Consider the following 55,561-nt stretch of genomic DNA (forward strand, 5'->3'; position numbering starts at 1 on the left):
TTTTACGAGAAGTCCGGCTTCCGCAAGGTCGGCACCAAGTCCTTCCAGCTGGGCGACACCGTGGAGCACGACTTCGTCATGGGACGCCGGGTCTCGCCGTGAGCGCGGGGAATGCCGGGACGGCCGGCGCCCTATTCACGCCGGCCTGCCCGTGACGAAGCCGACAGGGCGCCGGGGAATGAGCGGGCCCCGGCGGAGGTTGTTGCCGGCATGAAGATTGAAATCTGGTCCGACGTCGCCTGCCCCTGGTGCTACATCGGCAAACGCCGATTCGAAACCGCCCTCGCGGCGTTCCCGCACCGTGATGCCGTGGAGGTGCAGTGGCGCAGCTACCAGCTGGACCCCACGCTCCCGGAGCATTACGACGGCACCGAACTGGACTACCTGAGCACCCGCAAGGGCATGGCCCCGGCGCAGGTGTCCCAGATGTTCGAGCACGTCGCCGCCCAGGCCAAGGGCGAGGGACTGAACTACCGGTTCGACGCCGTCGTGGTGGCCAACAGCTTCACGGCCCACCGGCTGCTACACCTCGCCGCCGCCCGGGGCATGCAGGACGCCGCAAAGGAACGCCTGCTCAGCGACCACTTCGAACACGGCAAAGACATTGGCAGCGAGGAGTACCTGACCGGTCTGGGACTGGACCTCGGACTGGACGCCAGCGACCTCGCGGAGCTGTTCAGCTCGGACGCCTACGCCGACGACGTCCGGAACGACATCGCGGAGGCCCGGGCCTTGGGCATCACTGGCGTCCCGTTCTTCGTGATCGACCGGAAGTTCGGGCTCTCCGGCGCCCAGCCGGCAGACACGTTCAGCGCCGCCCTTGAGCAGGCCTGGCAGGACAGCCACCCGCTGGTCATGGTGGGCACCGCCGGCATGGAGGCTGCGGATGCCGCCGAAGGGGATGCTTCTGCGGCGTCCGGGGCCTGCGGCCCCGACGGCTGCAGCGTCTGAGCCGCACCGCCTGAGTCCGACGCCGTCGAATTCGCCGGAAACGTCCGAGTTCGCCGGAAACGCCCGGGTTCGCCGGAAGTTTCCGGCGACCCCGCAGGATTCCGGCGAATTCGGGGCCGTCACTGCGATCCCCGGCCTAGAGTGAATCATGGACACTTCGGCCGGACCGGACGGATCCCGGACCTCCCTGTTTACCGATCACTACGAGCTGACCATGTTCCAGGCGGCGCTCCACTCCGGGGCGGCTCACCGCCGGTCCGTCTTCCAGGCCTTTGCCCGCGGGCTCCCGGCCGGGCGCCGGTACGGGATCGTGGCCGGCACCGGCCGGCTCCTTGAAGGCATCGCGGACTTCCGCTTCGACCAGGACGACCTCGATTTCCTGGCCGGCACCGGGGTGGTCAATGAGGACACGCTGGAGCACCTGTCCGCCTTCCGGTTCTCCGGCGACATCTGGGGCTACCCGGAAGGCGAGGCCTACTTCCCGCACTCCCCCGTCCTGATCGTGGAATCGACCTTCGCTGAGGCCTGCGTCCTGGAGACCTACGTCCTGTCGGTGCTGAACCACGACAGCGCCATCGCCTCGGCCGCGTCCCGGATGACCGGTGCCGCGGGCGGCAGGCCCTGCATTGAGATGGGGTCCCGCCGCACGCACGAGGAAGCGGCCGCCGCGGCGGCCCGAGCGGCCGTGATCGGGGGCTTTTCCGGCACGTCCAACCTGGCCGCCGGCCGGCGCTACGGCCTCCGGACCGTCGGCACCGCGGCCCACTCCTTCACGCTGGTCCACGACTCCGAGCGCGACGCCTTCGCGGCGCAGCTTGCCTCGCTGGGGGCAGCCACCACGCTGCTCGTGGACACGTACGACGTCGAAGCGGCCGTCCGCACCGCCGTCGGCCTCGCCGGAGACAAGCTCGGGGCCATCCGGCTGGACTCTGGAGACCTCGTGGCCCAGGCACACTGGGTCCGCGAACTTCTGGACAGCCTCGGCAATGTGCACACCAGGATCGTGGTGACCTCGGACCTGGACGAGTTCTCCGTCGCCGCGCTCCGGGCAGCGCCGGCCGATTCCTACGGGATCGGCACATCGCTGGTGACCGGTTCCGGGGCGCCCACGGCCGGCATGGTCTACAAGCTGGTGAGCCGGGCCGGTGACTCCGGCGGGCTCGTTGCCGTTGCGAAGACCTCCAAGGACAAAATCAACGTGGGCGGCCGCAAGTTCGCCGTACGCCGCCTGGATGACCGCGGCACCGCCACCCATGAGGTCCTCGGCGTGGGCCATCCGCCGACGGACGGCAAGAACGGCCGACCGCTCCTGCAGCAGTTCATGAAGGACGGCGAACTCCTGCCCGGCTGGACCGGGCCGGACGCGGTGGGGCGGGCGCGGGAGCGGCACACGGCCTCCATGGCGGAGCTGCCCCGGGTTGTGGACCGGCTGCAGCCCGGCGAACCGGCCATCCCGACCATCTATGAGTGAAGCGTTCGACCGTACCGCCCGGCGCTGATCGTTCGCGAGCCAGGTGGCGTTTTCGCGCCCAACGGAGGCCACCGGGGCGGTGCGTGCGAAGGTTTACCCGTCCGGCTTTTCGTCCTCCACCGCGTACGCCCACCACATTAGATGGCACCATGGGGACATGACTTCTGCTCGAGGATTTTCCGGCTTCTTTCGGCGTCCCCAGCCCATCAAACCCAACGCCGGTCAAGAATCGGTGTGGGACTACCCGCGGCCGCCAAGGGTCGAGCCGCGATCGGAACGGGTCATCGTGCGGCTTGGCGGGCAGGTGATTGCCGACACCACCGATGCAGTGCGCGTCCTGGAGACGAGTCATCCCCCCGTCTACTACTTGCCATTGGACGCATTCCCTGCCGGTGTTCTCCTCCCTGTCCAGGGCACCAGCTTCTGCGAGTTCAAGGGAGAAGCGCACTACTTCGACGTCGTTGCCGGCGGAGTCGTCGTTCCCCGTGCCGGGTGGACCTACCCGGAACCCACCCGGGGGTTCGAGGCGCTCAGTACCCGAGTGGCCCTCTACCCGGAGCACATGGACTCCTGCGAGGTCAACGGCGAGCAGGTGGCCTTCCAGGAGGGTGACTTCTACGGCGGTTGGATCACCAGACAGATCGTTGGCCCGTTCAAGGGTGGCCCGGGCACGGCCGGGTGGTGAGCACGTCGTTCTCGCCCGCCGGCAAGACTCGACCCTGACTTCGCGTCTGGCTGCTCCGTAGAAGGTGCGCTGGCCAGCATGACTTCCGCGGAACTGAGCGTGCCCGGCCGTGTCGCAGCCTCCCACCCGCCCGATTTAGTGACAGATCGCGCTAAAGTGTCCGTATGCCTAGGATTTCGGCCGCGAGCAACGCCGCCCAACGTGCCGAGACCCAGCGCCGCATCCTGACCGCATTCGGAGAACTCCTGTTCACCCACGGGCTGCCCGGCCTGACCATGACCGATGTCGCGCGCCACGCCCGGATCGGCCGGACGGCCGTCTATAACTACTACGCGGACATCGAAGAGCTCCTCATCGCTTACGCCCTGGACGAGACCGAGCGGTTCCTGGTCGACCTGCGCGAGTCGCTGGATTCGCTGGAGAACCCGGTAGAGCGGCTGGCTGTTTACGTCCGGGCCCAGGTGGAGGACCTGAGCCGGCGCCACCTGCCGCCGGGGCCGGCCATGGCGGCAGTGCTCTCGCCATCGTCGTTCGCTAAACTCGCCGACCACGTGGGCGAGCTCAGCGTGCTCCTGCAAGGCATCCTGCGCGACGGCATGACCCAGGGCTACCTGCCCGAGTCGGACATCGCCCAGCTGGCCCAGCTCATCCACGGCACGCTCTCCTCGAGCGCGGCCCGGGGCGACGGCGCCGGCCAGGACGCCGAGGCCGAGGCCCGGCTCGCCCGGACGGTGCGGTTCATCCAGCTCGGCGCGGGGGCCAGGTTCGACGGCGCCGGCCGGCCGGTCCGCCGCGGCAGCTAAGCGGCGGCGCCTACCCGGCCGTCGGCGTCGCCGACGGCGCAATCGGCCAGGTGCTCTCATCCACGATGCGCCGGTTCTCGCGGGGGCAGCTAAGCTGGCCCGGCGTCTGGTCCACGAGTTCCGGCTTGGCCAGTTCCTTGAAGTCGCCGGTCAGGATGACATCCACGCTGGGATCCGTGCGGTTGTCCTGGAAATAGTCCGAGCCCGGCAGGTTGCGCTGGACGCTGAAGGCGGCCGACTGTCCGGCGGCGCCGGAGACGATCAGCGCCACGCCGCGGTAGCTCGACGTCGTGTTCCCCACGGCGCCCACGATGAACTTCCGGGCGGCAAACTGGTCGGCGACGCTCCGCGCCAGTCCGGGCCGGCTCGTGGAGTTGTAGATGTTGAGGTTGATCTTCTCCGGCGGCGTGTAGTCGAAGGTGGCCGCCGGGCACACCGACACTGGCGCCTTGCTCCGTTCCGCCGTGGCAATCTTGATCTGGCCGTTCATGATGGCGAGCGCCACCACGATCGCCGCCACGATCACGCCGACCAGCATCACCAGCACGACGCCGTGCAGGATCCTGCGGCGCAGCCGGACGGGGTTGTCCTCGGCACCGTCCTCCTCCACGAACGTGGCCCGCAGCTCGGAGCCACTCACGACGCGGTGCCCGTGCAGGACCGTCGAGTCAGCCCGCTTCCTAGCCATTTATCACGAGGACCCGCGCGTGGATAGCGGTGCGCTGGTGCAAGGCGGTGCGGACTGCCCGGTGCAGGCCGTCTTCAAGGTAAAGCACGCCGCGGTACTCCACGACGTGCGGAAAGAGGTCACCGAAGAAAGTGGAGTCCTCGGCCAGCAGAGCTTCGAGGTCCAGCGTGCGCTTGGTAGTCACGAGCTCATCAAGCCGGACCGGGCGCGGCGGCAGGGCCGCCCAGTCCTTGGGCGTGTTGTAACCATGGTCGGGGTACGGGCGTCCCTCGCCCACAGCTTTGAATATCACCATGCCAGCCTAAGGAACTTGTACGCGCAAAGGAATGAAAGTCCCGGACCGGCGTGAGGTTGTGGCCAAACGGTAACCATTTGTCACAGGCCGCATTGACACATCCGGCGCACGGCCGTCGATCTTCTCCACACTTCACGCAAAGGTTCCCGACGGCTGACAGAATAGCGGTATGACTTCACCCGAGACTTCCCCTGTGCTGGCGCTGCTGCTCGACGTCGACGGTCCGGTCGCAAGCCCCGTCACCCGCGATGTGCAGCCCGGCATCATTGCGGACCTGCTGGCCCTGGCCGCCGCCGGCGTGCCGGTCATCTTCAACACCGGCCGATCGGACACGTTCATCCGCGAGCAGGTCATGGAACCGATGATCGCCGCCGGCATGCCCGCCGGCACCGTCATCCACGCCATTTGCGAAAAGGGCGCCGTCTGGTTCAGCTACACCGCCGAAGGCCCCGGCACTGTCCACGTCGACCGCGAGCTCGCCATCCCGCAGGCCTTCGGCGACGACGTCCGCCGCCTGGTCGCCGAGGACTACTCCGCCCACATGTTCTACGACGAAACCAAGCGCGCCATGGTCTCCGTGGAGCAGCATATCGCCGTCGCCAACCCGGACTACCGGGCCGAGCAGGAACTCTTCGACGCCGACGCCATGAACCTCATGGCCCGGCACGGGCTCGGCGTGGTGCGGCTGGACCACCACGTCCCCGATTCGGACGACCAGATCGACTTCCGCGTCGACCCGACCATCATCTCCACCGATATCGAGTCGGTGCGGCTGGGCAAGGATCTGGGCGCGAGCCGGGCGGTGGAGTTCCTGGCCGCCCAGGGCATCACACCGCAGGCCTGGCGCACGGTGGGCGACTCCCGCACGGACTACGCCATGGCCGACTGGCTGCACCACAATGACCACGCCGTGAAGCATGTGGACGTCCGGCCGGCGGACGGCATCCCGGTCAAACCCTACGAGGTCCTCACCGCTGCCGACCTCGGGCTCGGCGAGGACGTGATCCACGACGACGCCGGTGCCGCCTTCCTGCGCCACTGGCTGGCCGTCGTCACCGGCTGAGGTCCGCTGCCGCCGCTTTCTGTGCGGCCACACACGCGCCTTTCTGTGCGGCCACACACGCGCCCGGTGCGTGCGGGATTCCGCGGCAATTTTGAGGGCCGCGTTATCATGCAAGTAGATATCAACGCACTCAAAGAAACGGGAGATCCGACATCACCGACGCAGCGATCCAAGACGAGATTTACTATGGCAGCCAGGCATCCGAGGACGCCCACGCCGAGGTCACGTCGGCGGCCGCAGTCGCCAGATTCCGGACCCGCTCCGACGTCGTCCGCCACCGCGGCCGCTATGCGCTGATCAACGAGAACCGCACGCCGTATCAGGCCATGGTCGAAGACCTCATGTTCCTGCGGTCAGTCCTGGCCGGCGCAGGCCTCGGCTACCTGCTGGTCCGCGGCAACAACCACCGCCCGGTGATCGCCGTCGACTGGAAAGACCGCAAGGTGCTGCGCGACGCCCTCGTCGAAGCGTGCCGCGACGAGCCCTTCTACTCCATGAGCGTGGACGCAAAGAAGAAGTCCTCCGTGCTGGTGGCCGACGGCGAGCTCTCGCCGAACCGCCAGGCCCGGATCTTCCGGCTGTACCGCCCCCGGGTGGAACCGGAGGGCGGCTTCGAGTTCGGCGCTTCCGCCGGGGTCCAGCTGGAGCTCTGGAGCTTCGAGGGCGACCAGCTGATCCTCCCGATCGAGAACTCCCTGACGCGCCGCACCCTGCTCGCCCAGGACGCCGTGCGCGGCACAGTGGAACGCTACGGCCACACATGGCCCACTATCGAGAACATGTTCGCGGACCACGCCAGCGACATCAGCTTCGACATCGACCTCGTGTTCTCCTGGGTGGACGGAAGTTCCCCCGAGTACATCGCGGCCCGTCGGGCCCGGATGGCCGGCGTCGTCGTGGGCGAGGGCGATGACCACGAGGCCCGCTTCCGCCAGATCGACGAGCTCAAGTACGCCCTGCGCTCGGTCTACATGTTTGCGCCGTGGATCCGCAGGATCTTCATCGCCACAGACTCCCCCGCACCGGCATGGCTGGCGGACCACCCGAGCGTCACGATTGTCCGCAGCGAAGAGTTTTTCGCCGACCCCTCGGTCCTCCCGACGCACAATTCGCAGGCCGTGGAGTGCCAGCTGCACCACATCGAGGGGCTCTCCGAGCACTTCCTGTATTCCAACGACGACATGTTCTTTGGCCGGGCCGTGGGACCGGACATGTTCTTCACCCCGGGCGGGATTACGAAGTTCATTGAGGCCGAGACGCGGATCGGGCTGGGCGACAACGACGCCGAACGCAGCGGCTTTGAGAACGCCGCCCGGGTGAACCGCAAGCTGCTCTGGGACCGCTTCGGGCGCATCACCACCCGGCACCTGGAGCACACGGCGGCCCCCTTGCGGCGCAGCGTAGTGGAGCAAATGGAACAGGAGTTCCCGGCCGAGTTCGCCAAGACCGCCGCGAGCACGTTCCGGGCCGCGGACAACATCTCCGTTACCAACTCGTTCTACCACTACTACGCGCTGCTCACGGGCCGCGCCGTGACCCAGACGGCTGCCAAGGTGAAGTATGTGGACACCACGGCCCGGGCAGGACTGAACTACCTGCCCAAGCTGCTGGCCAAGCGGAACATGGACTTCTTCTGCCTCAACGACGGCAGCTTCCCGGAAGTCCCGGCGGAAGAGCGCGCCGAACTGGTCACGGATTTCCTGGAGAAGTACTACCCCATCAAGGCGCCCTGGGAAAAGTAGCCAAGAGAACAGCGGCCCGGGGCGAACCGCGGGGCAAGAGTTGCGGGCTGTGCCCGCAGTGCGGGAACCGCAGACCGGTGAACCAGCAGGGCGGTGAATCAGTTCAGGGTGGTGTACCTGCGGTGCGCCGGCGTCCGGGACGGCGCTTCGAGCTGGGCCTGCTCCGGAATGGTGATCCCCGCGGCAGCGAGCCGGCGCTGGACTTCCGCCGGAGAGACGAGTTCACCGACAGCCGGGGTGTCGCCAAGCAGCACCACGGAGTGCACGATCGTGTGCTCGTAGACATGGACCAGGTTGAACGCCTGCCCCCCGTCGCGCCCGCGTGTGCCGCCCACAGCAACGTTCAGGTCCTGTGTGTAGCACGTCGCAGATGCCACGGACACGGGGATGCCGGCGAACGTTGCGGTGGTCGAGTAGTGCAGGTGACCGCCCAGGATGGCACGGACATCGGAGTTGCGCAGGACTCCGGCAAGCGCCGACTGTCCCCGGAGTTCCACCAGCACGGCAAGGTCCAGCACGGACGGTACCGGCGGGTGGTGCAGGGCGAGGATGGTCCCGTCCGGGGCCGGGGTGGCGAGTTCGGCGGCGAGCCAGTCCAGCTGGTCCTGGCTCAGCTCGCCATGGTGGAAGCCGGGCACTGAGGTGTCCAGGGTGATGATGCGCAGCCCGTTGACGAAGTAGCTGTGATCTACCGGGGCGTCGTTGTCCGCCTGGTCCAGGAGCCCGGCCCGGAAATTGGCCCGGTCGTCGTGATTGCCCATCGCCCAGATGACCTTCGCTCCCATGGCCCTGCACGCAGGCTCCACGATGGCGCGGAGCTTGGCGTAGGCTTCCGGTTCGCCGAGGTCGGCGAGGTCGCCGGTGAAAATCACGGCTTCGGGGCGTGCACCTGAGGCGTGGACCTCGTCGAAGAGTTGCTGGAGCAGGGCTTCGCTGTCAACGACGCCGTACAGGGGTTGCGGACCCCCCAGCAGGTGGGGGTCGCTCAGATGAAGTAGGAAATGACGTGGCCGGGGGTGCTCGGCCTCGATGCGCTCCATTGCTACCTTCTTGGTTGGGTGGAAGCGGTGCCTCCAGTGTCCCTCTCAGTAAGGACTATCCAACCAGACATTGGGCAAACAATGTAAAAACTCGGTCACGCATATTCAAAAATCGCAGGTTAACAGATGGCCGCCCCTCACATGCTCCAGACGGCATATGAAGGCGGAGGCGGCCCGGCGGCACACCGAAGCCCCAGCTCAACGGGGCAACGGCAGTGCCGCCGGGTTCCGGGCCTGCTAGCTCAGATACCCATTGGGGTTGAGCACGAACTTCGTCGCCGCGCCGGCGTCGAATTCGGCGTAACCTTTCGGAGCATCCTCCAGGGCAATCGCCTTCGCGTTGACGTTCTTGGCGATGTGCACCTTGTCATGCAGGATGGCCATCATCAGCTGCCGGTTGTACTTCATGACCGGACACTGTCCCGTGGTGAAGCTGAGCGACTTTGCCCAGCCCGTTCCAAGGCTGAGCGAGAGAGAGCCCTTCTTCGCGGCCTCGTCCACGCCGCCCGGATCACCGGTGACGTAGAGCCCCGGAATACCCAGGGCGCCGCCGGCGGCCGTCACTTCCATCAGCGAGTTCAGGACGGTAGCGGGGGCTTCATGCGCTCCGGCCCCGTGGCCCTTGGCCTCAAATCCCACCGCGTCCACGCCACAATCGACTTCCGGTACGCCCAGAAGCTGCTCGATTTGCTCGGCCGGGCCGCCCTTGCTCAGGTCGATGGTCTCGCAGCCGAAGCTGCGTGCCTGCGCCAGGCGGTCCGCGTTCATGTCACCCACAATCACGACGGCGGCACCCAGGAGCTGGGCACTGGTCGCGGCGGCGAGTCCCACAGGCCCTGCGCCGGCCACGTAAACTGTGGACCCGACGCCTACGCCTGCGGTGACCGCGCCATGGAATCCGGTCGGGAAGATGTCCGAGAGCATGGTCAGGTCCATCATCTTTTCGAGGGCCTGATCCTTGTCAGGGAACTTCAACAGGTTCCAGTCGGCATACGGCACAAGAACGTAGTTGGCCTGGCCACCTACCCAGCCGCCCATGTCCACGTAGCCGTAGGCGCTGCCCGGACGGTCCGGGTTAACGTTCAGGCAGATGCCGGTCTTGCGCTCTTTGCAGTTCCGGCAGCGCCCGCAGGCGATGTTGAAGGGGACGGAACAGATGTCCCCCACTTTGATGAACTCAACATCGGGCCCCACTTCGACCACCTCGCCGGTGATCTCGTGGCCCAGCACCAGGTCGGTGGGAGCTGTGGTGCGCCCCCGGACCATGTGCTGGTCTGAGCCGCAAATATTCGTGGCAACGGTTTTGAGGATTACGCCATGGCGCACCGAACGGCCCACGTTGGCGGGGTTGACCCCCGGACCGTCCTTGAGTTCAAAGGTGGGGTAGTCAATGTCGATCAGTTCGACCTTGCCCGGCCCCTTGTAGGCAACGGCTTTGTTCCCTGTCATCTATTTCCTCCTGCTTTCACGAGCCCCGGTCTGGGCGCCCTGGTGTGATTCACGAAGTTCTCTGATGCGCCCTCCATAGGGGCACCGTGACCGCACTGCCGACGGGCTGCTGCCAGGGATGACTGTGCCGCGGGGATGCCCGGAATGTTGGAGGGTCTGGCCAGTCTAGGCGCTAAGCATGCTTAGGGATAGGGGTCGATTTCCTCTGGAAGCCGGGCCGTCCGATTCAGCCGAGGGCCGACTGGACAGCTTCGATGATTTCCGGTGCGTCCGGCTCCACGGTGGGTGCGAAGCGGGCGATGATGTCGCCGTCGCGGTTCACCAGGAACTTCTCAAAGTTCCACTTCACCAGGCCCGGCAGGAGCCCGTTCTTGAACTTGGTGAGCTCGGCATAGAGCGGGTGCTGGTTCTTGCCCCGGACGTTGGCCTTGGCGGTCAGCGGGAAGGTCACGCCGAAGTTGCGCTGGCAGAATTCGGCGATCTCGGCGTCGGCCCCGGGTTCCTGCCCCGCGAACTGGTTGCACGGGACGCCGAGGACCTGAAACCCCTGGTCGCGGAACTTGTTGTGCAGCGCCTCAAGCCCCGCGTATTGGGGCGTGAAACCGCACTGTGATGCCACGTTCACCACCAGCACCACCTCCCCCTTGAAGCGGCCGAAGTCGGTCTCGGTGCCGTCGATGAGGGTCAGGGGAATGGAGTGCAGAGCGGTCATGGGTGCGTCCTCGCGGTGTCGGTGGTCCGAAGCAGGGCCCGGAACCGGTCCCTGCAGCGATTCGTCGCCGAAGGGTGCAGGTATGGGTCTGCATTCCGGGCAGAGTCCGGGGCCGAAGCGGGCGGCCTGCCCCCGACCCCGGAGACGTGTTCCGGGAAGTCCCGCTGGCGTCTAGCGGGTCGGCGTCGCGGTGGTCGTCGCGGTGGACTTTGTGGTGGTTTTCGTTGTGGTTTTTGTGGTGGCGGTTGTCGTGGCGGACTGCGTGGTGGTGGCCGGCGCAGGGTCCCCCGTGGGCGCGGTGACCGGCGCCGGCGCCAGGGGTTTGGCTGGCGGGGCCGACGTCTTGGCGGCACTCTCGGTCGCGCTGGGAGAGGCCGGTGCGGTTGTCGGGGCCACAGACGACGGGGCCGGTGCAGACGGCGTCGCGGAGGCGGTTTTCGTCGGTGTCGGGGTAGGCGTGGCAGTCGGCGTCGGCGTGACGGTCTTCGTCGGTGTCGGGGTAGGCGTGGCAGTCGGCGTCGGCGTGACGGTCTTCGTCGGGGTCGGGGTCGGGGTCGGCGTGACGGTCTTCGTGGGCGTCGGGGTGGCGGTCTTCGTCGCTGTCGGCGTGCCGGCGGCGGCTTCCGTGGGTGGCGCCGAGGGACTCGTGGACGGCTTGGCCGCCACAGCGGCAGGCTGTTCTTGAAGACCGCCGGCCACTACGTGGGTCAGGTCCTCCCGGACGGGAATCGCCCATCCAAGCCCTGCGTTGGCTGGATTGCCGGCGTCGGGCGCGTAACTGGTCAGTTCGATCGGGCCGAGCTGGTCCACCTGCTTGATGGGGATGAACTTCCAGCCCATCGGGTCGGTGTGAGCGCCGTTGAGGATGGTTTCGAAATGAAGGTGGCAGCCGGTTGAGGAGCCGGTAGTGCCGACCAGGGCAATGACCTCCCCCACCCGCACGGAGTCGCCCTTCTTGACGGCAATCCCCTGGAGGTGGTTGTACGTGGTGATGAGACCGTTGCCATGGTCAATTTCCACCCGGTTCCCGCCGCCCCACGGGTGCCACCCGACGGCCCTCACCACACCGGCGTCGGCCGAGTAGACCCTGGTTCCGCAGGCGGCGGCGAAGTCCTGGCCCCAGTGGAATTCGCCGGCAACCCCCGTCAGGGGGCTGGTGCGCAGTCCGAACGGGGAGGACGGCACCAGAGTTTCCAGGGGGGCCATGAGGAACCCGGCCGCGGGCCGGCTCAGGCCCGCCGAGGCGACATTGAGCTCGCCGCCAACCCCTTCCTTGGTCACCGTTTCCACCGTGCTCCTGCTGAAGGCCACGAGCGCCTGGGGGTCCGCGGTCACAGCTCCTGGAGTCGCCGATGACGCGGCCGCGGGCCGCTGGGTAACCGGGTCGAGCGTTTCAGGTCCCACGGCGCCGGCGGCCGGCACGTCGACGGGCGCAACGTAGGACACGCTGGCGCCCAGTCCCTGAAAGCCGCCGAATGTCAGAACGGCCAGGGACAGGCAGAGGCCTCCGGAAACGCAGCGCACGGCAATCGTCCGTGCCCTGGTTGATTGCTCACTCGATGAGTTTCCCCAGTGTTTTCCCACGATGTGACTCCCGCTATATGCCCGCCAGACCCCAATCTTCACGGACTTACCCCACTATGTGACCACAGACCGCCGGGTCTGTGAACCGTCGGTGGCCCCCTTTTGCGGCCGAACCCGCGGGACCGGGCCTGTCCCGAGTAGCGGGCCGACGGCGGCCCAGTAGTCCGCCGCGGACTTGCAGGTGCCGAAGACCCCGGAGCCGGGTAAGAATGGAGGATGCGCAATGTCCTCAGGGAATGGCAGGCGGAACTCAAACAAACGTTCACCGGGACGCGCGACACCGTGCCTGAATGGGTTCCCCGGCTTGCCGAGGGAGACGACGCCGGCTACCACCTGCCAGGCTCGGCGGTCTGGACTGTCCACGGGGACATGCCAACCATCGTCGCGGGAATCCGGGCCCTGCTGATGCAGGCCCTCCATCCCGGTGCGCTGGCCGGGGTCCATGATCACTCCCGCTTCCGCGAAGACCCCCTGGGCCGGCTGGCGGGCACCATCCGCTGGATTTTCACCGTTTCCTACGGCTCCACTGGCGAGGCCCGAGCGGCCTCTGACTGGGTGCTCCGGCTCCACCAGACGGTCCGGGGGGAATTCGTGGACGGCCACGGCGTCAGGCGCTCGTACGCGGCCAACGATCCCGAGCTGCTCCGCTGGGTCCACATTGCCTTCACCGACGCCTTCCTCTCGGCCCACAAGCTGTGGGGACGGCCGATTCCGGGCGGACCTGACGCGTATGTCCGTGAGTGGGCCCAGGCCGGCAGGCTCATGGGCGTGGAGGCCCCGCCTCTGAGCGAGGCGGAAATGCGGCAGCAACTGGACCGCTGGTACGACGACGGCGAACTCCGCAGTGATGAAAGGGTCGCCGAGACGGTGGCTTTCATCCGTGATCCGCCTCTCCACCCGGTGCTCAGGCCTGGCTACCGGGTCCTGTTCGCGGCCGCCGTGGCCAGTCTCGAACCCAAATACCGCGAGATGCTGCGCCTCCGGACCGCGCGGCTGGGCCCGATCCCGCTGCCTGTGAGACTGGCTACGCGGGTCACCCTGGGCGTGGTGCACCTTGCCCTGGGCCGGATGGGCCCGAGCGAACAGGCCGCCCGGACCCGTCTGCGCCGGCTGGGCTACCCGGCCTGAGACGGAGTGAGATGTGGTGACACGGGCGCGGGCGCACAATCCCGCCGGCGAAGCTACTGGCCCCCGACCTCAGGAGGAGCCAAGCCTGTGGACGCAAAAAGGCCCCGGTCCAATGGACCGGGGCCAACCGCGGAGAATGGGGGATTTGAACCCCCGAGGGCGTTAACCCAACACGCGTTCCAGGCGTGCGCCATAGGCCGCTAGGCGAATTCTCCAGTTGCTTCTGAATCAAAAGCAGATACTAGAATACCTGAACTTTCCGGCATCGCCCAATTGAGCCCTCACCGCCCGGATTGAGGCTTCTCCGGAGGGATATGCCCCACGGTCCACGCCCTCACCGCCGGACATGCCCCACGCTCCAGCCCAGGGCTGGACATAATGCCAAACAGCCCAGTCCTCCCCTCGAAAAATGAGCATGTCCCACGGTCCACGCCCTCACCGCTGGACATGCCCCACGCTCCAGCCCAAGGCGGGACATAATGCCAAACAGCCCAGTCCTCCCCGCGAAGAATGAGCATGTCCCGCACTGTATGCCTCGCCCAATGGACATGCCCCGCACTGGGCGCGATGACTGGACATAATCCTCCCCGCACCGACCCGGGCACGCAGCCCCCGTCCCTGGGTTGCACTGTCCTGCTCACGCCCGCCCACCCGCCGGCCTTCCCGCAAAGATGCGCAAAGAACAGAGATGCCCCGCGGTCCCGCCAAGGGCTGGACATAATCCTCCCCGCACCGACCCGGGCACGCAGCCCCCGTCCCTGGGTTGCACTGTCCTGCTCACGCCCGCCCACCCGCCGGCCTTCCCGCAAAGATGCGCAAAGAACGGACATGCCTCACGGTCCACGACCCGAGCGAAGGACATGTCCCCCGTTCCCGCCAAGGGCTGGACATAGTGCCAAACAGCCCAGTCCTCCCCGCGAAAAATGAGCATGTCCCGCCGGAGATAGCGGGGGAAACGGGGTGAAAACAGGCCAATTCGGGGCACACTCAATCGTCAGGTAAACTTGCTGACGGCCCCTCATGTGGCGTCATCCTGTTGAACTCCCCCAGGACCGGAAGGTAGCAAGGGTAAATGGGCTCTGGCGGGTGCATGAGGGGTCTTTTATGTCTGTGCCGATTGGTAGGGTTAAATCTGTGACTGTTACTACCGCGCTTTACCGTCGATACCGCCCCGATTCGTTCGCGGACGTCATCGGGCAGGAACACGTCACCGAGCCGCTGATGACGGCCCTGCGTAAGAACCGCGTCAACCACGCTTACCTCTTTTCCGGCCCTCGCGGCTGCGGCAAAACCACCTCGGCCCGCATCCTCGCCCGCTGCCTGAACTGCGCCGAGGGACCCACGGACACCCCCTGCGGCAAGTGCCCCAGCTGTGTCGAGCTCGCCCGCGGCGGTTCCGGCTCCTTGGATGTCATCGAGATCGACGCCGCCAGCCACGGCGGCGTCGACGACGCCCGCGACCTCCGCGAGCGGGCCACGTACGCCCCGGTCCGGGACCGCTACAAGATCTTCATCATCGACGAAGCCCACATGGTCACCTCGGCCGGCTTCAACGCCCTGCTCAAGATCGTCGAAGAGCCGCCGGAACACATCAAGTTCATCTTCGCCACCACGGAGCCGGACAAGGTGATCGGCACCATCCGTTCCCGCACGCACCACTACCCCTTCCGGCTGGTACCCCCGGAGCCCCTCATGGCGTACCTGGAGCTGCTCTGCACCCAGGAGAACGTCCCCGTGGCGCCCGGGGTGCTCTCGCTCGTTATCCGCGCGGGCGGCGGTTCCGTCCGTGACTCCCTGTCCGTGCTGGACCAGCTCATGGCCGGCGCCGGACCAAACGGCCTTGACTACGAGCTCGCGGTCGCCCTCCTGGGCTACACGCACGCCTCGCTGCTGGACGACGTCGTCGAGGCCGTCGCAGCGTCCGACTCCGCCACGGTGTTCCGCGCGGTGGACCGGGTCATCCAGACCGGCCACGATCCGCGCCGCTTCGTCGAAGACCTGCTTGAGCGCTTCCGCGACCTCATCATCGTCCAGGCGATGCCAGAAAGCGCCCAGTCCATCCTCCGCGGCATACCGGCGGACCAGATCGCCCGGATGCAGAACCAGGCGCATAATCTCGGGGCGGCGGAGCTCTCCCGCGCCGCGGACGTCACCAACACGGCGCTGACGGACATGACCGGGGCCACCTCGCCGCGCCTGCATCTGGAGCTGCTGTGCGCCCGCATCCTGCTTCCCAGTTCCGAACAGACCGAACGCGGCATCGCGGCCCGGATCGACCGCGTCGAGCGCCGTTTGAACTACGCCGGGAACGACGTCGGGGCTCCCCTCGCCAGTGCCCCCGCCGTTGCGTCGGCCCCGCCCGCGCACGCTGAACGTCCCTCTGTCCCCCGGCAGTCCGTTCCCCAGGTGCCAGTTGCCCAGTCTCCCGGAGCGCCTGCTGACGCGGCCGCCACCGCTGCTTCCGTCCCGCCACCAGTTGACCAAGCGCCCGTTGACCAGCCAAATGCCGCGCAGGCGCCGGCCGCTGGCCCCGACGCCGCGCCGGCCCGGCGGGACGAACCTGTCCGGGAACCGCTGACGGCGCCACGGGTCAGCACCAACGACTGGCCCGTGGACGAGTCCGCGGCCGCCAGCCGGCTCGCGTCCGCCCCAACGTCGCCGCCTGCGGCCCGGTCACATGCCGCGCCGTCGCCTGCAGCCCCGCCCGTCGAGCCCGCCCCGGCGCCTCCTGCTGCCCCAGCGGCTACTGCTCCGGAAGCGGCAGCAGCAGCACCGTCCGCCCCTGTCCGGTCCGAGGCCGCCGCAGCACCTGCCGCGGTTGCCCGCCCGGTGTCCGGCCCGGGCGCCGACGTCGAGGTCCTGCGCCGTGCCTGGCCCGACATCCTGCAAACCCTCACCAAGATCAAGCGCAGCACCTGGGCGCTGGTGGAGCCCAATGCCCAGGTCGGCCATTTCGAGGACCACGTCCTGACTCTCGCGTTCACCACTCCGGGCCTGGCAGGCGCCTTCGGCCGCGCCGACCACGCCGAGAACCTCCGGCAGGCGATCCACAAGACGATCGGTATCGACTGCCAGATCAGGGCCGTCGCCGGCGGCAGCAACAGCCCAGCGAGCTCTGAGCCAAACCCAAAAGCGCCCGCTAGCCCGGAGACCCCGGCGACGTCGGCCGACGTCGCCTGGGGGCTGAGCCCGGCCCCCCAGTCCCCTGCGTCAGAGTCACCGTCACCGTCCGAGGCATCCGCCGAAGCCGTCCCAGTGGCGGCGCCGGTACGTGTTCCGGCGGCCTCCACGCCGGCTGCGGAACCTGCTCCGGCCCCGGGCCCGGCTGGCGGCCGCCCCGCTCCGGCACCGGAAGCGCGGACGCCGGTGCCGGCAGTCGGGACTGAGGCCCGCGCCGCCGACGAGGCGGTCGGACCGGACGGCCCTTCGGAGCCTTCCGGATCCTACGCCTACCCTGACGACGACTGGGGACCGCCCCGGGATGAAGACGCCCCGCCGCTGGACGAAGAACCCCCCATGGACTGGGACCCTTCCTCCGCCGCGGCGCCGCGCCGCGCCGCCCAGTCCCCAGCCCCAACTCCTGTCCGGAAATCTCCGGCGCCGGCGCCGTCCCGTACCGCCGGCACGGCGGTCGGAGCCATGCCAGGAGGCCCGGACACCTCGGCCGACCCATCGGCCGACCCGTGGGCCCGCGCCGTCGAGCAGTCGCCCGGCATATGGACGATCGGCACGGAGTCCAACGTCGGGCGGCACGCGACGCCGGATGCCGAGCCCTCAGCACCGGAGCCCGCACCGGCGCCGGTGTACTACGAGCCGGCGGCGGCACAGATCCCGGAATATGCGGGCGTCGTGTCCGGACCGTCCGGACTGACGTCGGAACAATTTTCTGCAGTTGCGCCGGGCCCGGCATCGGCCGGCCCGCAGGCTGCTGCGCCATCCGCGGCCCCCTCAGCCCCGGCCGCTGCGGTGACGGCGGTTCCCGACGCTGCCACTACGACGGGCCGGCAGAGCCTGTACCAGCGGCTGTCGAACAGCCCGGAGGCGGAAGCCGGCCGGGCGAAAGCCCCCGCCCGCGCGGCCGCCGCAACCACCGTCTACGTGCAGGACATTCCGAGCGCCGACGATGAAACGATCGAGGAATCGGGCGTCTTCGGCCGGGCCGCCGTCGAGCGAATTCTGGGCGGGAAACTGGTGGAGGAACGTTCCCTGGACGGAAGCCCGCTGCCGCCACGCTTCTAGCAGACCACCTGCCGGCTGGCGCCGGCCCCATTCCAAACGAACGAGGACATTGTGTACGAAGGTGCAGTTCAAGAGCTGATCGATGAGCTCGGACGCCTTCCCGGAGTCGGGCCCAAGTCTGCCCAGCGGCTGGCCTTTCACATCCTCGAGGCGGATCCGCAGGACATGAAGCGGCTCGTCGACGCCATCACCACGGTGAAGGAGCGGGTCAAGTTCTGCACGGTCTGCGGGAACGTGACGGAGCAGGAACTGTGCAATATCTGCCGTGACCCGCGCCGGGACCCCTCGGTGATCTGCGTCGTCGAAGAATCCAAGGATGTCCTGGCGGTGGAGCGGACGCGGTCGTTCCGCGGCAGGTACCACGTGCTGGGCGGGGCGATTAATCCGATCGCCGGGATCGGCCCGGAACAGCTCCGGATCCGTGAGCTGCTCACCCGGCTCAACGACGGCGCCATCCAGGAAATCATCATCGCCACCGACCCCAACCTGGAGGGCGAGGCCACAGCGACATACCTGGCCCGGATGCTCAAGTCGATCGGGATCGCCGTCACCCGGCTCGCGTCAGGCCTGCCTGTGGGCGGGGACCTCGAATACGCCGACGAAGTCACGCTCGGCAGGGCCTTCGAGGGACGCCGGAACGCGCTGAGCTGACGGATCCGTGATGGTTTCCGGCAGCGACACCCCCGCCCCGCTCCTCACGGAGCGGCTGCTTCTGCGCCCGCTGACAGCGGACGACGCCGGCGCCCTCCTCCGGTTCCGCGGCGACCCTGCGGCGACGCGGTACCTCTCCCACGGGCCGCTCACGCCCGAGCAGAACAGTGCCCGGATCCAGCAGGCGCTGTCCGCTGCGGAATCCTCGACCGCCGAGTGGTTCTACTTCGGCTGGGCCTTCGAGCTCCGCGCCACTGGTGACGTCGTTGGCGACGGCCGGACCTGGAACACCGCCGAGCCCCCGGCACCCGGCCGGATTCCTTCCTGGTCCGCGAGCCTGGGCTATGTCCTGCACCCGGCACATCACGGGCTCGGTCTCGGCCGTGAGGCGGCGGCCGCCCTAGTCCAGTGGCTCTTCGACGTTCGCGGCAGCGAAACACTTTTCGCGGGGGTCTACGAGCCCAATCTGCCTTCGCGCAGGCTGCTGGAAGGCCTGGGCTTCCGGAAGGACCGCTTCTTCCCGGTTGCCGAGGACACGGCGGGCAAGCAGCTGCCGTCCTGGCGCTACCGGCTGGACCGAGGCTAGCTCCTTCCGGCCATCGGACATGTCCCGCGCCCGGGGCCGGGAATGGACACATTGCCCTTATGCCCTCCCCTGGCCGCGAAGAATGAGCATGTCCCCCGGCACGGGAGAGCATGCCCCTTCCTGGTCCGCAGCGCCGGGCATGTCCGGCGGAATCGCGCCCGCGGAAAGGCCCGGTTGTCTACTATTCGGTCACAATTCAACGGCGCAGGGCGCGCGGCGATAAACTGGGAGGAGAAGTTACGCCGTCGCGCCGTTTGGTTGCCTGGCCCAGAACCCCGATGATCCAGTGAGGGTGCGCGAATGAGTTTGCCCACTACCGAAGTCCAGCCCGGATCGCAGCCGCAGACGCTGCCCGTCTCGGCCGCCACCACCAAGCACCTTGTCGTGAAGAAGTTTGGCGGTTCGTCGGTGGCGGACGCGGAGGGCATCAAGCGCGTCGCCCGCCGGGTCGTGGACGCCCACAACGCCGGCGACGAGGTCGTCGTCGTGGTCTCCGCCATGGGAGACACCACCGATGAACTCCTTGACCTCGCCGGACAGGTGACCGATTCCGCCCCGGCCCGCGAAATGGACATGCTCCTTTCCGCCGGGGAACGTATCTCCATGGCGCTGCTGGCCATGGCCATCAACAAGTTCGGCGCTTCGGCCCAGTCCTTCACCGGCTCGCAGGCCGGCATGATCACCGACGGCATCCACGGCAAGGCCCGGATCATCGACGTCGACCCGCACCGCATCCGCACCGCCCTGGACAAGGGACACATCGCGATCGTTGCCGGCTTCCAGGGCATGAGCCGCACCACCAACGAGATCACCACGCTCGGCCGCGGCGGTTCCGACACGACGGCGGTGGCCCTCGCCGCGGCGCTCGACGCCGACGTCTGCGAGATCTTCACCGACGTCGACGGCGTCTACACGGCCGACCCGCGGGTCGTCCCGTCGGCCCGCAAGATCGACCGCATCTCCAGCGAGGAAATGCTGGAGCTGGCCGCCTCGGGCGCCAAGATCCTGCACCTGCGTTGCGTCGAATATGCCCGCCGCTTCGGGGTACCCTTGCACGTCCGTTCCTCATTCAGCCAGAACGAAGGCACCTGGGTCCTGCCCGGCGCCGACGACAAGATCACGACCCAAGAGGGAGTTGCCTTGGAGCAGCCAATCATCTCCGGTGTTGCACACGATCGTTCCGAAGCCAAAGTCACGGTTGTCGGTGTACCTGACATCCCCGGCAAGGCCGCCGCGATCTTCCAGGTCATCGCTGACGCCCACTCCAACATCGACATGATCGTCCAGAACGTCTCCACCCACGGCACGGGCCGGACCGACATCTCCTTCACCCTCCCGATCGTCGAGGGCGCCGAAGCCCTTGCCGCGCTGCACGCCGCACAGGACCGGATCGGCTTCGAGAGCATCGAATACAACGAGAAGATCGGCAAGCTTTCGCTGATCGGCGCCGGCATGCGCTCCCACCCTGGGGTCTCCGCGCGCTTCTTCGCGGCCCTCTCCGAGGCCGGAATCAACATCAACATGATCTCCACCTCGGAGATCCGCATCTCGGTGGTCACCCACGCGGACCTGCTCGATGACGCCGTCCGCGCCATCCACAGGGCGTTCGACCTCGACAGCGAGGACGAAGCCACGGTCTACGGCGGCACCGGCCGCTAACCGGCAACGGGCAACCAAGGGACACCACAAGCCGGCTGCGTGGCCGGGAGCGGAATTCCAGCCCGCATGGGCATGAGGAAGGGAGCGGCCAGCGCCGCTCCCTTCCTCATTTCTCCGCACCCCTCTGTCCGCTATGTCGGGCGGCCACGGCCGCCCTGATGCCGGATCGGGCTCTCAGACCTCTTCTTTCCAGAGATCCGTTTTCCGGACAGCGTAGTGATGTCCATGCGAGTCTGTCTCGACCTCGAAGCCTGCCAGGTCTTCTTCCGAGGCGTGCTCGTAGTCATCATGATGGTGAACGACAGGCGCCGCAGTGTCGCCCCGGTTGGCGGGTCCGAACAGGAGCCTCAGCTTGTCGGTCTTGTCCATAAAAGCTTTGACCGCACGTGTCACTAGTCCCACCCCCTTTCTTCGTCGCGGGTGGTTCAGGATGCTGCACAGCGGTGTGTCAGTGTCCTCATTTTACGCCCGACGGCGGCAAAAGGCCCCTGTGGGATGCCGGGAAACCACGCCTAGCGCAGGGACTTGTCCTCCGGGTTGCGGGGCACCACATAGGTGCTGCCGTCGGGCCGGTGCATGGTCTCCCACTGCGCGGTCTCGGCCTCCCGCATCGCCAACAGCCGCCTGTTCTGCTCGGTCATCTCATGGCCGAGGGAACTGCGGTTGGCCGGCCCGAAAATCATCCGAAGCTTTCCGGTTGCCCGCATGAACCTCTGGGCGCCGTTTTCCTTGGCCATGGCTATCCTTTCCTGGGAACAAGACAATGCTCCCAGTGTACGCTAATCATTAGTGCACTAATCATTTGAAGGAGTCAGTGTGACCGAAGGAATCCCAAGAAACCAGGCAGCCCGCGTCCCGCAGGGCACCCGGGACTCCCAAGCGGCGCAGGATGACCTCCTCCTGGAACAACAGCTCTGTTTCGCCCTGACGGTGGCCTCCCGGAGTGTGGTGGGCGCCTACAAGCCCGTGTTGGACAAGCTCGGCCTGACCCACCCGCAGTACCTCGTCATGTTGTGCCTCTGGGAGGCCAGCCCCCGGTCCGTCCGGGACATCAGCGACGCCCTGGCCCAAGAGCCAGCCACCATCTCGCCGCTGCTGCGCCGGCTCGAAACCGCTGGATTCATCACCCGTCAGCGGATGGAGGGCAACGAACGCATGCTGAATGTCCGCCTGACGCCCCGCGGGGCGGCCCTCCGGGAGCAGGCCACCGCCGTTCCGGGCATCATGATGGCGCGGCTGGGGCTGACGCGCGAGCAGGTGAAGCAGCTGCACGCGTCCATGATGGACCTGATCGCCGCCACCCGGCCCGACCCGGAAGACGCACCCCGGCGGTAGACTGGGCAAAACTGAGGAGGACTGCTGATGCGCACTCGATCGGGCCGCCCGGCACTTTTTTTGGCGGCCGCCCTGATGGCCGCGGCCGGACTGGCCGCGTGCACGCCGAACAGCGGCCCCGCGCCGTCTCCCTCAGCCAGCACGACGGCGGGAACATCCTCCAGCTCCCCGACCGGCTCTCCGTCGCCGGACACTGAGACGACGTCCCCGGCCCCGTCGCCCTCCGCGGCCCCGCTGCCGTCCGGCCCGGGACAGGGGAACGCCGAGCTCGCCATCATGATTAAGCCGACCGAAACCGCCGCCCCGACCAACTTCACGCTCGTGTGCCAGAACGGGGTTCCCGCGGCCGAAAGCCAGCACCCCAACCCTGCCGCAGCGTGCCTCGCCATCAAGAACAACCCGTCCATCCTCAGCCCCGTTATCGACAAGGACCGGGCCTGCACCCAGCAGTACGGCGGTCCGCAAGTCGCGACCGTCACCGGCGTCGTGGACGGGCGGCAGGTTCAGGCGACCTTCAGTTTGAAGGGCGGCTGTGAAATCGCCGCGTGGAACGCCGCCAAGGACGTCCTGGGGTCATCCGGCTGGCCGAGTTAAGCCCGTGCACCTCCAGCAGGAAGAGTGGCTGCCACGCCAGGCGGCCCACCAGCAGCGCGTCCGCCGCTATGCCGATCCTTACCTTGAGCGGCGCTCCGCCGGCCGGAAGCACCCGGTGGAAGATTTCCTCTTCACCTACTACACCCAGAAACCCGGCCAGCTGCTGCGCTGGCACCCGGGCGCCGGCGTCGTGCTCTCCGGGCCCGAAGCGGAGGCGCGGACCGGCTGGAGGTATTACCGCGCGGCTGACGACGCCGAACTCGCCGCCGGGCTGCCGGCGGACTCGCCAGCCGTGACGGTCGACGTCGACGCCTTCCTCCGGGATCGGCGGGAGGCGCTGCAGTTCGCCGGAATCATTCTCGCCGGGACTGCCGCGCGGGCCGCCCAGTTCGGCTGCTTCGGGCTGCACGAGTGGGCCATGGTCTACCGGCAGGACAAATTCGACCTTCGGCACGAGTACCTGCGGCTGCGGCTGGGGTCCGGGCGCACCGACGAGGTGGTGGAGGAGAACCGGATCCGGTGCTCGCACTTCGACGCCTTCCGTTTCTACACTCCGGACGCCGTTCCGCTGAACAGCCTGGTTCCCAGCAGGGAGAACCAGCGGACCTTGGAGCAGCCCGGCTGCCTGCACGCCAACATGGACCTCTACAAGTGGGCCTACAAACTCTCCCCGCTGCTCCCCAGCGAGCTCGTCATGGACTGCTTCGAACTGTCATGGCGGATCCGGGCCATGGACATGCAGGCCTCGCCGTACGATCTCGCCGACTGGGGTTATCCTGCCATTCCCATCGAGACGCCGGAGGGCAAGGCCGAATACGTTGACCATCAGCGGACGTTCGCAGCCGAGTCGCAGCAACTCCGGCACCGGCTGCTGCAGGAGCTGAGGCCCCTGCTCGATGCCGCGGCGCAACACCGCGGCCAGGACAGCCCGGGAAGCGGAGGCCGGCACGCGGCCCCGGCTCCGGTTCCGGTTCCGGACAAGAGTCTGAAAGGACCAACATGACAGGCACAGCCGGCCCGCAGCACGACATCGATCTGACCATCCGCCTGACCGAGGCGCCCGGCGCGCCGGAATACACCTTCCGGCTCGAAGCCGCCGACGGCGAACCCTCCGCCGCGTCGACCCTTCCCGATCCGGCCGCCGCACTTGAGGCGGTCCGGCGCCACGGCGAGGCCGTCTTCTTCCCCAAGCCGGGGCCCCCGCAGTTGTGCACGCAGCAGTATGGCGGCCCGCAGACCGCCGTCGTGACCGGCTGGTATCTGGGACGGCAGGTCAATAGCCGGTTCAGCCGGACGGACGGCTGCGAGATCGCGCGCTGGCGCGCCATGGCGGCGCTGCTCGGCGGCAGCGTAGGTTCCACGGGCGCCGTCTGACGCGGCAGGAATCCGACCCACGGTTCCTGCTTCCGGCGGACGGTGTCCTGCCTCCGGCGGGCCGCTGCCCGACACCTGATGTCTGACCCGGCGGTTTAAGGCGGTTTAAACAGCGACGGCCGGCGGTGCGAACCGCCGGCCGTCGCCGTTCTTGGTGCCGTTATGCGCCTAGATGGCGTTGTCCGGGGCGAAGGACTGATCGCCGTTCTGGATCTTGCCCTTCTCCTTCTTCACCTTCTTGCCCGTGTCGTTACCGCCGTCACCGTTGTCTCCCGGGCCGTCGTTGGAGTCCTGGTCCTCCGCGGTGGGCGGGACCGCGACGGCCCCGGCCGGGGTGACCAGGACGGAGACGAATGTCGGCTCGCTGGCACCGGCGAAGGTGACGCGTCCGATGTATGAACCTTCGGACAGGCCCTTCCAGTTCATCGTGACGCTGCCGGCCTTGCCGTTGGCCAGGCGCAACGGGTTCGGGCTCAGCGAAGCGTTGCCGACGTTCGCGCCCAGCACCGCGGCATCCACTGAGGCCTTGGTGGTCTGGCTATTCGGGCTGGCGTACAGGTTCGCGTAGATCGTGTACTCGCCCGGGGCGGGGTCGGGGATGGATACCGATTCACTGGCGGACGACGTTGCGACCGTCAGCGGGCCCGTCGGGGTCATGACGTACATGTCGAAGTCGGCCTTAGGGTCGGCGGAAATCACTGAGAACTTGGCCAGCGGGGCTCCTGCGGGGACCGTGACCGTCTTGACGAGGTTCGAGGCATCCGTGTCACCCGTGAACGGCCCCGGGACCAGCTGCACAGCGGTGGAATCCGCCTTCGAGAGGCCGTCGAGGGTCATGCTGATCGGCGCATTCGTGCCCGAGACCACCTTGATCGCGCCGGATCCCGTCCCGCCCTGCGAGGTGAAGGCGACGTCGGACAACGCCACTGCCGACTGCGGACGGACCGCGATCGGGGAGGTGACGGTCTTGTTGGCGCCCTGCCACGTCAGCGAACCCGTGGCGAACTTGCCCAGCGGCGCTCCTTGGTTTTCGAAAGAGACCTTGAAAGTCTGTTTCTCTCCGGCTGCCTTGAAGTTCAGGGCAGCCGGGGTCACGCTGACCTTGATGCCGGGAACATCAAACTTGGCCTTGTAGACGCCCGGCGTCAGGGCGGTCACCGTGCGGGTGACCTCGATCTTCCCGGCCAGGTTGCCCAGTGCGAAGGACGGCAGGTTCATGTCCCGCGGCCTGGTGGTGCCCTGGATGAACGCCTGGTAGTCCGCCGTGGTGGCGTCGTAGACGAGGCCCGGATCCAGCACACGTGCCGGGTCCACCTCGCCCGCACCGGTGGCGAAGACATCGGTGTTTTTCGACCCGTCAGCATTCTTGACGTCGCTCGTGGTGGTCATCATCGCGGACTTGACGGCCGCCGGGGACCAGGAGGGGTTCTTGGCCAGGATCAGCGCCGCGAAGCCGGCCACGTGCGGGGACGCCATGGAAGTGCCGGACAGGAACCCGAAGTTGTCCCCGTCGGTGCCGATCGGCGAGACGCCGGCCAGCACGGCCACGCCGGGCGCGGTGACGTCCGGCTTCAGGAGATCGGAGCCTGCGGCTAGCAGCGGGCCGCGGGAGGAGAAGCCGGCGATCTGCGGCTGCGCCTCGAGGGGCAGACCCGTGGTGTCCTTGTTGACAAGGGAGACCGTGATCGCCGGGTTGGCGGCGACCTTGGCTTTGATGGCCTCGGTGGCAGGCGGGTTCACGTGGACGGTGGGGACCGAGTGCTTGTCCGTGTCCAGCGAGGACTCGCTCAGGTTGACCAGGATCATGCCGACGCCGCCGCCGCGCTTGACTTCGGCGCTCTTTGCGACGCGGTCTACGACGCCGCGGTCACAGACCACAACCTTGCCGGCGATCTTGGCCGGGTCCAGCGAGCCGTCGCCGCACAGGGCCGGGTTGGTACTCCCGGCGGCTCCCGCGTTGGCTGCCAGCACGACGCCGGCGTTGGAGACCTGGCCGTTCATGATGCTGGCGCCGCGGTATTTGCTGCCGTCGGAGAACTCGACCGTGCCCTGCAGTTCCTGCGAGAAGCTGCTGGCAGCGACCGTCGTCATCCACGGTGCGCCGTGGTTGACGGTGCTGGCGGTCGGGCCGGAGTTGCCGGCGGACGCCGCCACGAAGATCCCGGCCGAGGCAGCGGACAGGAAGGCCAGGGAGACGGGGTCCGTGGTGGTGTCCGTAGCGCCCGAGATGGAGTAGTTCAGGACGTCCACGCCGTCCTCGATGGCCTGGTTGATGGCCTCGATGGCCGACGACGAGTAGCAGCCGCCGGTGTTGGGATCGGTATCTTCCCAGCAGACCTTGTAGATGGACAGCTTCGCGGCCGGTGCGATGCCGCTGGTCTGACCGAAGCTCCGGCCGTCAACCATGGCTTCGACATTGGCGTTGCCTGCAGCCGTGCTGGCCGTGTGGGTTCCGTGGCTGGCGGCGTCGACCGGCGACAGCCGCTCGCCCGGCGCCCAGTCCGACTGCGGGACATAGCTTGCGAACTCGTCGCCGAAGTAGCGGGCGCTCAGGACCTTGGAGTTGCAGGCCGTGCCGTCGAAGTCAGTGCCGGTCTGGCAGTCGCCCTTGAAGAGCTCGCCGTCGGCTTTGAGCATCTCGATCTTGCCGTCCGCGCTGCGGTATGGCACGCCGACGACGGGATTTCCCGTGAGTGGTTTAACCGCGTCGCCGGCAAAATAGGCGCTGGACGGGGTGTACCCGGTGTCGATGACCCCGACCACAACGCCCTTGCCGGCCCCGTCCTGGCCGCCGAACTGGGTGTTCCAGGTGCCGTTGGGCCCGCTGAGCTTGAGGAAGTCGGTGCTGGAGTAGTCCGGAGCGTTCTCCGTGTCCGGCGCGACCACCAGGACGGAGGGGTCCCTGGCCAGCTTGATGGCTTGGTCCGCCGTCAGCTTGGCGCTGAAGCCGTTGAGGGCTGCCGTGAACTGGCGCTGGATCTTGACGCCCTGCTGGCCGGCGACCTGGGCCTGCTTCTGTTCCAGGTGGGCCCGGTACTGCTTGACTTCAGCCTTGTTGGCGTCCAGCTTCTTGCCGGAGGCGGGCTTCGTGGCCGGGAGCCCGGGCGTCCCGCCGTCGTAGGTTGCGGACGGCTTTTCCGCCAGAACCACAATGTAGCGGCCGTCCTTGTAGTTGTTCGGATCAACATTCTTCTGCGCGACACCGGCCGCGGCCGGCCCCTGTGCCGGGGCCGCGTTGGCAGGTGCGATCGCGATGGTGGACAGAAGTACCGGCAATCCCAGGGTCAGCGCCGCGACCCTCCGGAGTCCCCCGCTTCGAAGGAAGCTCTTTCCTGGTGATGTCACGAGTGATGAACCTTTCGTAAAGGAACGGCCCGGCTTCTATACCGGGCCCAGCAGACTGGCGGGGCCGCACCGGGCGATTGCCCGGCCTGCCCCGACGGATACCAGCCGATTCATACAGTACAGACTGAGAGCCGGATATGACATAGACCACAAGAAGCTATCTAAAATTTGTCACGCAATACGACACGATGCGTCGACGAAGCGTCTGAGCTGCGTCGATAGTCAGGAGGTCGATAGGAAATGGGGAGGAATGTGCGGCCCGGGCGGGGTGGCCTACTGGCGCGGAGTCCGGACAACCTCGCTGATCCAGGCCCGGGTCTTCTCGTCCAGCGGTCCGGCCACCTTGGTCTGCTTCGCTGCACGGTCGGCCCTGATCTTCTGCAGGACCATTCGGCCCAGCCCGGCGAACACGGCGGCGGCGACGACGGGTAACAGCACGGATTTCGGTTTCGGAGCCATGCGCACATCCTACTGACCCGCGGCCGCGCGGGACCATAGGCCGAAGCGCGCCGCGCGGCGGCGTTTGTCCAGTTCAAGGACCTCCCGGGGAGGCCACGTTCACACTGCCAGCCCGAATGCGGCCGGACGCACCGCGGCCGGTAGAATGGGCATGCAAGCTCGCGGAGCGCCCTTTCACGCTGTGTTCACTAACAGTCCTCAACACACAGCGGACCGGCGTGAGACGGCACTACTCCGCTGCGCCCTTACCCAATGCTCACGCACAGGAGTTACCGGATGCCCCGGATCGTTGTCGACGTCATGCCCAAGCCCGAGATTCTGGACCCGCAGGGGAAGGCCATCGTCGGTGCGCTGCCCCGGCTGGGTTTCACCGCCTTTAGCTCTGTCCGCCAGGGCAAGCGCTTCGAACTCACGGTCGACGGCGAGGTGACCGAGGAGATCCTGGCCCAGGCCCGCGACGCCGCGGAAACCCTGCTGTCCAACCCGGTCATCGAGGACGTCGTCAACGTCGAGGTCGTTGAGGCCTGAGATGACTGAACTCCCCCTGATCGGCGAGGCTGTTGCCGTCGCCGCTAACCCACAACTCGCGGGGGCGCGGATCGGCGTCGTGACCTTCCCCGGCACCCTGGATGACCGCGACGCCGCCCGCGCGGTCCGCCTGGCAGGCGCCACCCCGGTGGAACTCTGGCATGCCGACACCACCTTGGGTGACGTCGACGCCGTCGTGATTCCCGGCGGTTTCTCTTACGGTGATTACCTCCGCGCCGGCGCCATCGCCCGTTTCGCGCCGCTGATGTCCAAGATCATCGACGCCGCCAATTCGGAGGCTAAGCTGCCGGTCCTCGGCATCTGCAACGGTTTCCAGATTCTGACCGAGTCGCACCTGCTGCCCGGCTCCATGATCAAGAACGACCACCTGAAATTCATGTGCCGCGATCAGGTCCTCCGCGTGGAGAACAACTCCACCGCGTGGACCGGCGACTACGCGGTCGGCCAGGAAATTACTGTGCCGCTGAAGAACCAGGACGGCCAGTACATCGCCGACGAGAAGACCCTGGACGCGCTTGAGGCCGAAGGCCGCGTCGTGTTCCGCTACGTCGGGTTCAACCCGAACGGTTCCCGCCGCGACATCGCCGGCATCTCCAACGCCGCAGGCAACGTGGTGGGCCTCATGCCGCACCCCGAGCACGCCGTGGAGGCCGGCTTCGGCCCGGAGGAAGGCTCCGGCACCGAAGGCCTCGGCTTCTTCACCTCTGTCCTGAACAAAATCGTGGGAGGCAACAAATGACGGAGACACCCGCAGTGGCGGCGCCCGCGGAGACCGCCCGGAAGTTCAACATCGACACCGTGGAGAACGCGGCGAAGACTCCGGACACCGAACTGCCCTGGGCCGAACTGGGCCTGAAGCAGAACGAGTTCGACGAGGTCGTCAAGGTCCTGGGCCGCCGCCCCACGGGCGCCGAGCTCGCCATGTACTCCGTGATGTGGAGCGAGCACTGCTCCTACAAGTCCTCGAAGAACCACCTGCGCCAGTTCGGCGAAAAGGTCACCGAGGAGATGAAGAAGGACATGCTCGTGGGCATCGGCGAAAACGCCGGTGTCACCAACCTGGGCGACGGCTGGGCCGTGACGTTCAAGATCGAGTCGCACAACTCGCCGTCGTTCGTGGAGCCCTACCAGGGCGCGGCCACCGGCATCGGCGGCATTGTCCGCGACATCATCTCCATGGGCGCGCGCCCGGTGGCCGTGATGGATCCGCTGCGCTTCGGCGCCATCGACCACCCCGACACGGCCCGCGTCATGCACGGCGCGGTCGCCGGCATCGGCGGCTACGGCAACTCCCTGGGCCTGCCCAACATCGGCGGCGAAATGGTCTTCGACTCCGTGTACCAGGGCAACCCGCTGGTCAACGCGCTGGCCGTCGGCGTCATGCGCCACGAGGACATCCGCCTCGCCAATGCCTCCGGCAAGGGCAACAAGGTGGTGCTGTTCGGTGCACGCACCGGCGGTGACGGCATCGGCGGCGCCTCGGTGCTGGCCTCGGAGTCCTTCGACGACACCAAGCCGTCCAAGCGCCCCGCCGTCCAGGTGGGCGACCCCTTCGCCGAGAAGGTCTTGATCGAGTGCTGCCTGGAGCTGTTCAAGGGTTCCCTGGTGGAGGGCATCCAGGACCTGGGCGCCGCGGGCATTTCCTGCGCCACGTCCGAGCTCGCCTCCAACGGCGACGGCGGCATGGAAGTCGAGCTGACCTCCGTCCTGCTGCGCGATCCCACCCTGACCCCGGGCGAAATTCTGATGTCCGAGTCGCAGGAACGCATGATGGCCGTGGTCACCCCGGAGAACATCGCCGCGTTTGAAGCGGTCATGGACAAATGGGCCGTGGAATACTCCTGGCTGGGCGAGGTGACGGACACCGGCCGCCTGATCATCACGTGGGAAGGCGAAGTGATCGTCGACGTCGACCCGCGCACCGTCGCGCACGACGGCCCGGTCTACGACCGCCCGTATGCCCGCCCCGAATGGCAGGACGCGGTCCAGGCCGACTCCTTCACCGGGTCCGTTCAGGACGCAGGCCGCCCCTCCGCTCCCGCGGACCTGGCCGCTGCCATCACCGAGCTCGTGGCTTCGCCGAACATGTGCGACAAGTCCTGGATCACCAAGCAGTACGACCGCTACGTCGGCGGCAACACTGCCATGGCGTTCCCGGACGACGCCGGAGTGGTCCGGGTGGACGAGGAAACCGGTCTGGGCGTGGCCCTGGCCACCGACGCCAACGGCCGCTACACCTACCTCGATCCGTACCACGGCGCGCAGCTGGCCCTGGCTGAGGCGTACCGCAACGTCGCCACGTCCGGCGCCGTGCCGATGGCCGTCAGCGACTGCCTGAACTTCGGCTCCCCCGAGGATCCCGACGTCATGTGGCAGCTGGCCGAGGCCATCCGCGGCCTGTCCGACGCCTGCATGGTGCTCGGCATCCCTGTCACCGGCGGCAACGTCTCGCTGTACAACCAGACCGGCACCACCCCCATCCACCCCTCCCCCGTGGTGGCTGTGCTGGGCAAGTTCGACGACGTCGCGCGCCGCACGCCCTCGGGCTGGAAGGAAGACGGCCAGGCCATCTACCTGCTGGGCACCACGGCGGCCGAGCTGGACGGTTCGGAATGGTCCAACCTGCGCGGACACCTCGGCGGCCTGCCGCCCAAGGTTGACCTCGATGCCGAACGCGCACTGGGCGAGATCCTGATCAACGCCTCCCGCGACGGCATGGTGGACGCCGCCCACGACCTCTCCGAAGGCGGCCTCGCGGCGGCCCTCGTGGAATCGTCCCTGCGCTACGGCGTGGGTGCCCGGATCGCGCTGCAGGACGTCCTGGACCGCGACGGCGTGGACCTGTTCACCGCGCTCTTCTCCGAAACCCAGGGCCGCGCCATCGTCTCGGTGCCCCGCTCGGAGGAAATCCGCTTCACGGACATGTGCACCGCCCGCGGCTTCGCGCACGTCCGGATCGGTGTGGTGGACGCCGAGGGCGGCACGCTGGAGATCAACGGAGTCGAACCCATGAGCCTTGACGCGCTCCGCGAAGCCCACGAGGCGACCCTGCCGAAGTACTTCGGCTAGTCCCACCGCCACCCTCCATCGGCTGCTCCGCAGCTGCCCTTTTGAACCCTCAGAAGGGCAGTTGCGGAGCAGTCGTTTTGGTTCATCGGCCGGGACGCCAGCCGGCCTGGACGAGCGCGGTCCGGACCTTGGCAACCGCGGCTTTCGCATCATGTGCCATATGCCGCTTGGAGATCCGGACCTCTGTCCATCCGAGGGCCGTGTAACGCTCGGAACGGGCGATGTCCCGGACAATCTGCCCTTCGCCACCGTGGAGTTCGCCCTCGTACTCGATGCCGATCCGGTATTTTCTGTAAGACAAGTCGGGTTCATGATGCCGCGTTCCTGCGTCGTCGATGATCGGCACGTTCAGCTCGGGTTCGGGCAGACCGGCCCGCACAATCGCCAGCCTCAACAGAGACTCCTGCGGCGAATCAGAGCCCACCCGAATGAGCGCAATAGCTTCCCTCGCCTTGCGGATCCCGCGCTTTCCCTTGTGGCGTTCGATCATCCGCTGCAGATCGCCTAGCGTGCACAGCGGCATGTCCCTGGCCTCGAATTCCGGCCGGGGCATCCGGACGCAGCTGTCGCCGGCCACAACGAGTTCGTCTACGGTCAGCATTTCGGCCAGATCCAGCCAGGTTCGCTCCGGGGTGGTGATGGGAATCCCGTCCAGAAGCGTGATCTCGTCGTCGTAGAGCTTCATCCGGTGAACGATGACGTGCGGCCGGTTGAGGTGGGCCGCGCCTTCGGGCCTGATCACGTGGTACATCTCCGGTCCCTCCTTTAGTTGCCGCGCCGGAAGCCCACCGAGCTCCGCCGCGGTGAGGTGCGACGCGGCGCATCGCTCATTGACCTCAATGAAAGGCCGCACTCGCACGCTCAGGGGAAGCCCCGGCGTCGGGCTCAGGGAACGAATCCCTCTGCCGAGCACGGTCAGGGAGCGGTGGCGGAGCCTTTTGGGCGACACCCCGGCATCCGCCGCTTCGACAACGGTGAAGGGGCGTCCCTGGAAATTGCCCGGCAACGGGCGAGCGGTCTTCATGGCTTCATGAGACCAGAACCGCGTCGACGCCGCAGAAGTTATCCACATCCCCCACCGGTTGCTCCATAAGTGCCGTTATGGAGCCTCAAAAGGGCGTTTGCGGAGCAATCGACAAGGGTTTAGTCGTCGCTGCGGAGTTCCCGCTGCCGGGCGCTGAGCAGCTCCATTTCCGGCCGGGCGGCCATGAAGCGTTCGACGCCGGCCAGCACCTCCACGAGGTGGGCCCGGTCCGCCGCGACCAGACCGACGCCGATCACGGTGCGCCGGTGCTGGTCATGCAGGTCCGCCTCGGTCACGGAGACATCAAAGCGCCGCTTCAGCTCGGCAAGTACCGGCCGCACCACGGAGCGTTTCTCCTTCAGGCTGTGGACGTCGCCGAGGAGGAGGTCGAATTCAATCCAGCCGATCCACATGCCCCAATTTTCCCATCGATTGCTCCCCACCGGCCCCCTCGCCTCGCAAGCTCGGCCAGGGAACCCTGCCGGCGTGGGCCCAACGCCGTTTTCAGGCCTCAAAAGGGCTTTTGCGGAGCAATCGATGGGGGGATGGGTGGCTAGATGGTGAGTTCGCCCATTCGGTCCCAGCCTTCGCCGTCGAACTGGCGGCTGATGATGCGGGGCGTCTCCACGAGGGCCTGCGGCATGTCCGCCATGGCTTTCTTGAAGTGCTCGCTGTTGACGTGGTCACCTGCGGCGTCGTCCTTGAAGGCTTCGACCAGGACGAACTCGTTGGGGTCTTCCACGCTGCGGGACCAGTCGAACCAAAGGTTGCCCGGCTCCTGACGGGTGGCCTGGGTGAAATCGTCCACGAGGCCGAGCCAGCGCTCGGACCATTCGGGCTTGACCTTGAATTTGACGACAATGAAAATCACGGGAAAGTGCCTTTCGGTGCGGGGGACGGTATTCCATTCTTGCAACAGGACAACGCGGGGCTCAGCAGGCCTTGATGGCCTCGCGGGCCAGTTCCTGCTGCCGCGGGGTCCCGATCCTCCCGGCCCACTGTTCGGCGAGCTGGAACTCCACCATGGCCTCGGTGCAGCGGCCGGCGTCGTGCAGCGTCCAGCCGAGGTTGTTGTGGAGGGAGACGATCCATCGCTTGGTCCGCTCATCGTGGACCGTGGACGCGTACTCCAGGGCGCTTCGGGTCCACGTCACGGCGTGCGCCGAGTCAGCTAGGGCGAGCATGTGCAACGCATCCACGGCCAGGAATTCCTCGCCCAGGTGGTCCGCGAGTTCGGCGGCCTGTTCAAAGAGCGGCACGGCCATCTCCGGATGGCCGCTGGTATTGAGCACCCGGCCGCGTTCCAGGAGCACCCGCACCGCCACGGTGGGCTCGTCGCCGTCGACCGCGTCCAGAAGCGCGTCGTCTTCCTCGAAGCGGCCCTGCAGCCCGATGGCCCGGCCCAGCTGCGTGGTGAGTTCGGCACGTTCATCGGCGTCGTGGCCGGGCTCGGCAAGTGCCTCGCGGAAGCGGGCTTCGGAAAGCGCCGGGTCATCGAAATTCCACAATCGGTCAAGGGTCTGTTGATCAAGCATCCATTGGCTCCTGCTCAGCTCACACCTGCGGCCAGTTCTTGGGCACTCCTAATGTATCTGGAAGTGACGTGCCGCCGTGCCCGCCTGGTCACGGCGCCGCCCGCCGCGTAGAACCAGTTGGACGGCCCGCCGAACGCGGTGATCGCGATGGTCACCATCCCCTGCGCATCGATCGAGATCTCGAACGCCTCTTCGCCGCGGACCGGATGTCCTGGCAGGGTGCCGTAGCCGAATCCGGCGGACTGCGGGCCGTCGCCCGCAACCGGCCGCCGCACCCAGACCACTTCGCAGGGGGCGTCGATACGGAACGGCCCGACGCCGAAACCGCTCACCACACGGGTTCCGGGGACCACGACGCCGGACTCCGCCCGGACCCGCAGCCCTGACCGCTTCTGGAGTTGCCACGTCAGCATGCCCTGGACCGCACGCCGGTAGGCCGCCACTCCCTCCCCCACATGGGCCTGCGTGACAAGGCATTCGACGCCCTCGGGCGGCGGGCCATGTTCCGTGGCGCCGATGCCCGCATAGTTCAGCGCACCGCCGGCGATCCGTGTGTTCACGCCTGCCCTCCCTGCGCGAGCCGTGCCCAGCCGAGCTGCTCCTGCTGGCGCCGGCTCAACGAAGCCACCACGAGGTCGTAGGAGTCCTCCACCATGTCCCGGATCATGGCATCGGGCAGCGAACCGTCCAGCCGGACACCGTTCCAATGCGTCTTGTTCAGGTGCCAGGCACCGGTGATTTCCGGATGGGCGGCTCGCAGCTGCTGGGCCAAGACCGGCTCACATTTCAGGCTGACCGAAAAGTCGGCCTCGTCCATCGCGGACAGGGCGAACATCTTGGCCGCCTGCCGGGGCCCGCCGGAGAGGACGGAGCGGACCTTGAAGACCGACGTCTCGGGCCCGAAGGGAAAGTCCTCAAAGGCACCAGGGAACCCGAGGCAAAGCGCCCGGAGTGCAGTTGCGTCCATGCTTCGAGCCTACTGCCAGGCGCCGACGTCGTGGCCACCCGGCACTTCGCCGCCGGCCGACCCGGCTCCGTCCGGCACCATCGGACCATAGCGGCAGCCCCTGCGCGCTCAGGCGATGCCGAGGAAGTTTTCTAGGAGAACGACGTCGAGCCCGGCAGAAAGCTGGGCCTCGCGGAAGGCGGCAAGGTCCGCAGCGAACTCCGGCCGAAAATGCATGAGCACGATGTCTCCGGGACGAAGTGAATTTCCGTACTGGTAATCCATGCGGCCGGCGTTGGCTTTGGCTTCCCATGTCACGATGGCCTTCATCCCGGCGGCTGCAACGGCCTGCCGCATGGCATTGGAGTAGTCTCCGCCGGGCGGCCGGAAGAGCGTGGGCCGGCGTCCGAACTGCTGCTGGGCGTAGTCCTGCATACCGGCGATCTCGGCAAGCTGTTGCCCGAAGCTCAGCTGGCGGGACATGTTCACGTTGTGGCTGACGGTGTGGTTTTCCACCAGGCTTCCCTGGGCCTCGAAGTGTTTGAAGAATCCGGGATCGTTCTGCACGAAGTTCCGGGTCAGAAACAGGCTCGCGGGGTAGTCGTACTCGTCCAGCAACTGGGCCATCCGGGGGATCTTTGTCACGCCGTCGTCGATGGTCAGGAACACCACGGGCTGCTTGGTCAGGACCCGCGTCAGGACCGGCGCCATTCCCCCTTGGACCGGGGGAAGCCGGAAATCGGAGACATAGGTGCGCTTGGGGCGCCTGCCGGGGCGGCGCAGGTCGTTGGGGACAGTGGAGTCGAGTCCGTCGACTGTCAGGACGGACAGCGTCGGCTGCCCAGGGCCGGCCGAAAGACCGGACGATGCTTCGGGGCCGGGAGCCGTAGCCCCCGGAACGGCGCAACCGCCCAACCCACCGACCACAGAAGCGCCCAGCAGGCCCAGAAGCGCCCGCCGGCCAAGGGCCGAGTGAGGTTCAGGGGCCGCCGCCGGGGGCAGCGTCGGGTGGTGCTCGCACATGGCTGCTCCTTGCGTCGCGGGGAAGATTCCGCTGTACGGTAGCAGGCGAAAATGACACTTTAGGGTTAAGTTACGGAGGCTGCAGAATACAGCGGCTATAAGCCAAAGCGCACGGCGTCCTGCGCCGGACACGCATTCATGATCACATCGAGGCCGGCGGCCTTGGCGCGCTCGGCGGCCGCCTCGTCAATGACGCCCAGTTGCATCCAGATGGCCTTGGCGCCGGCGGCGATTGCCTGGTCCACGACGGCGCCCACCTTCTGCGAATTCACGAAGCAGTCCACGACGTCGATGGGCAGTTTGCTGTCCGGGATGTCGGCGAGCCTGGCATAGCCCGTTTCGCCGTGCACGGGATCTCCCGGCAGGTTCACCGGAATGATCTCCATGCCCAGCCGGTCACGGATGAACAGGGAGGTGTCGTAGGCGGCGCGCCATTCGTTGGTGGAGAGGCCGACGATGGCCCACCGCCCCTTGGTGCGCATCAGCCGTTCGAGGACTGCAGGATCGTTGACATGGGGCATGGGCAAAGCCTACGCGCAGTACCCGCGGACGCGCCGGTCGGCTGGCAGCCGCGGCACCGGCGTCGAAGAAATGACCGCCGAAAAGCCACAAAATTCTGCAGAGCCGAATATTACGTGGCACAAGACGGCAATTTCACCATCGGGACGCGCATCCGTTTAGTGTGAAGTACAACCATCCCGAGCGGCCAAGAGACCTGGATCGATGCAGCCGCAGCAACCCTGGCCATCAGCAGGGTGCTACCGCCAGGACCGATGGAGCACACCTATGACTGTCTATTCCGTGTCCGCGCCCGAGACCACGACGCCCGCCCTCATGCCCGAGGCGGAGCGGATCGCCTTCTGGGAGGACGCCGCCCTCCGGCTCGACTGGGCGGACTTTTCCGGCGATGCCTCCGGCGGCAAGCCCTGGCACACAGCCCACCGTCTGATTCCTGCCGACGTCGAAGCCGGGCTCGGCCCGCAGATCAGCTGGTTCGACGGCGGCAAACTCAACGTCGCCTACAACTGCGTGGACCGCCACGTGGCCGCGGGACGCGGGGACAAGGTGGCCCTGCACTTCGAGGGCGAACCGGGCGACCGCCGCACCATCACCTACGCGGAGCTGCAGCGCGAGGTCTCCAAGGCCGCCAACGCCCTGCTGGATCTCGGCATCGCCAAAGGCGACCGTGTGGTGATCTACCTTCCGGTCATCCCGGAGACCGTGGTCATCACCCTCGCCGCGGCCCGGATCGGCGCCATCCATTCCCTCGTTTTCGGCGGGTTCTCCGCCGAGGCGCTCCGCTTCCGGGTCGAGGACACCGGCGCCAAGCTGCTGGTCACCACGGACGGCCAGTTCCGCCGCGGCGTGCCCGTGCCGGTCAAGGAAAATGCGGATGCCGCCGTCGCCGGCAAGAACGCGATCGAGCACGTCCTGGTGGTCAACCGGACCACGGCACCGGAACTGCTCGACACCGTCCCGATGACCGCAGGCCGCGACGTCTGGTGGCACGACGCCGTCGGCACCGCCTCCGAGATCCACGAAGCCGAGGCGTTCGACGCCGAGACGCCGCTGTTCATCATGTACACCTCCGGCACCACCGGTAAGCCCAAGGGCCTGGTCCACACCTCCGGCGGCTACCTCACGCAGGCCTCCTGGAGTTTCGAGCACCTCTTCAGCAACCCGGACCCCGCGCTGCGGGACCAGGACGTCCACTGGTGCACAGCCGACCTCGCCTGGGTCACCGCGCACACCTACGAGCTCTACGGCCCGCTCTCCAACGGCGCCACCCAGGTGATTTTCGAGGGCACCCCCAACACCCCGCACCCGGGCCGGCACTTCGAGATCATCGAACGCTACGGCGTCACGCAGTACTACACCGCACCCACCCTGGTCCGCTCCCTGATGGGCTGGTTCCCGGACGGCGTACCGGACACGTACGACCTCTCCTCCATCCGGCTCCTCGGCACCGTCGGCGAGGCCGTCAATCCCGAGGCCTGGCGCTGGCTACGGGCCAACCTCGGCGCCGGCACCGCCCCGGTGGTGGACACCTGGTGGCAGTCCGAAACCGGCGCCACCATCCTCTCCCCCGCCCCGACCGACACCGAGTTCAAGCCCGGCTGCGCCGCCCGGCCGCTGCCGGGCGTCAGCGCCCGGATCGTGGACGACGCCGGCACCACCGTGCCGCCGGGCGTCCAGGGCTTCATCGTGGTGGACGCGCCCGGCCCCGCCATCGCGCGGACGGTCTGGGGCAACCCGCGCCGCTACTTCGATTCGTACTGGCGCCAGTACGCGGCGCAGGGCTGGTTCCTCGCCGGTGACGGCGCGAAATATGACGACGACGGCGACATCTGGATCCTCGGCCGGGTGGACGACACGCTCAACGTCTCCGGGCACCTGCTCTCCACCATCGAAATCGAATCGGCCCTCGTCTCCCACCCGGATGTGGTGGAGGCCGGGGTATGCCCCGTCGCGGACCCGAAGACCGGGCATGCCATCGTGGCGTTCGTGGTGCTGAAGGATTCGGCGGCCACCGCCGACATCCACGGCGCCCTGAAGGCGCACGTCACGAAGGCAATCGGCCCCATCGCCAGGCCGCGCGACGTCGTCGTCGTCCCCGATGTGCCGAAGACCCGCAGCGGCAAGATCATGCGCCGGCTGCTGACCCAGCTGTTCGAAGGAACCACGCTGGGCGACACCACCTCCCTCCAGAACGAGCCGGCCATCGCCGGCATCCAGGACGTGCTGCGCGAACGCGCCGCGGCCGTCCCCGCAGCAGCCATCCCCACCCAGAAGTAAAGGAATCCCCATGACTGACATCAGCAGCGTCGCCCGTCTTTCCGAACCCCTGAAGTTCGCCTACTGGGTCCCGAACGTCTCCGGCGGCCTCGTGGTCTCCACGATCGAACAGCGCACCGGCTGGGACTTCGAGTACAACAAGAAGCTGGCCCGGATCGCCGAGAACTCCGGCTTCGAATACGCCCTGACCCAGACGCGCTACGCCGCCTCCTACGGCGCCGACAAGCAGCACGAGGCCACCTCGTTCAGCCTGGCGCTGCTGGCCGCGACGGAGCGGCTCAAGGTGATTGCCGCCGTCCACCCCGGCATGTGGCACCCCGGCGTGCTGGCGAAGTACCTCATCACCGCGGACCACATCTCCAACGGCCGGGCCGCCGTCAACATCGTCTCCGGCTGGCTCAAGGCGGAGTTCGAGAACTTCGGCCTCGAATGGCTCGAACACGACGAGCGCTACGTCCGCACCGAGGAATTCATCCGCGTGCTCCGCGGACTGCTGACCGAAAAGAACTTCAGCCAGTCCGGCAAGTACTACAACATCACCGATTTCACCCTGCAGCCGGCCCCGGTGGACGTGCCAGGCCGGGCCCACCCCGAGATCTTCTTCGGCGGCAACTCGACGGCCGCGCAGGCCACCGCCGGCCGTGTGGCGGACTGGTACTTCTCCAACGGCAAGGACCTTGAGGGGTTCAAGGAGAACATCGCCGGCGTGGTTGCCGCGTCCAGCGAGACCCGCCGCGGCACCGACGGCCAGTTGCCTTCTCCGAAGTTTGGCCTGAACGGCTTCGTCATCGCCCGCGATTCCGAGAAGGAGGCCCGGGACACCCTCCGCGAGATCGTCGAAAAGGCTCACAAGCCCGCCGTCCAGGGCTTCCGCGACGCTGTCCAGGAAGCCGGACCGTCCACCAAGGATGGCAAGGGCATGTGGGCCGACTCGAGCTTCGAGGACCTGGTCCAGTACAACGACGGCTTCAAGACCCAGCTGATCGGCACTCCGGAGCAGATCGCCGAGCGGATCGTGAAGTACAAGAAGATCGGCGTGAACCTGTTCCTCACCGGCTACCTGCACTTCCAGGAGGAGGTGGCCGCGTTCGGTCAGGAGATCCTGCCGATCGTCCGCGAACTCGAGGCCGACCTCGCCCGCAAGCACGGCACCGAACTGGACCTGTCCAGCACGCCCGTGGCACAGGTTGAGGTGGCCGCGTAGTGGCGGAGCGCAGCTTCGGCTTCCGCACCCGCGCCCTGCACGCCGGCGGCACTCCCGACGCCGAGCACGGCGCCCGCGCGGTGCCGATCTACCAGACCACGTCCTTCGTATTCAAGGACACCCAGGACGCCGCGAACCTCTTCGCCCTGCAAAAGTACGGCAACATCTACTCGCGGATCGGCAACCCCACCGTGGCCGCCTTCGAGGAACGCATCGCGTCCCTCGAAGGCGGGATCGGCGCCGTGGCCACGTCCTCGGGCATGGCCGCGGAGTTCATCACCTTCGCCGCGCTGACCCAGGCGGGGGACCATATCGTGGCCGCCTCCCAGCTCTACGGCGGCACCGTGACCCAGCTGGACGTCACCCTGCGCCGCTTCGGCGTGGACACCACCTTCGTTCCCGGCACGGACCCGGCGGACTACGCAGCGGCAGTCCGGGATAACACCAAGGCGATCTTCGTCGAGGTGGTGGCCAACCCGTCCTCGGAAGTCCAGGACCTTGCGGCCCTGGCGAAGGTGGCGCACGACGCCGGCATCCCGCTCGTCGTCGACGCCACCTTGAGCACGCCGTATCTCGTGCGGCCGATCGAGCACGGGGCGGACATCGTGATCCACTCTGCCACGAAGTTCCTCGGCGGCCACGGCACCACCCTGGGCGGCGTCATTGTGGAAAGCGGCCGCTTCAACTGGGGCAACGGCAAGTTCCCCACGATGACCGAGCCTGTCGCCTCCTACGGCAACGTCTCGTGGTGGGGGAACTTCGGCGAATACGGGTTCCTCACCAAGCTTCGCTGCGAGCAACTACGTGACATCGGCCCGGCGCTGTCCCCGCAGTCGGCGTTCCAACTCCTGCAGGGCGTGGAGACGCTCCCCCAGCGCCTGGACGAGCACCTCAGCAACGCCCAGGCCGTGGCCGAATGGCTTGAAGCTGACGAGCGCGTGGCCTACGTGAACTTCTCCGGCCTGCCCTCGCACCCGCACTTCGAGCGGGCCAGGAAGTACCTGCCGCTGGGTCCCGGCTCAGTGTTCTCCTTCGGGGTCAAGGGCGGACGCGCGGCGGGCCAGACATTCATCGAAGCCCTGCAGCTGGCCTCGCACCTGGCCAATGTGGGCGATTCCCGGACCCTCGTCATCCACCCGGGCTCCACCACGCACCAGCAGCTGAGCCCCGAACAGCTGGAAGCTGCCGGCGTCCCGGAGGACCTGGTCCGCATTTCGGTGGGCCTGGAGGATCTCGAGGACATCCTGTGGGACCTCGACCAGGCGCTGACGGCGGCATCGGAACAGTCCGAAGAATCCGTCCCGGGCGTCCTGCCGGCGGACAGCTGCACGATCGGAGCAAACGCATGAGCACGGAAGAAACCAGAACCTGGACCGGGCCCTCGGCGCCGGAGCGGCTGAACCTGCTGCGGCAGGCGAAATCCATCGCGATTGTGGGGGCCTCGGACAAGCCGTCCCGGGCGAGCTATTTCGTGGCGACCTACCTGCAGTCCTCCACCCGGTACAAGGTCTATTTCGTGAACCCCATGGTGAAGGAAATCCTGGGCGAGCCGACCTACCCGTCGCTCGCGGACCTTCCGGAGAGCCCGGACATCGTGGATGTGTTCCGCAAGCACGAAGACCTGCCGGGTGTCCTGGAGGAGTCCATCGCGGCCGGCGCCAAGACACTGTGGTTGCAGCTGGGTTCGTGGCACGAGAACGTGGCGAAGGAGGCCGAGGCCGCCGGGCTCGACGTCGTAATGGACCGCTGCGTGAAAATTGAGCATGCCCGTTTCCATGGCGGCCTGCACCTGGCCGGCTTCGACACCGGCGTCATTTCCTCCAAACGGCAGATCCTGGCCTAGCCTCCACATCCCGCCGCCACCCCGACGTTGCGCTATCACTTAGGGTCGTTCTCAGCGCTGAGAACGACCCTAAGTGATAGCGCAACTGCTTTAACGGACTAGGAGTGGTCGGGGGCCTTCGTCGGAACAATCGCGGGCAGGGTTGGCGTGATGTGGCCGGGGACGCGGGGCAGGTCCTCGCCGCCGTCGGAACCACCGGGAATGCCGGGCATCGTGGGTAGGCCAGGCGATTGCGGCCCGTGGCCCGGAGACGGCAGGATGCCGTCCCGGCCGACGGCAGGGGGCGAGACGGGCGGCGTGTGTCCGGTCTGCTCGGCCGCCTCCTTGCGGGCGTCCGGTGCCGCGCCGGCGGGTGCGCCGCCGGACGGCAGCGCAGTGCCCGGAGTGCCCGAAGGGGCAGTGCCGGCAGGCGCGGGGAAGGCCGGGACGGAAGCCGGCGACGGCTGGACGTGTTCCGGGGCCTGAGTCGTGCGCCCCGAGGGCTGGAAGATGACACCGACGGTTTGGCTGACGCTGTGCCGGAAATCCTCGCTGGAGGCCGCCACGGCCCCCGCGCCCAGGCTCATGGCACCGATCACGGCGCCGCCCACGATCGCGAGGCGGCGGTTCCGTGCCCTGCGGCGATCAGCAAGATTGACGACGACGGCGTCCGGCCCGGCTGCTGCGGTGGGCATCGCGCGGGTGGGCATCGCCGTCGTCGCGCTTGCGCCCGGACCGGCTGCTCCGACCACCCCGGCTGTTCCGGACGCGAGCAGTGCCGCGAGGTCGGCGCGGGGTGCCGGCGCCGCCTCCGGGACGAGGGCGTGGAGCTGTTTGAGCGCGCTCCGGAGTTCGGCCGCGGTTTCGAGGCCGGAGTCGCTAAGCATCGCGTGGATGCTGCCATCCTGCTGGGGGTCGCGGGTGCCCGTCATGATGCTGCGTGGTCCTTTTCGGTTACGAGTTCGCGCAGGGCACTGAGCCCGCGCCGCTGAAGCTGTTTGATGGCACCCGGTGTCTTGTCCATGATGCCGGCCACCTGTTCGATGGAAAGGTCCGCGACGATGCGCAGGACCAGAACTTCCCGTTGCTCCTCGTTGAGCCTCGCGAGAGTGGCAGAGATACCGCCCAGTGAGCCGAGCGCCTCGTCCTCGGCGGATGCCGAGGACCGCGCGTCGTTCAGGGGGTCGTATTCGGCCAGATGCGGCGTGCGCTCCTCGCGCCGCCGGTAGTCCACCAGCCGGGCGTGGGCGACGGAGAAAATAAAAGTCCGCAGACCCGTGTGGCCGCCCGTGACGCCGGCCAGTTTCGGCAGGACGTCCACGAACACATCTTGGGTCAGGGCCTCGGCGTCGTCCACTCCCCTGGCCCGGAAATATCCCAGCACGGCGGGGGAAATAGCCACGTACACCGCGCTGAAGCCTGATGGGTCGCCAGCTAAAGCGGCTGACAAGTCGTCGTCGCTTAGCTGCTGTGCCAAGAGGCTGTCCTTCCGTTACTGCTGGGGTGCGGCCCCCAAAAGTCTAGCGGCCGCACCCCCGGGCCCCTCAAAGCGAGGGGTTCCTGCTTGCGGACCCAACCGGGTCCGGGCTCAAGAGCCGGAGATTACTTGTCGTGCTGGGGCAGCTCGACGGACGGCGTTGCCGGCACGGCGGGAACGGCCGGGGTGGCCGGAACGCCGTTGGCTCCGGGGACAGCAGGAACTGCGGGGACCGCGGCCTTGACGTTGGCGTTGGCGCGCGCTTCAGCGGCAGCACCCTTCACGCTGGCGTCGCCCTTGACGGTGGCGCCGTCCTGGTCAGCATCGACGGAGCCTTCGCCTGCACCCTCGGTGCCCTTGACGTCGGCGTCGGCGGCGGTGTGGCCCTTGGCCGAGCCATCGGCCGACGGTGCCGCGGGAACTGCGGGGGTGGCGGGGACGGCAGGCTTTGCCGGGAGGGTCGGGGTAGCCGGGACCGCAGGGGTCGCCGGGGTGGCGGGCGTAGCGTGGGTCACTTCAGACTGCTGGGTGCTGGACATCTGGGCCGCGTTGGCGAGTCCGATGCCGGAGAATCCTCCGACTGCGAGGATGGCGGCGCCGACAGCAATCTTGGTGGTCTTGCTAACACTCTTCATAACAGACATACATCCTTTGTTTTTTGGTGGAAGGCGGGCTGAGGCCTCGTGGGCCGTCGACAGCCCGCTCTCGCCGTGGAAGGCTGGCCGGCGCCCGATGGGGGCAGGCGCCGGCAAGCGCTTACGGTAAAGGGCCGACCGGAGACCAAATGGGGGGAAGGCGCCGGCCTGCGCTTACGGTGGAAGGCCGACCGGAGACCCGATGGGGGGTCCGAGCTCCGGAGGCGCTTACAAAGGAGTAATCGTCGGGGTGACCCGAAAGGTTACGCACCAATCGGAGATTTCTTTATTTCTTTCTTCGGGCCGGGCGGTGCGGTGGATTTTAGCGGCGGATTGACGACGGCGGGCTCCTCGCCAGGCGGCGGTTTCAAGGGGACCCGCCACCGTCGGAACCGTTGGGCTCCCAACCGTTGCGCTATCACTTAGGGTCGTTCTCAGCGGGCAAAGTCATATGGTCGCTGCAACGCTCTGATTGATGGAGCGTTTGATGGTGAATGTGTTTTCCCTGGATGCGCGTACTGAGTTCTTTGATCTGGTGTGTGGCGGGATGTCGATTCTGGCTGCGGCCCGGCGTGTCGGCGCCACGCATGGGACCGGGAGGAACTGGTGGGCCCAGTCTGGCCACATGATGACTGTGGACACGGGGCCCGTTGGGGGTCTTTCGGATCCGGCGCCCACGGCCGAAGGGCCGGAGGGCCGGGCACTGAATCTGGCTGAGCGGGGGATGATCCAGATGGGCCTGCGCAGCGGACTCAGTTACGCCAGGATCGGTGAGGTGATCGGCCGGGACAGGTCCGTGGTCTGGCGGGAGGCGAAACGGAACACCGGCGCGGACGGGGTGTATTACGCCTCGGTCGCCCATACGAAGGCACATCAGGCCAGGCGCCGGCCGAAGGCGTTGAAGCTGGTCGGGGACGAGGCGCTCTGCCGGCTGATCGGGGTGTGGATGGATGACGGGTGGAGCCCGAAACTGATCTCGGCGATGTTGGCCTTCTACTTCCCCGACGATCAGACTATGCAGGTGAGCCACGAAACGATCTACCAGGCCTTATATGTTCAATCCCGCGGAAGTCTGCGGGCAGATCTGGCGGAGAAGCTCAGCCTGAAGCGGAAGCAGCGCGTTCCCCACGCCGGGGACCGGCACAAGAACAGCCCCTACAAGGAGGCGTTCAAGATCAGTGAGCGCCCGGCCGAGGTCCAGGACCGGGCGGTCCCGGGCCACTGGGAGGGTGACCTCATCATCGGCTGCGACGGGACCGCGATCGGCACTCTCGTGGAACGCTCGACGAGGTTCACGATCCTCCTCCACCTTCCCGGGGATCACACCGCTGACACCGTCGCTGCGGCGATGATCCGGGAGATGGGAAAGCTCCCGGATCACCTGCGCCGGTCGATCACCTGGGACCGCGGCACGGAACTCGCCGCGTACGCCCGGATCCAGACCGCACTGGACACCACGCTCTACTTCTGCGACCCGCACTCGCCCTGGCAGCGCGGGTCCAATGAGAACACCAATCGGCTCCTGAGATTCTGGTTCGAGAAAGGCTCAGACCTTTCCGTCCATACCCCGGAGGACCTCCGCCAGGTCGCCGCGAAACTCAACCGCCGCCCCCGACCCACCCTGAACCTGGAGACCCCAGCCAACCGGCTGAACCAGCTGCTGCACGCAGCCTAAACCCCGGCGTTGCTCCAACCAGTTGACTTTGCCGCGCTCAGAAGGACCCTAAGTGATAGCGCAACAGCAATCAGGACCGGAAGAGCCCGCTGTAGGCGTTGAGGGCGATCTGCCCGCCCAGGTGGGCGTAAAGGACATTGCTTCCGGCCGGAATATCGCGGCTCTTCACGAGGTCGATCAGCCCGGCAAGGGACTTGCCCTCGTACACGGGGTCGGTGATCATGGCCTCGAGCGACGCGCCAAGGCGGATGGCCTCCAGGGTGGAGTCGACGGGAATGCCATAGAGATCCCCGGCCCAGCCTTCCATGACGGTGATTTCGTCGTCGCGGAGGTCCCGTCCCAGACCGATCAGCTCGGCGGTGTTCCGGGCGATGCGTTCCACCTGGTCGCGGGTCTTTTGCAGCGTCGCTGAGGCATCGATGCCGATTACCCGGCGCGGTTTGTCCTGGCCGGCGAAGCCCGCGATCATGCCGGCGTGGGTGGAGCCCGTGACCGTGCAGACGACGATGGTGTCGAAGAAGATGCCGAGCTCGCGCTCTTGCTGCTCCACCTCGTAGGCCCAGTTGGCGAAGCCCAGCCCGCCCAGCCTGTGGTCGGACCCGCCGGCCGGGATGGCGTACGGCTTGCCGCCGGCGGCCTTGACCTCTTCGATGGCGTTTTCCCAGCTGCTGCGGATGCCGATGTCAAAGCCCGCACTATCCAGCCGGACATCGGCCCCCATGATGCGCGACAGCAGGATGTTGCCCACACGGTCGGACAACGGATCCGGCCAGTCGACCCAGTTTTCCTGGACGAGGCGGGCTTTGAGGCCGAGTTTCGCGGCCACCGCCGCGACCTGGCGGGTGTGGTTGGACTGGTAGCCGCCAATCGACACCAAGGTGTCCGCGCCCTGAGCCAGGGCCTCCGGGACGAAGTACTCCAGCTTGCGGGTCTTGTTGCCGCCAAATGCGAGGCCGCTGTTGACGTCCTCCCGTTTCGCCCAGATCCGGGCACCGCCCAGATGCGCGCTGAGCCGCGGCAGCGGGTGGACGGGGCTCGGTCCGAACATCAGGGGGTAACGCTCAAAATCGGTGATGGCCATCGACGGTCCTTCGCTCGTGGTGGGAAAGGGCATGGTAAACATCCAACATGCAATATATTGCATTGTCCGATAACGGCTCCGGGAGGACAAGAGGGATATACGATATGTTGCATGCCCGTCCCCTCGCTCTCCGGAGTCCACAAGCGGCCGCTGCTCCGGGACAACGTCTTCGAATCGATCCGGAACGCGATCGTCGACGGCACTTTCGAGCCCGGCGAACGGCTGAAGGACACGGAACTGGAGGCATGGCTGGGCGTCAGCCGGACCCCCATCCGGGAGGCGCTGCTCCGGCTGGAACACGCCGGCCTGGTCATCGCACTGCCGGGCAAGGCGACCATCGTGGCCCCCTACGACCAGGCATCGACCGAGAGCACGCAGCAGGTGGTGGGCGGGCTGCACGAGCTGGCCGCGCGCCTGGCCGTCCCGCTCCTGACGGAGGACCACATTTCCGCCATGGCCGAGGCCAACTCGCGCTTCGAACAGGCCCTGCAAAACGCCGATGTCGAGTCGGCACTGCAGGCCGATGACGATTTCCACGCGGTCTTTGTCGCCGTCAGCGGCAACCCGGTGCTCCGGGACCTCCTGGAACAAACCACCCCGGTCCTGCGCCGGGTGGAGCGGATGCGCTTCGGCTCCTTTGCCGCCCGGGGATCCGTGGCCCAGCACACCGAAATCATCCGGCTCGCCGGCCTCCGCGACGCCGAAGCCACCGCCAGGGCATGCCGGGAGAACTGGCTTTCGCTGCGCTTCACGTCCTCGCAGTAGGCCCTCGGAGTAAGCCCGTCTTAGCCGCGAACCTCAGCACGGCCCTAACAAGGGCCGTAACAGCGACGGCGGCGGGCCGCCCTGCCAGGGTGACCCGCCGCCGTCGGGCGTCAGCTTCTAAAGCGTTAGTCGTTGATCAGGTCGTTGACGACGATCGTCTGGTCGCGGTCCGGTCCGACGCCGATCGCGGAGAACCGGGTGCCGGAGAGCTTCTCCAGCGCCAGGACGTAGTTCCGGGCGTTTTCCGGCAGGTCTTCCAGGGTGCGGGCGCCGGTGATGTCCTCGGTCCAGCCTTCGAAGTACTCGAAGATCGGCTTGGCGTGGTGGAACTCGGTCTGGGTCATGGGCATTTCGTCGTGCCGCACGCCGTCGACGTCGTAGGCCACGCAGACCGGGATCTGCTCGATACCCGTGAGCACGTCCAGCTTCGTGACGAAGTAGTCGGTGAAGCCGTTGACGCGGGAGGCGTGGCGGGCCAGGACTGCGTCGTACCAGCCGCAGCGGCGGGGGCGGCCGGTGTTGACACCGAACTCACCGCCGGTCTTCTGCAGGTACATGCCCATCTCGTCGAACAGTTCCGTGGGGAACGGTCCGGCGCCCACGCGCGTGGTGTACGCCTTGATGATGCCGATGGAGCGCGAGATGCGGGTGGGACCGATGCCGGAGCCCACGGAGGCGCCGCCGGCGGTCGGGTTGGAGGACGTGACGAACGGGTAGGTGCCGTGGTCGACGTCGAGGAAGGTGGCCTGGCCGCCCTCCATGAGGACCACCTTGCCCTCATCCAGGGCGGTGTTCAGGACGAAAGTGCTGTCAATGACCAGCGGACGGAGGCGTTCGGCGAAGGACAGGAAGTACTCCACGATCTCGTCCACCTCGATGTCGCGGCGGTTGTAGACCTTGACCAGGAGCTCGTTCTTCTGGCGCAGCGATCCTTCGACCTTCTGGCGCAGGATCGAGGCGTCGAAGACGTCCTGGACGCGGATGCCGAGCCGGGCCACCTTGTCCATGTATGCCGGGCCAATGCCGCGGCCGGTCGTGCCGATGGCGCGGCTGCCGAGGAAACGTTCGGTGACCTTGTCCAGGACCTGGTGGTACGGCGCCACGAGGTGGGCATTGGCGGAGACGCGCAGCCGGGACGTGTCCGCGCCGCGGGCCTCGAGGCCGTCGATTTCCTGGAACAGGGCTTCCAGGTTCACCACGCAGCCGTTGCCGATGATCGGAACCGCGTTCGGGCTCAGGATGCCGGCAGGAAGGAGCTTGAGCTCATACTTCTCACCGCCTACGACGACGGTGTGCCCGGCGTTGTTGCCGCCGTTGGGCTTGACGACGTAGTCAACCCGGCCGCCGAGCAGGTCGGTGGCCTTTCCTTTACCTTCGTCGCCCCACTGGGCTCCGACGATCACGATTGCTGGCATGGGATCCTCCCCCATTCGTTCGGGCCGAACTGCGTGCGATTGACCAGGTGGCCACCGCAGCTCAGCGCCGTTCATGAGAATGCCCCGAATCTACCGCTGTGCTCTTACCCAACGCCAGAGTTCCGGGGCTCTTACCACCCAAGTTTAGCCGAAAACGGTGACAGGCATCGCTTTAGGTCCTTGCTCGGACCGGGAGCTAGGCTGCGGTGAACGCCAACTGCATCTTCCACCAGTCCATGCCCGACACATAGTGGGCGCGACTTGCGGGACGGGCCGGTGTGGAATTAAGTGAGAGTGACCATCCCGAGCGGCCGAGGGACCTGGACCATTGACGCCGCAGCAACCCTCCCGGACACAGCCCGCCAAACCGCGGCCGCCGTGACCGGCACCGGTGCTACTGCCAGGACCGATGGAAAGGAAACCGCGCCATGTCCGAAAAGACCGAGCCCCAGAACAAAACTTCCCGGAACATCGACCACATCCGCGTCACCCACGCCGGCTCTTTGCCCCGCACGCCTGAGCTGATCGCCGCGAACGAGGCCAAAGAGGCCGACGGCATCACGCCCGAATTCCTGGACCTGCTGCAAACCTCGGTGGTTGACGTCGTCCGGCGCCAGAAGGATCTCGGCATCGACATCGCCAACGACGGCGAGTACGGGCACACAATGTCCAGCTCCGTGGACTACGGCGCCTGGTGGAACTATTCCTTCTCCCGCCTCGGCGGCCTGGAACCGACCGACGTGGACCGCTGGGCCGACGCCAAGGTGCACCGTTCCTCGCCGGGCAACATCGTCCTGACCTCGTTCCCCGACCGCCGGGACCGGCAGAAGTTCAATGACGCCTACAACGACCCCTCCTCGGGGATCCTGGCGCACCGTCGTGCCGTGACGCAGCCCAAGATCGCGGGGCCGCTGACGTACACCGGTCAGGCACTCGTGGCCTCGGACGTCGCCAACCTCAAGACGGGCCTGGCCGCGGCCGGCCTCACCGAGGGATTCGTCGCGTCGCTCTCCCCCGGTTCGTGCGCCCGCGTGGCCAACGAGTACTACAAGAGCGACGAGGAACTCCTCTACGCCTGCGCCGACGCGATGCGCGAGGAATACAAAGCCATCATCGACGCCGGCCTGACGGTCCAGCTCGATGACCCGTCCCTGGCCGAGAGCTGGGACCAGATCAACCCCGAGCCGAGCCTCGAGGACTACCTGAAGTTCATTCAGCTCCGGGTCGAAGCCACGAACTGGGCGCTGCGCGACCTCCCGCAGGACAAGATCCGGTTGCATGTCTGCTGGGGTTCCTGGCACGGCCCTCACACCACGGACATCCCGTTCGCGGACATCGTCGGCTCGGTCCTGCAGGTCAACGCCGGCGGCTATTCCTTCGAAGCGGCCAATGTCCGGCACGAGCACGAGTGGCGGGTGTGGGAAGACACCACGCTTCCCGAGGGTAAGGTGATCATCCCCGGTGTCGTCTCCCACGCCACAAACGTCGTGGAACACCCGGACCTCGTGGCGGACCGGATCGTGCGCTTCGCGGAGCTCGTGGGACGCGAGAACGTGATCGCATCCACCGACTGCGGGCTGGGCGGCAGGGTGCATCCGCAAATTGCCTACGCCAAGCTGGAGGCCCTCGGCGAGGGCGCCCGCCGCGCCACCAAGCGCCTCTGGTAGCAGCGCCCGGACGCCACCAAGGCACCGGCCGGGCCATCGTGACGCCGTCCCCAAGGCACCGGCCGGGCCGCCGGGGCACGGGCCGGTGCCGCATTTCGCGGGGCTTGATAGACTGATAAGGATCGATCACGAATCGGTCCACACCACATTTTCAAACCACACCAATGCTCTTCATGCCCTGTATTCGGCGTGCCCGCGTCCGGTGTGGCAGCTTTGCCAATCCCGCAGGAGACCCAGCAACATATGACAGCCCTGGCCACTGAAAATTTCCGCGAAGAGCTCCTGAGCCGCCGGTACGAACCTAACGTCGCCCCCGTCAATGAGCTCTGTGACGCTCTCCAGGCAACCAAGGCTGGCACCTCTGTCCCCTACGTGGACCCCATGCACGATGTCGATGAGTGCCGCATCATCAGCCTCTACTCCAACATCGGCACCGCGGACTCGTCAGGTTTCATCACCGCCGGCGACGACGAGGCGGCCACCCGCATGCTCGGCATCCAGTGGAAGCTGGGCCTGCGCCCCGAATTCGTCATGCCGTGGAACGTCCACCCCTGGTACGTCCCCGGCGAGGCCAACGGCAAGTTCACGCCGGACCAGATTTCCGCCGGCCTCAAGCCGCTGCTGAAGTTCCTGGCCCTCGTGCCCCGCGCCTCGGTGATCGTGGCCCATGGCACCGAAGCCAACCGCCTGGCCAACCTGCTGCTCAAGACCGAAGTGCCCATGATCTGGCGCCGCGGCCTCAAGACCTACAAAGTCCGCTCGCTGAGCGGCCGCGCCTTCGCCGGGACCCCGGTCCGCCAGGAGGAGTACCTGGCGGAAATGCACACGGCCTACGCGGATGCCATGGCCCGGACGGGCCTGGCCAAGGCCAGCTGATCCCCACCCGCCCCCTAACCTCGCAAGCTCGGCCAGGGAACCCGGCGGGCGTGGGCCCTCCCACGAATCCGCCGACGGCGGGTCCTCACCTCACGGTGGGGGCCCGCCGTCGCACGTTATTCCGTCGCTTAAACCACAACGCGGGGTCACGTACCGCCCGTCCCGGTCACGGGAATGGACGGTAGGTGACCCCGCGTTGCGTCGTCTGGCGTCTTCTCAGCCCTGGGCTTCGATGGCCGCCTTGGCGCCGGGATCGGAATCGTTGAGGAACTTTTCGATCCGCTCCGGTTCTTCGGCCTCGCCGATAGCGGCGGACGCGCGGCCCAGCGAGTAGAGGGCGCGCAGGAAGCCGCGGTTGGGTTCGTGCTCCCACGGGATCGGTCCCACACCGCGCCAGCCGTTGCGGCGCAGCGAATCCAGGCCGCGGTGGTAGCCGACCCGCGAGTACGCGTAGGAATCGATGGTGCGGCCCTCTGTCCACGCCTCCTCGGCCAGGATGGCCCACAGGAGCGAGGAGGTGGGGTACTTCGCCACGAGGTCCAGGGCTTCCTGGCCGAGCGCGAGGTGCTGGTAGATCTCAGTCTCGGCAGGCAGGAGCGTGGGCTCGGGACCCATCAGGTTCTTGCGGAACTCGTCGGACATGACTAGAAGGTCTTGCCGGTGGAGCCCAGCTGCTGGGCGGCCTCGACCACTCGGGCGGCCAGACCGGCCTCGGCGGAGGCGCCCCAGACGCGGGGGTCGTAGAGCTTCTTGTTGCCGACCTCGCCGTCGACCTTCAGGACGCCGTCGTAGTTGCGGAACATGTGGTCCACCACGGGGCGGGTGTAGGCGTACTGGGTGTCGGTGTCGATGTTCATCTTGATCACGCCGTAGGACACGGCGTCGGCGATCTCCTTCTCCGAAGAGCCGGAGCCGCCGTGGAAGACGAGGTCGAACGGGTTGGCCTTGCCGATCTTGGCGCCCACCTGCTCCTGAATGTCCTTGAGGATCTCCGGGCGCAGCTTGACGCCGCCGGGCTTGTACACGCCGTGCACGTTGCCGAAGGTCAGGGCCGTGATGTAGCGGCCGTTTTCGCCGGAACCGAGGGCGTCGATGGTGGCCAGGGCGTCCTCGACCGTGGTGTAGAGCTTGTCGTTGATGGCGTTCTCGACGCCGTCTTCCTCGCCGCCAACCGTGCCGATCTCGACCTCGAGGATCATCTTGGCGGCCGCGGTGCGCTCCAGCAGTTCACGGGCGATGCGGAGGTTTTCCTGCAGGGTCTCGGCGGAACCGTCCCACATGTGCGAGTTGAAGAGGGGGTTGCGGCCGGCCTTGACCTCGGCCTCGGACGCGGCGAGGAGCGGGAGCACGAAGCCGTCCAGCTTGTCCTTGGGGCAGTGGTCCGTGTGCAGGGCGATGTTGACGCCGTAGTTCTTGGCGACCTCGCGGGCGAACGCGGCAAAGCCCAGGGAGCCGGCAACCATGTCCTTGGTGGAGGCGCCGGACCAGTAAGCCGCACCGCCGGTGGAGACCTGCACGATGCCGTCGGACTCGGCCTCGGCGAAGCCGCGCAGGGCCGCGTTCAGGGTCTGGGAGGACGTGACGTTGACGGCCGGGAATGCGAAGCCGCCCGTCTTTGCACGGTCGATCATCTCGGAGTAGATCTCTGGGGTTGCAATGGGCATGCTGACTCCTCGTCGAAAGCAGTGGTAGCTACATGGCTATGTACATCCTAGCCACGTGCGCCCCGGAGCCGAATACGTGAAGCCGGGTCCAGGAAATGTTCCCGGACCCGGCGACAGACGCAGGAAGACGTGTTAAGCGGCCGCCGTTGGCGGTGTGCCGTCGTGCGGCTACTGTCCAGCGATGCTCGTCGCGAACGGGACGGTCATGCTGCCGACGCCGGTGACGTCGTCATAGCCTGGCGAGGTGGACAGTGAGGTGTCCTTGTCGGTGCCGACCAGGTAGCTGTTGCCGCTGACCGGGCTGGAGAAGACCATGGCCTGGGGGTTGATCTGGGGCATCACGTCCCGCGCTCCCGAGGCGGCCGGCTTCACCGCCGCGTAGATCGCCGGGTTGGCGAAGCCGACCGTTTTTCCGGTCGCGGACTGTGCGATCGCCATCTGCGCTGCGGTCAAGGGGCACGCCAGCGAGGTTCCGCCGTACCCGGTGGTTTCATAGGAACCGGTGTTGAGAGAGTGGTCGTTGGTGATCGGGCTGATCCCCACCTGGTAGCCGGTGTACGGATCGGCAAGGGAGGCGACATCCGGGGAGACCCTGTAGCCGTTGGCCAGCGCGGCCGGGACCGTGCCCTTCTGGTAGTCGGGCTGGTCGAACACCGCGCTCGTCCCGCCGCCGGCGCCGAAACGGAATACACCCGGCAGGTCACCGGCGTAGCCGAGGCTGCCGTCGGGGTTCGGGACGATCCGGTTGCGGGTGGTTCCCCAGCCGGTTTCGAACAGGTAATCGTTGTTCTTGCCCACGGCCAGGCTGGTTCCGCCGACGGCCGTAACGAACGGCGAGCTGGCCGGGAAGTCCGGCGACGCGTAGCCCAGGCTCGCCTTCTCGTCCCCGTTGTCTCCGCTGGAGAAGTAGAGCCCGACGCCTTCGCCTGCCGCCTGAAGGTGAATGTTCTGCATGCCCATCAGCGCGTTCGGGGAGACCGCCTCGCCGACGTAGCCGTAGCTGTTGCTGACGATGGTGCTGAGCTTCTGGTCCAGGATGGTGGACATCGCGACGTCGATGCCCGCGCCGCAGTTGTTCCCCCCGACGTAGAGGATATTCGCGGCGGCGGCGAGTCCGTGCACGGCCTCGACGTCGAGCGTCTGCTCACCCTGCCAGCCGCTGGGCTGTCCGCACAGGGCCTGGTCCATGAACAACCGGGAATCCGGCACGATTTGCTGGTACTGCCCGGTCTTGAAGGCCGGGAGGCCATTCTTCTGCGAATACGTGTTCGCGTCCGATTCGATGCTCGGCGAGGCGTAGGCGTCGATGATCGCCACAGTCTGGCCCGCGCCGGCCGTCGACGGGGACGTCACCCCGTAGGCGCCCTGCAGCTGCGCCGGGGTGTAGCCGCAGATAGCGGTGCCGAAGCTCGTTGCGCCGTACGCCGCAGGAACGGTCACTTTGTTCTGTTCCCAGTAGTTGGAGCACGGCGCGTCAACCGGCGCCGGGCCGACGGGCTTGCCTGATGTCTGGGCCTGATCCGAGGAGCCCGCGGTTGCCAGCGAGGGGCGGGTGAGCAGCCGCCCCTGGTCGATGGAGATCGCCTGGACCTTGGCGGCGAGGTTCGCCGGCAGGGACGGCGCGGTAGACGGGCCGATCAGGCTCTGGCCCTGGAAGGCATAGGTCTGCTCGGTCGTGCTGAAAGCCGCATTGATCTGGGCGACGGTGCCGCGGAAGACCACGTAGAGGCCGCTCGCAGGGACCGAGGTGACCACCATGCCCTGCCCCTTCAGGTAGTCAACGAGAGCAGCGACGTCGGTCTTGGCCGGCCCGTACTTGGCGATCCAGTCCGGGGGCGAAAGGTACTGCTGGTACTGCGGACTTCCCGGCGTGGACACGGCCGTCGCAAACGCCTTGGCTGCTCCGGCGTCGGGGAGGTTCAGGTAGATCTCGCCCTCGACCGTCGTATTGCTTAGCGGGATGCCGGTCTTGGCGCGGGAGCCTGCCCACGGGGGCACTGAACCCGGGTAGTTGTTCGACGGCGGCGGCGTCGGCGGGGCGGCGACCGCGGCCGTCGCGGTCAGCCCGACGGCAAAGGCAAGTGAAGTTCCAAGGGCCAGCAGGCGCGTGGCGCGCCGGGAATGCGAAGTTGAGACCTTCTTCATGAGATGTCTTCCCCTAGGCGGGCGCCCTTTGCGCCCACACAGGCCAGAGCCTAAACGGCAAACGCCGATCTGACTATAGGTGCCTCAGGAAACTACCTGCCCGAACACGTGGCGGCGGATCCACGCGTGCATCGCGATGGCCGCGGCGGAGGCGGCGTTGATGGAGCGGGTGGAGCCGAACTGCTCGATCGACAACGTGGCGAGGGCGGCGTCGTGGACCTCCGAGGTCAGGCCCGGTCCTTCCTGGCCGAAGACCAGGACGCAGTCCTTGGGCAGTTCGTAGGTCTCCAGCGGCACGGAATCCGGGAAGATGTCGATCCCGATGATCGCGAGCCCCTCC

At 67.2% G+C, this 55,561-nt stretch carries 54 protein-coding genes, 1 tRNA gene and 1 other RNA gene (2 of these 56 only partly in view); 28 read left to right on the top strand and 28 right to left on the bottom strand.

Annotated elements, in window-relative coordinates:
* From ACVWYS_RS16610 to ACVWYS_RS16630, 5 genes are all read left to right on the top strand, one after another.
* Window positions 1-102 carry the final stretch of an N-acetyltransferase family protein gene (locus ACVWYS_RS16610; RefSeq protein ID WP_456510085.1) on the top strand. Its footprint begins 435 nt before the window's first position, so 102 of the gene's 537 nt are visible here — the last part of the coding sequence; the start codon falls outside the window, past its left edge; its stop codon occupies window positions 100-102.
* A 108-nt stretch (window positions 103-210) separates the two neighbouring features.
* Window positions 211-951 carry a DsbA family oxidoreductase gene (locus ACVWYS_RS16615; RefSeq protein ID WP_456510086.1) on the top strand — a complete coding sequence of 247 codons (741 nt, stop codon included), beginning with the start codon at window positions 211-213 and terminating at the stop codon, window positions 949-951.
* Between the two features lie 148 nt (window positions 952-1,099).
* Complete coding sequence (locus tag ACVWYS_RS16620) at window positions 1,100-2,422, top strand: nicotinate phosphoribosyltransferase (protein ID WP_456510087.1); 1,323 nt, start codon at window positions 1,100-1,102, stop codon at window positions 2,420-2,422.
* Between the two features lie 157 nt (window positions 2,423-2,579).
* Window positions 2,580-3,107 (top strand): DUF427 domain-containing protein, encoded by a 528-nt coding sequence (locus ACVWYS_RS16625; protein ID WP_456510088.1) that lies wholly within the window; start codon window positions 2,580-2,582, stop codon window positions 3,105-3,107.
* A gap of 164 nt (window positions 3,108-3,271) precedes the next feature.
* Complete coding sequence (locus ACVWYS_RS16630) at window positions 3,272-3,910, top strand: TetR/AcrR family transcriptional regulator (protein ID WP_456510089.1); 639 nt, start codon at window positions 3,272-3,274, stop codon at window positions 3,908-3,910.
* Between the two features lie 10 nt (window positions 3,911-3,920).
* On the opposite strand, the gene ACVWYS_RS16635 is transcribed toward ACVWYS_RS16630, so the two are convergent.
* Both ACVWYS_RS16635 and ACVWYS_RS16640 read right to left on the bottom strand, forming a co-directional pair.
* On the bottom strand, window positions 3,921-4,598 hold the full coding sequence (locus ACVWYS_RS16635; RefSeq protein ID WP_344362717.1) for a LytR C-terminal domain-containing protein: 678 nt from the start codon (window positions 4,596-4,598) through the stop codon (window positions 3,921-3,923).
* On the bottom strand, window positions 4,591-4,890 hold the full coding sequence (locus ACVWYS_RS16640; protein ID WP_120954228.1) for a type II toxin-antitoxin system VapB family antitoxin: 300 nt from the start codon (window positions 4,888-4,890) through the stop codon (window positions 4,591-4,593). Before ACVWYS_RS16640 ends, ACVWYS_RS16635 begins: the two co-directional genes overlap by 8 nt.
* 172 nt (window positions 4,891-5,062) lie before the next feature.
* On the opposite strand from ACVWYS_RS16640, the gene ACVWYS_RS16645 reads away from it, so the two are divergent.
* Both ACVWYS_RS16645 and ACVWYS_RS16650 read left to right on the top strand, forming a co-directional pair.
* On the top strand, window positions 5,063-5,956 hold the full coding sequence (locus ACVWYS_RS16645) for a hypothetical protein (RefSeq protein WP_116767142.1): 894 nt from the start codon (window positions 5,063-5,065) through the stop codon (window positions 5,954-5,956).
* Window positions 5,957-6,282: 326 nt separating this feature from the next.
* On the top strand, window positions 6,283-7,698 hold the full coding sequence (locus ACVWYS_RS16650; RefSeq protein ID WP_091255647.1) for a stealth family protein: 1,416 nt from the start codon (window positions 6,283-6,285) through the stop codon (window positions 7,696-7,698).
* A gap of 98 nt (window positions 7,699-7,796) precedes the next feature.
* On the opposite strand, the gene ACVWYS_RS16655 is transcribed toward ACVWYS_RS16650, so the two are convergent.
* From ACVWYS_RS16655 to ACVWYS_RS16670, 4 genes are all read right to left on the bottom strand, one after another.
* Entirely contained in the window at window positions 7,797-8,738 is a 942-nt protein-coding gene (locus ACVWYS_RS16655; protein WP_456510090.1) for a phosphodiesterase, read from the bottom strand.
* 237 nt (window positions 8,739-8,975) lie between these two features.
* Window positions 8,976-10,187 (bottom strand): formaldehyde dehydrogenase, glutathione-independent, encoded by a 1,212-nt coding sequence (gene fdhA / locus ACVWYS_RS16660; RefSeq protein ID WP_344362712.1) that lies wholly within the window; start codon window positions 10,185-10,187, stop codon window positions 8,976-8,978.
* Window positions 10,188-10,413: 226 nt separating this feature from the next.
* Window positions 10,414-10,899: a glutathione peroxidase gene (locus ACVWYS_RS16665; protein ID WP_344362710.1), complete on the bottom strand. Its 486-nt coding sequence runs from the start codon at window positions 10,897-10,899 to the stop codon at window positions 10,414-10,416.
* Between the two features lie 171 nt (window positions 10,900-11,070).
* Window positions 11,071-12,423, bottom strand: coding sequence for a M23 family metallopeptidase (locus tag ACVWYS_RS16670; RefSeq protein ID WP_456510091.1), 1,353 nt, complete (start codon window positions 12,421-12,423; stop codon window positions 11,071-11,073).
* 276 nt (window positions 12,424-12,699) lie between these two features.
* On the opposite strand from ACVWYS_RS16670, the gene ACVWYS_RS16675 reads away from it, so the two are divergent.
* Window positions 12,700-13,611: an oxygenase MpaB family protein gene (locus tag ACVWYS_RS16675; protein WP_456510092.1), complete on the top strand. Its 912-nt coding sequence runs from the start codon at window positions 12,700-12,702 to the stop codon at window positions 13,609-13,611.
* Window positions 13,612-13,741: 130 nt separating this feature from the next.
* Here the strand turns inward: ACVWYS_RS16675 and ACVWYS_RS16680 are convergent.
* Window positions 13,742-13,826: transfer RNA gene (locus ACVWYS_RS16680), tRNA-Ser, on the bottom strand.
* Window positions 13,827-14,620: 794 nt separating this feature from the next.
* Between ACVWYS_RS16680 and ffs the strand changes: the two genes are divergently transcribed.
* From ffs to ACVWYS_RS16705, 5 genes are all read left to right on the top strand, one after another.
* Window positions 14,621-14,717: signal recognition particle sRNA small type (gene ffs, locus ACVWYS_RS16685), an RNA gene on the top strand.
* The gene (locus ACVWYS_RS16690) at window positions 14,716-17,850 is read left to right on the top strand and encodes a DNA polymerase III subunit gamma and tau (RefSeq protein WP_456510093.1); all 3,135 of its coding nucleotides are present in this window, start codon (window positions 14,716-14,718) and stop codon (window positions 17,848-17,850) included. The genes ffs and ACVWYS_RS16690 overlap by 2 nt, the downstream gene beginning before the upstream one ends.
* A 51-nt stretch (window positions 17,851-17,901) precedes the next feature.
* On the top strand, window positions 17,902-18,501 hold the full coding sequence (gene recR, locus ACVWYS_RS16695) for a recombination mediator RecR (RefSeq protein ID WP_090579574.1): 600 nt from the start codon (window positions 17,902-17,904) through the stop codon (window positions 18,499-18,501).
* A gap of 10 nt (window positions 18,502-18,511) precedes the next feature.
* Window positions 18,512-19,087 carry a GNAT family N-acetyltransferase gene (locus ACVWYS_RS16700; protein ID WP_456510094.1) on the top strand — a complete coding sequence of 192 codons (576 nt, stop codon included), beginning with the start codon at window positions 18,512-18,514 and terminating at the stop codon, window positions 19,085-19,087.
* 300 nt (window positions 19,088-19,387) lie between these two features.
* Complete coding sequence (locus tag ACVWYS_RS16705; RefSeq protein WP_091255635.1) at window positions 19,388-20,746, top strand: aspartate kinase; 1,359 nt, start codon at window positions 19,388-19,390, stop codon at window positions 20,744-20,746.
* Between the two features lie 174 nt (window positions 20,747-20,920).
* On the opposite strand, the gene ACVWYS_RS16710 is transcribed toward ACVWYS_RS16705, so the two are convergent.
* Together ACVWYS_RS16710 and ACVWYS_RS16715 are read right to left on the bottom strand one after the other, a co-directional pair.
* Complete coding sequence (locus ACVWYS_RS16710; protein WP_091255667.1) at window positions 20,921-21,115, bottom strand: hypothetical protein; 195 nt, start codon at window positions 21,113-21,115, stop codon at window positions 20,921-20,923.
* A 143-nt stretch (window positions 21,116-21,258) separates the two neighbouring features.
* Window positions 21,259-21,483 carry a hypothetical protein gene (locus ACVWYS_RS16715; protein WP_116767150.1) on the bottom strand — a complete coding sequence of 75 codons (225 nt, stop codon included), beginning with the start codon at window positions 21,481-21,483 and terminating at the stop codon, window positions 21,259-21,261.
* Between the two features lie 91 nt (window positions 21,484-21,574).
* Here ACVWYS_RS16715 and ACVWYS_RS16720 point away from each other — a divergent pair, with 91 nt between their 5' ends.
* From ACVWYS_RS16720 to ACVWYS_RS16735, 4 genes are read left to right on the top strand one after another with little or no spacing between them, the layout of a single operon-like run.
* Window positions 21,575-22,081 carry a MarR family winged helix-turn-helix transcriptional regulator gene (locus ACVWYS_RS16720; protein ID WP_456510299.1) on the top strand — a complete coding sequence of 169 codons (507 nt, stop codon included), beginning with the start codon at window positions 21,575-21,577 and terminating at the stop codon, window positions 22,079-22,081.
* A gap of 27 nt (window positions 22,082-22,108) precedes the next feature.
* On the top strand, window positions 22,109-22,675 hold the full coding sequence (locus ACVWYS_RS16725; protein ID WP_456510095.1) for an SSI family serine proteinase inhibitor: 567 nt from the start codon (window positions 22,109-22,111) through the stop codon (window positions 22,673-22,675).
* A gap of 4 nt (window positions 22,676-22,679) precedes the next feature.
* The gene (locus ACVWYS_RS16730; RefSeq protein ID WP_456510096.1) at window positions 22,680-23,678 is read left to right on the top strand and encodes a 3-methyladenine DNA glycosylase; all 999 of its coding nucleotides are present in this window, start codon (window positions 22,680-22,682) and stop codon (window positions 23,676-23,678) included.
* The gene (locus ACVWYS_RS16735; RefSeq protein ID WP_456510097.1) at window positions 23,675-24,049 is read left to right on the top strand and encodes a serine protease inhibitor; all 375 of its coding nucleotides are present in this window, start codon (window positions 23,675-23,677) and stop codon (window positions 24,047-24,049) included. The genes ACVWYS_RS16730 and ACVWYS_RS16735 overlap by 4 nt, the downstream gene beginning before the upstream one ends.
* Window positions 24,050-24,217: 168 nt before the next feature.
* Here the strand turns inward: ACVWYS_RS16735 and ACVWYS_RS16740 are convergent, their stop codons facing one another.
* Window positions 24,218-27,394 (bottom strand): S8 family serine peptidase, encoded by a 3,177-nt coding sequence (locus ACVWYS_RS16740; RefSeq protein ID WP_456510098.1) that lies wholly within the window; start codon window positions 27,392-27,394, stop codon window positions 24,218-24,220.
* A 273-nt stretch (window positions 27,395-27,667) separates the two neighbouring features.
* Window positions 27,668-27,853: a hypothetical protein gene (locus tag ACVWYS_RS16745; RefSeq protein WP_091255625.1), complete on the bottom strand. Its 186-nt coding sequence runs from the start codon at window positions 27,851-27,853 to the stop codon at window positions 27,668-27,670.
* A gap of 276 nt (window positions 27,854-28,129) precedes the next feature.
* Between ACVWYS_RS16745 and purS the strand changes: the two genes are divergently transcribed.
* Genes purS through purL form a run of 3 tightly spaced genes read left to right on the top strand, consistent with a single transcriptional unit; the run spans window position 28,130 to window position 31,471 of the window.
* Entirely contained in the window at window positions 28,130-28,381 is a 252-nt protein-coding gene (gene purS, locus ACVWYS_RS16750; protein WP_018776110.1) for a phosphoribosylformylglycinamidine synthase subunit PurS, read from the top strand.
* Between the two features lies 1 nt (window position 28,382).
* Window positions 28,383-29,141, top strand: coding sequence for a phosphoribosylformylglycinamidine synthase subunit PurQ (gene purQ, locus ACVWYS_RS16755; protein ID WP_116767153.1), 759 nt, complete (start codon window positions 28,383-28,385; stop codon window positions 29,139-29,141).
* Window positions 29,138-31,471, top strand: a complete 2,334-nt coding sequence (purL, locus tag ACVWYS_RS16760; RefSeq protein ID WP_116767154.1) for a phosphoribosylformylglycinamidine synthase subunit PurL — start codon at window positions 29,138-29,140, stop codon at window positions 31,469-31,471. The genes purQ and purL overlap by 4 nt, the downstream gene beginning before the upstream one ends.
* An 82-nt stretch (window positions 31,472-31,553) precedes the next feature.
* On the opposite strand, the gene ACVWYS_RS16765 is transcribed toward purL, so the two are convergent.
* The 8 genes from ACVWYS_RS16765 to ACVWYS_RS16800 all read right to left on the bottom strand — a co-directional run bounded on the left by ACVWYS_RS16765 (window position 31,554) and on the right by ACVWYS_RS16800 (window position 36,520).
* The gene (locus ACVWYS_RS16765; RefSeq protein ID WP_456510099.1) at window positions 31,554-32,495 is read right to left on the bottom strand and encodes a hypothetical protein; all 942 of its coding nucleotides are present in this window, start codon (window positions 32,493-32,495) and stop codon (window positions 31,554-31,556) included.
* Between the two features lie 119 nt (window positions 32,496-32,614).
* A complete protein-coding gene (locus ACVWYS_RS16770; protein WP_091255616.1) occupies window positions 32,615-32,908 on the bottom strand; it encodes a DUF503 domain-containing protein in 294 nt (97 codons plus the stop codon).
* Between the two features lie 140 nt (window positions 32,909-33,048).
* Entirely contained in the window at window positions 33,049-33,366 is a 318-nt protein-coding gene (locus tag ACVWYS_RS16775; protein WP_344362675.1) for a putative quinol monooxygenase, read from the bottom strand.
* A 61-nt stretch (window positions 33,367-33,427) separates the two neighbouring features.
* Window positions 33,428-34,030, bottom strand: coding sequence for a hypothetical protein (locus ACVWYS_RS16780; protein ID WP_456510100.1), 603 nt, complete (start codon window positions 34,028-34,030; stop codon window positions 33,428-33,430).
* Window positions 34,031-34,044: 14 nt separating this feature from the next.
* A complete protein-coding gene (locus ACVWYS_RS16785; RefSeq protein WP_456510101.1) occupies window positions 34,045-34,590 on the bottom strand; it encodes a DUF1990 family protein in 546 nt (181 codons plus the stop codon).
* On the bottom strand, window positions 34,587-34,997 hold the full coding sequence (locus ACVWYS_RS16790) for an MmcQ/YjbR family DNA-binding protein (RefSeq protein ID WP_456510102.1): 411 nt from the start codon (window positions 34,995-34,997) through the stop codon (window positions 34,587-34,589). Before ACVWYS_RS16790 ends, ACVWYS_RS16785 begins: the two co-directional genes overlap by 4 nt.
* A 108-nt stretch (window positions 34,998-35,105) precedes the next feature.
* Entirely contained in the window at window positions 35,106-35,999 is an 894-nt protein-coding gene (locus tag ACVWYS_RS16795; protein WP_456510103.1) for a polysaccharide deacetylase family protein, read from the bottom strand.
* Between the two features lie 95 nt (window positions 36,000-36,094).
* A complete protein-coding gene (locus ACVWYS_RS16800) occupies window positions 36,095-36,520 on the bottom strand; it encodes a CoA-binding protein (protein ID WP_456510104.1) in 426 nt (141 codons plus the stop codon).
* Between the two features lie 265 nt (window positions 36,521-36,785).
* On the opposite strand from ACVWYS_RS16800, the gene acs reads away from it, so the two are divergent.
* From acs to ACVWYS_RS16820, 4 genes are read left to right on the top strand one after another with little or no spacing between them, the layout of a single operon-like run.
* Window positions 36,786-38,795, top strand: a complete 2,010-nt coding sequence (gene acs / locus ACVWYS_RS16805) for an acetate--CoA ligase (RefSeq protein ID WP_456510105.1) — start codon at window positions 36,786-36,788, stop codon at window positions 38,793-38,795.
* Window positions 38,796-38,805: 10 nt separating this feature from the next.
* Complete coding sequence (gene sfnG / locus ACVWYS_RS16810) at window positions 38,806-39,999, top strand: dimethylsulfone monooxygenase SfnG (RefSeq protein ID WP_456510106.1); 1,194 nt, start codon at window positions 38,806-38,808, stop codon at window positions 39,997-39,999.
* Window positions 39,999-41,348 (top strand): O-acetylhomoserine aminocarboxypropyltransferase/cysteine synthase family protein, encoded by a 1,350-nt coding sequence (locus ACVWYS_RS16815; protein ID WP_456510107.1) that lies wholly within the window; start codon window positions 39,999-40,001, stop codon window positions 41,346-41,348. Before sfnG ends, ACVWYS_RS16815 begins: the two co-directional genes overlap by 1 nt.
* The gene (locus ACVWYS_RS16820; RefSeq protein ID WP_456510108.1) at window positions 41,345-41,842 is read left to right on the top strand and encodes a CoA-binding protein; all 498 of its coding nucleotides are present in this window, start codon (window positions 41,345-41,347) and stop codon (window positions 41,840-41,842) included. Before ACVWYS_RS16815 ends, ACVWYS_RS16820 begins: the two co-directional genes overlap by 4 nt.
* A gap of 98 nt (window positions 41,843-41,940) precedes the next feature.
* On the opposite strand, the gene ACVWYS_RS16825 is transcribed toward ACVWYS_RS16820, so the two are convergent.
* From ACVWYS_RS16825 to ACVWYS_RS16835, 3 genes are all read right to left on the bottom strand, one after another.
* Window positions 41,941-42,753: a hypothetical protein gene (locus tag ACVWYS_RS16825; RefSeq protein ID WP_456510109.1), complete on the bottom strand. Its 813-nt coding sequence runs from the start codon at window positions 42,751-42,753 to the stop codon at window positions 41,941-41,943.
* A complete protein-coding gene (locus ACVWYS_RS16830; RefSeq protein ID WP_344362649.1) occupies window positions 42,750-43,298 on the bottom strand; it encodes an RNA polymerase sigma factor in 549 nt (182 codons plus the stop codon). Before ACVWYS_RS16830 ends, ACVWYS_RS16825 begins: the two co-directional genes overlap by 4 nt.
* A gap of 125 nt (window positions 43,299-43,423) precedes the next feature.
* Window positions 43,424-43,933: a hypothetical protein gene (locus tag ACVWYS_RS16835; RefSeq protein ID WP_456507616.1), complete on the bottom strand. Its 510-nt coding sequence runs from the start codon at window positions 43,931-43,933 to the stop codon at window positions 43,424-43,426.
* A 487-nt stretch (window positions 43,934-44,420) separates the two neighbouring features.
* Here ACVWYS_RS16835 and ACVWYS_RS16840 point away from each other — a divergent pair, with 487 nt between their 5' ends.
* Window positions 44,421-45,608 (top strand): IS30 family transposase, encoded by a 1,188-nt coding sequence (locus ACVWYS_RS16840; protein WP_456509319.1) that lies wholly within the window; start codon window positions 44,421-44,423, stop codon window positions 45,606-45,608.
* Between the two features lie 70 nt (window positions 45,609-45,678).
* Here the strand turns inward: ACVWYS_RS16840 and ACVWYS_RS16845 are convergent, their stop codons facing one another.
* On the bottom strand, window positions 45,679-46,689 hold the full coding sequence (locus tag ACVWYS_RS16845; RefSeq protein WP_116768781.1) for a 1-aminocyclopropane-1-carboxylate deaminase: 1,011 nt from the start codon (window positions 46,687-46,689) through the stop codon (window positions 45,679-45,681).
* Window positions 46,690-46,800: 111 nt separating this feature from the next.
* Between ACVWYS_RS16845 and ACVWYS_RS16850 the strand changes: the two genes are divergently transcribed.
* Window positions 46,801-47,454: a GntR family transcriptional regulator gene (locus tag ACVWYS_RS16850; RefSeq protein ID WP_456507617.1), complete on the top strand. Its 654-nt coding sequence runs from the start codon at window positions 46,801-46,803 to the stop codon at window positions 47,452-47,454.
* A gap of 125 nt (window positions 47,455-47,579) precedes the next feature.
* Here the strand turns inward: ACVWYS_RS16850 and ACVWYS_RS16855 are convergent, their stop codons facing one another.
* Window positions 47,580-48,869, bottom strand: a complete 1,290-nt coding sequence (locus ACVWYS_RS16855; protein WP_091255587.1) for an adenylosuccinate synthase — start codon at window positions 48,867-48,869, stop codon at window positions 47,580-47,582.
* Between the two features lie 428 nt (window positions 48,870-49,297).
* Between ACVWYS_RS16855 and ACVWYS_RS16860 the strand changes: the two genes are divergently transcribed.
* A complete protein-coding gene (locus ACVWYS_RS16860; protein WP_456507618.1) occupies window positions 49,298-50,536 on the top strand; it encodes a cobalamin-independent methionine synthase II family protein in 1,239 nt (412 codons plus the stop codon).
* A gap of 243 nt (window positions 50,537-50,779) precedes the next feature.
* Window positions 50,780-51,412, top strand: a complete 633-nt coding sequence (locus ACVWYS_RS16865) for a uracil-DNA glycosylase family protein (protein ID WP_116768765.1) — start codon at window positions 50,780-50,782, stop codon at window positions 51,410-51,412.
* A 216-nt stretch (window positions 51,413-51,628) separates the two neighbouring features.
* On the opposite strand, the gene ACVWYS_RS16870 is transcribed toward ACVWYS_RS16865, so the two are convergent.
* The 4 genes from ACVWYS_RS16870 to ACVWYS_RS16885 all read right to left on the bottom strand — a co-directional run.
* Window positions 51,629-52,054, bottom strand: a complete 426-nt coding sequence (locus tag ACVWYS_RS16870; RefSeq protein ID WP_116768766.1) for a DUF3151 domain-containing protein — start codon at window positions 52,052-52,054, stop codon at window positions 51,629-51,631.
* Between the two features lie 2 nt (window positions 52,055-52,056).
* A complete protein-coding gene (gene fbaA / locus ACVWYS_RS16875) occupies window positions 52,057-53,076 on the bottom strand; it encodes a class II fructose-bisphosphate aldolase (RefSeq protein WP_116768767.1) in 1,020 nt (339 codons plus the stop codon).
* 168 nt (window positions 53,077-53,244) lie between these two features.
* A complete protein-coding gene (locus ACVWYS_RS16880) occupies window positions 53,245-55,221 on the bottom strand; it encodes a S53 family peptidase (protein WP_456507620.1) in 1,977 nt (658 codons plus the stop codon).
* A gap of 84 nt (window positions 55,222-55,305) precedes the next feature.
* Window positions 55,306-55,561: the final stretch of a TrmH family RNA methyltransferase gene (locus ACVWYS_RS16885; RefSeq protein WP_344360849.1), read on the bottom strand. It continues 323 nt past the right edge of the window; the window shows 256 of its 579 coding nt (coding positions 324-579); its start codon lies off the right edge, out of view; the stop codon is at window positions 55,306-55,308.

The sequence above is a fragment of the Arthrobacter sp. TE12231 genome (genome assembly GCF_054062895.1).

What these genes read in the sequence shown, in the direction of transcription:
- ACVWYS_RS16615 (WP_456510086.1), top strand. Translation starts at nt 211, where the DNA reads ATGAAGATTGAAATCTGGTCCGACGTCGCCTGCCCCTGGTGCTACATC.
- ACVWYS_RS16620 (WP_456510087.1), top strand. Translation starts at nt 1,100, where the DNA reads ATGGACACTTCGGCCGGACCGGACGGATCCCGGACCTCCCTGTTTACC.
- ACVWYS_RS16625 (WP_456510088.1), top strand. Translation starts at nt 2,580, where the DNA reads ATGACTTCTGCTCGAGGATTTTCCGGCTTCTTTCGGCGTCCCCAGCCC.
- ACVWYS_RS16630 (WP_456510089.1), top strand. Translation starts at nt 3,272, where the DNA reads ATGCCTAGGATTTCGGCCGCGAGCAACGCCGCCCAACGTGCCGAGACC.
- ACVWYS_RS16635 (WP_344362717.1), bottom strand. Translation starts at nt 4,598, where the DNA reads ATGGCTAGGAAGCGGGCTGACTCGACGGTCCTGCACGGGCACCGCGTC.
- ACVWYS_RS16645 (WP_116767142.1), top strand. Translation starts at nt 5,063, where the DNA reads ATGACTTCACCCGAGACTTCCCCTGTGCTGGCGCTGCTGCTCGACGTC.
- ACVWYS_RS16650 (WP_091255647.1), top strand. Translation starts at nt 6,283, where the DNA reads ATGGTCGAAGACCTCATGTTCCTGCGGTCAGTCCTGGCCGGCGCAGGC.
- ACVWYS_RS16655 (WP_456510090.1), bottom strand. Translation starts at nt 8,738, where the DNA reads ATGGAGCGCATCGAGGCCGAGCACCCCCGGCCACGTCATTTCCTACTT.
- fdhA (WP_344362712.1), bottom strand. Translation starts at nt 10,187, where the DNA reads ATGACAGGGAACAAAGCCGTTGCCTACAAGGGGCCGGGCAAGGTCGAA.
- ACVWYS_RS16665 (WP_344362710.1), bottom strand. Translation starts at nt 10,899, where the DNA reads ATGACCGCTCTGCACTCCATTCCCCTGACCCTCATCGACGGCACCGAG.
- ACVWYS_RS16675 (WP_456510092.1), top strand. Translation starts at nt 12,700, where the DNA reads ATGCGCAATGTCCTCAGGGAATGGCAGGCGGAACTCAAACAAACGTTC.
- ACVWYS_RS16690 (WP_456510093.1), top strand. Translation starts at nt 14,716, where the DNA reads ATGTCTGTGCCGATTGGTAGGGTTAAATCTGTGACTGTTACTACCGCG.
- ACVWYS_RS16700 (WP_456510094.1), top strand. Translation starts at nt 18,512, where the DNA reads ATGGTTTCCGGCAGCGACACCCCCGCCCCGCTCCTCACGGAGCGGCTG.
- ACVWYS_RS16705 (WP_091255635.1), top strand. Translation starts at nt 19,388, where the DNA reads ATGAGTTTGCCCACTACCGAAGTCCAGCCCGGATCGCAGCCGCAGACG.
- ACVWYS_RS16710 (WP_091255667.1), bottom strand. Translation starts at nt 21,115, where the DNA reads ATGGACAAGACCGACAAGCTGAGGCTCCTGTTCGGACCCGCCAACCGG.
- ACVWYS_RS16715 (WP_116767150.1), bottom strand. Translation starts at nt 21,483, where the DNA reads ATGGCCAAGGAAAACGGCGCCCAGAGGTTCATGCGGGCAACCGGAAAG.
- ACVWYS_RS16725 (WP_456510095.1), top strand. Translation starts at nt 22,109, where the DNA reads ATGCGCACTCGATCGGGCCGCCCGGCACTTTTTTTGGCGGCCGCCCTG.
- ACVWYS_RS16735 (WP_456510097.1), top strand. Translation starts at nt 23,675, where the DNA reads ATGACAGGCACAGCCGGCCCGCAGCACGACATCGATCTGACCATCCGC.
- ACVWYS_RS16745 (WP_091255625.1), bottom strand. Translation starts at nt 27,853, where the DNA reads ATGGCTCCGAAACCGAAATCCGTGCTGTTACCCGTCGTCGCCGCCGCC.
- purS (WP_018776110.1), top strand. Translation starts at nt 28,130, where the DNA reads ATGCCCCGGATCGTTGTCGACGTCATGCCCAAGCCCGAGATTCTGGAC.
- purQ (WP_116767153.1), top strand. Translation starts at nt 28,383, where the DNA reads ATGACTGAACTCCCCCTGATCGGCGAGGCTGTTGCCGTCGCCGCTAAC.
- purL (WP_116767154.1), top strand. Translation starts at nt 29,138, where the DNA reads ATGACGGAGACACCCGCAGTGGCGGCGCCCGCGGAGACCGCCCGGAAG.
- ACVWYS_RS16765 (WP_456510099.1), bottom strand. Translation starts at nt 32,495, where the DNA reads ATGAAGACCGCTCGCCCGTTGCCGGGCAATTTCCAGGGACGCCCCTTC.
- ACVWYS_RS16770 (WP_091255616.1), bottom strand. Translation starts at nt 32,908, where the DNA reads ATGTGGATCGGCTGGATTGAATTCGACCTCCTCCTCGGCGACGTCCAC.
- ACVWYS_RS16780 (WP_456510100.1), bottom strand. Translation starts at nt 34,030, where the DNA reads ATGCTTGATCAACAGACCCTTGACCGATTGTGGAATTTCGATGACCCG.
- ACVWYS_RS16790 (WP_456510102.1), bottom strand. Translation starts at nt 34,997, where the DNA reads ATGGACGCAACTGCACTCCGGGCGCTTTGCCTCGGGTTCCCTGGTGCC.
- ACVWYS_RS16795 (WP_456510103.1), bottom strand. Translation starts at nt 35,999, where the DNA reads ATGTGCGAGCACCACCCGACGCTGCCCCCGGCGGCGGCCCCTGAACCT.
- ACVWYS_RS16800 (WP_456510104.1), bottom strand. Translation starts at nt 36,520, where the DNA reads ATGCCCCATGTCAACGATCCTGCAGTCCTCGAACGGCTGATGCGCACC.
- acs (WP_456510105.1), top strand. Translation starts at nt 36,786, where the DNA reads ATGACTGTCTATTCCGTGTCCGCGCCCGAGACCACGACGCCCGCCCTC.
- sfnG (WP_456510106.1), top strand. Translation starts at nt 38,806, where the DNA reads ATGACTGACATCAGCAGCGTCGCCCGTCTTTCCGAACCCCTGAAGTTC.
- ACVWYS_RS16820 (WP_456510108.1), top strand. Translation starts at nt 41,345, where the DNA reads ATGAGCACGGAAGAAACCAGAACCTGGACCGGGCCCTCGGCGCCGGAG.
- ACVWYS_RS16825 (WP_456510109.1), bottom strand. Translation starts at nt 42,753, where the DNA reads ATGACGGGCACCCGCGACCCCCAGCAGGATGGCAGCATCCACGCGATG.
- ACVWYS_RS16835 (WP_456507616.1), bottom strand. Translation starts at nt 43,933, where the DNA reads ATGAAGAGTGTTAGCAAGACCACCAAGATTGCTGTCGGCGCCGCCATC.
- ACVWYS_RS16840 (WP_456509319.1), top strand. Translation starts at nt 44,421, where the DNA reads ATGGTGAATGTGTTTTCCCTGGATGCGCGTACTGAGTTCTTTGATCTG.
- ACVWYS_RS16845 (WP_116768781.1), bottom strand. Translation starts at nt 46,689, where the DNA reads ATGGCCATCACCGATTTTGAGCGTTACCCCCTGATGTTCGGACCGAGC.
- ACVWYS_RS16850 (WP_456507617.1), top strand. Translation starts at nt 46,801, where the DNA reads ATGCCCGTCCCCTCGCTCTCCGGAGTCCACAAGCGGCCGCTGCTCCGG.
- ACVWYS_RS16855 (WP_091255587.1), bottom strand. Translation starts at nt 48,869, where the DNA reads ATGCCAGCAATCGTGATCGTCGGAGCCCAGTGGGGCGACGAAGGTAAA.
- ACVWYS_RS16860 (WP_456507618.1), top strand. Translation starts at nt 49,298, where the DNA reads ATGTCCGAAAAGACCGAGCCCCAGAACAAAACTTCCCGGAACATCGAC.
- ACVWYS_RS16865 (WP_116768765.1), top strand. Translation starts at nt 50,780, where the DNA reads ATGACAGCCCTGGCCACTGAAAATTTCCGCGAAGAGCTCCTGAGCCGC.
- ACVWYS_RS16870 (WP_116768766.1), bottom strand. Translation starts at nt 52,054, where the DNA reads ATGTCCGACGAGTTCCGCAAGAACCTGATGGGTCCCGAGCCCACGCTC.
- fbaA (WP_116768767.1), bottom strand. Translation starts at nt 53,076, where the DNA reads ATGCCCATTGCAACCCCAGAGATCTACTCCGAGATGATCGACCGTGCA.
- ACVWYS_RS16880 (WP_456507620.1), bottom strand. Translation starts at nt 55,221, where the DNA reads ATGAAGAAGGTCTCAACTTCGCATTCCCGGCGCGCCACGCGCCTGCTG.